49 protein-coding genes are annotated in these 57,671 nt (G+C 33.0%); 39 read left to right on the top strand and 10 right to left on the bottom strand.

The window, feature by feature from the left end; translation table 11 throughout:
• Positions 1-244: 244 nt before the first annotated feature.
• Positions 245-2,191, top strand: coding sequence for a nucleoside-diphosphate sugar epimerase/dehydratase (locus tag RMO83_RS00760; RefSeq protein ID WP_310557762.1), 1,947 nt, complete (start codon positions 245-247; stop codon positions 2,189-2,191).
• 59 nt (positions 2,192-2,250) lie between these two features.
• On the opposite strand, the gene RMO83_RS00755 is transcribed toward RMO83_RS00760, so the two are convergent.
• On the bottom strand, positions 2,251-2,988 hold the full coding sequence (locus RMO83_RS00755) for a CpsB/CapC family capsule biosynthesis tyrosine phosphatase (protein ID WP_310557761.1): 738 nt from the start codon (positions 2,986-2,988) through the stop codon (positions 2,251-2,253).
• Positions 2,989-3,530: 542 nt separating this feature from the next.
• Here RMO83_RS00755 and RMO83_RS00750 point away from each other — a divergent pair.
• The 10 genes from RMO83_RS00750 to RMO83_RS00705 all read left to right on the top strand — a co-directional run bounded on the left by RMO83_RS00750 (position 3,531) and on the right by RMO83_RS00705 (position 14,255).
• Positions 3,531-4,400 (top strand): ABC transporter permease, encoded by an 870-nt coding sequence (locus tag RMO83_RS00750; protein WP_310557760.1) that lies wholly within the window; start codon positions 3,531-3,533, stop codon positions 4,398-4,400.
• A gap of 57 nt (positions 4,401-4,457) precedes the next feature.
• Complete coding sequence (locus RMO83_RS00745) at positions 4,458-5,753, top strand: ABC transporter ATP-binding protein (RefSeq protein WP_310557759.1); 1,296 nt, start codon at positions 4,458-4,460, stop codon at positions 5,751-5,753.
• 354 nt (positions 5,754-6,107) lie between these two features.
• A complete protein-coding gene (asnB, locus tag RMO83_RS00740; protein WP_310557758.1) occupies positions 6,108-7,856 on the top strand; it encodes an asparagine synthase (glutamine-hydrolyzing) in 1,749 nt (582 codons plus the stop codon).
• 3 nt (positions 7,857-7,859) lie between these two features.
• Complete coding sequence (locus tag RMO83_RS00735; protein WP_310557757.1) at positions 7,860-8,795, top strand: glycosyltransferase; 936 nt, start codon at positions 7,860-7,862, stop codon at positions 8,793-8,795.
• A gap of 11 nt (positions 8,796-8,806) precedes the next feature.
• On the top strand, positions 8,807-9,436 hold the full coding sequence (locus tag RMO83_RS00730) for an acyltransferase (RefSeq protein WP_310557756.1): 630 nt from the start codon (positions 8,807-8,809) through the stop codon (positions 9,434-9,436).
• Entirely contained in the window at positions 9,426-10,304 is an 879-nt protein-coding gene (locus RMO83_RS00725; protein ID WP_310557755.1) for a class I SAM-dependent methyltransferase, read from the top strand. Before RMO83_RS00730 ends, RMO83_RS00725 begins: the two co-directional genes overlap by 11 nt.
• Positions 10,301-11,194 carry an SDR family oxidoreductase gene (locus tag RMO83_RS00720; RefSeq protein ID WP_310557754.1) on the top strand — a complete coding sequence of 298 codons (894 nt, stop codon included), beginning with the start codon at positions 10,301-10,303 and terminating at the stop codon, positions 11,192-11,194. The genes RMO83_RS00725 and RMO83_RS00720 overlap by 4 nt, the downstream gene beginning before the upstream one ends.
• Positions 11,173-12,315, top strand: coding sequence for a glycosyltransferase (locus tag RMO83_RS00715; RefSeq protein WP_310557753.1), 1,143 nt, complete (start codon positions 11,173-11,175; stop codon positions 12,313-12,315). The genes RMO83_RS00720 and RMO83_RS00715 overlap by 22 nt, the downstream gene beginning before the upstream one ends.
• Positions 12,316-12,454: 139 nt before the next feature.
• Positions 12,455-13,471, top strand: a complete 1,017-nt coding sequence (locus tag RMO83_RS00710; protein WP_310557752.1) for a glycosyltransferase family 2 protein — start codon at positions 12,455-12,457, stop codon at positions 13,469-13,471.
• Positions 13,472-13,487: 16 nt separating this feature from the next.
• Complete coding sequence (locus tag RMO83_RS00705) at positions 13,488-14,255, top strand: glycosyltransferase family 2 protein (protein WP_310557751.1); 768 nt, start codon at positions 13,488-13,490, stop codon at positions 14,253-14,255.
• Between the two features lie 31 nt (positions 14,256-14,286).
• Here RMO83_RS00705 and RMO83_RS00700 read toward each other — a convergent pair whose 3' ends face one another.
• Positions 14,287-15,273 (bottom strand): glycosyltransferase family 61 protein, encoded by a 987-nt coding sequence (locus RMO83_RS00700; protein ID WP_310557750.1) that lies wholly within the window; start codon positions 15,271-15,273, stop codon positions 14,287-14,289.
• Positions 15,274-15,803: 530 nt separating this feature from the next.
• Between RMO83_RS00700 and RMO83_RS00695 the strand changes: the two genes are divergently transcribed.
• The 28 genes from RMO83_RS00695 (at position 15,804) to RMO83_RS00560 (ending at position 48,721) form a co-directional block, all read left to right on the top strand.
• The gene (locus RMO83_RS00695) at positions 15,804-16,094 is read left to right on the top strand and encodes a hypothetical protein (protein WP_310557749.1); all 291 of its coding nucleotides are present in this window, start codon (positions 15,804-15,806) and stop codon (positions 16,092-16,094) included.
• Between the two features lie 41 nt (positions 16,095-16,135).
• Positions 16,136-17,257 carry a non-hydrolyzing UDP-N-acetylglucosamine 2-epimerase gene (gene wecB, locus RMO83_RS00690; protein ID WP_310557748.1) on the top strand — a complete coding sequence of 374 codons (1,122 nt, stop codon included), beginning with the start codon at positions 16,136-16,138 and terminating at the stop codon, positions 17,255-17,257.
• Between the two features lie 264 nt (positions 17,258-17,521).
• Positions 17,522-18,763: a UDP-glycosyltransferase gene (locus tag RMO83_RS00685; RefSeq protein WP_310557747.1), complete on the top strand. Its 1,242-nt coding sequence runs from the start codon at positions 17,522-17,524 to the stop codon at positions 18,761-18,763.
• Positions 18,764-18,954: 191 nt separating this feature from the next.
• Positions 18,955-19,695 carry an FkbM family methyltransferase gene (locus tag RMO83_RS00680; protein ID WP_310557746.1) on the top strand — a complete coding sequence of 247 codons (741 nt, stop codon included), beginning with the start codon at positions 18,955-18,957 and terminating at the stop codon, positions 19,693-19,695.
• 15 nt (positions 19,696-19,710) lie between these two features.
• A complete protein-coding gene (locus RMO83_RS00675; RefSeq protein ID WP_310557745.1) occupies positions 19,711-20,742 on the top strand; it encodes a glycosyltransferase in 1,032 nt (343 codons plus the stop codon).
• A gap of 50 nt (positions 20,743-20,792) precedes the next feature.
• Positions 20,793-21,713, top strand: coding sequence for a glycosyltransferase family A protein (locus RMO83_RS00670; RefSeq protein WP_310557744.1), 921 nt, complete (start codon positions 20,793-20,795; stop codon positions 21,711-21,713).
• A gap of 98 nt (positions 21,714-21,811) precedes the next feature.
• Positions 21,812-22,846: an N-acetylneuraminate synthase family protein gene (locus tag RMO83_RS00665; RefSeq protein ID WP_310557743.1), complete on the top strand. Its 1,035-nt coding sequence runs from the start codon at positions 21,812-21,814 to the stop codon at positions 22,844-22,846.
• A 132-nt stretch (positions 22,847-22,978) separates the two neighbouring features.
• The gene (gene neuC / locus RMO83_RS00660; protein WP_310557742.1) at positions 22,979-24,136 is read left to right on the top strand and encodes a UDP-N-acetylglucosamine 2-epimerase; all 1,158 of its coding nucleotides are present in this window, start codon (positions 22,979-22,981) and stop codon (positions 24,134-24,136) included.
• Positions 24,137-24,323: 187 nt separating this feature from the next.
• A complete protein-coding gene (locus RMO83_RS00655; protein WP_310557741.1) occupies positions 24,324-25,229 on the top strand; it encodes an FkbM family methyltransferase in 906 nt (301 codons plus the stop codon).
• A complete protein-coding gene (locus RMO83_RS00650; protein ID WP_310557740.1) occupies positions 25,229-26,035 on the top strand; it encodes a glycosyltransferase family A protein in 807 nt (268 codons plus the stop codon). Before RMO83_RS00655 ends, RMO83_RS00650 begins: the two co-directional genes overlap by 1 nt.
• 4 nt (positions 26,036-26,039) lie before the next feature.
• Positions 26,040-26,738, top strand: a complete 699-nt coding sequence (locus RMO83_RS00645; protein WP_310557739.1) for an acylneuraminate cytidylyltransferase family protein — start codon at positions 26,040-26,042, stop codon at positions 26,736-26,738.
• Positions 26,739-28,487, top strand: coding sequence for an asparagine synthase (glutamine-hydrolyzing) (asnB, locus tag RMO83_RS00640; RefSeq protein WP_310557738.1), 1,749 nt, complete (start codon positions 26,739-26,741; stop codon positions 28,485-28,487).
• A gap of 51 nt (positions 28,488-28,538) precedes the next feature.
• Entirely contained in the window at positions 28,539-29,441 is a 903-nt protein-coding gene (locus RMO83_RS00635) for an alpha-1,2-fucosyltransferase (RefSeq protein ID WP_310557737.1), read from the top strand.
• Between the two features lie 207 nt (positions 29,442-29,648).
• Positions 29,649-30,779, top strand: a complete 1,131-nt coding sequence (locus RMO83_RS00630) for an acyltransferase (protein WP_310557736.1) — start codon at positions 29,649-29,651, stop codon at positions 30,777-30,779.
• Positions 30,780-30,970: 191 nt separating this feature from the next.
• Positions 30,971-32,407 carry an MBOAT family O-acyltransferase gene (locus RMO83_RS00625; RefSeq protein WP_310557735.1) on the top strand — a complete coding sequence of 479 codons (1,437 nt, stop codon included), beginning with the start codon at positions 30,971-30,973 and terminating at the stop codon, positions 32,405-32,407.
• 24 nt (positions 32,408-32,431) lie between these two features.
• Positions 32,432-33,292 (top strand): hypothetical protein, encoded by an 861-nt coding sequence (locus tag RMO83_RS00620; protein ID WP_310557734.1) that lies wholly within the window; start codon positions 32,432-32,434, stop codon positions 33,290-33,292.
• Between the two features lie 45 nt (positions 33,293-33,337).
• A complete protein-coding gene (locus tag RMO83_RS00615; protein WP_310557733.1) occupies positions 33,338-34,735 on the top strand; it encodes a hypothetical protein in 1,398 nt (465 codons plus the stop codon).
• A gap of 78 nt (positions 34,736-34,813) precedes the next feature.
• The gene (locus tag RMO83_RS00610; protein WP_310557732.1) at positions 34,814-35,752 is read left to right on the top strand and encodes a glycosyltransferase family 2 protein; all 939 of its coding nucleotides are present in this window, start codon (positions 34,814-34,816) and stop codon (positions 35,750-35,752) included.
• Positions 35,742-36,425 carry a GNAT family N-acetyltransferase gene (locus RMO83_RS00605; RefSeq protein ID WP_310557731.1) on the top strand — a complete coding sequence of 228 codons (684 nt, stop codon included), beginning with the start codon at positions 35,742-35,744 and terminating at the stop codon, positions 36,423-36,425. The genes RMO83_RS00610 and RMO83_RS00605 overlap by 11 nt, the downstream gene beginning before the upstream one ends.
• Positions 36,413-37,588, top strand: coding sequence for an acyltransferase (locus RMO83_RS00600; protein ID WP_310557730.1), 1,176 nt, complete (start codon positions 36,413-36,415; stop codon positions 37,586-37,588). The genes RMO83_RS00605 and RMO83_RS00600 overlap by 13 nt, the downstream gene beginning before the upstream one ends.
• A 1-nt stretch (position 37,589) precedes the next feature.
• The gene (gene rffA / locus RMO83_RS00595) at positions 37,590-38,717 is read left to right on the top strand and encodes a dTDP-4-amino-4,6-dideoxygalactose transaminase (RefSeq protein WP_310557729.1); all 1,128 of its coding nucleotides are present in this window, start codon (positions 37,590-37,592) and stop codon (positions 38,715-38,717) included.
• Positions 38,707-39,924: a hypothetical protein gene (locus tag RMO83_RS00590; RefSeq protein WP_310557728.1), complete on the top strand. Its 1,218-nt coding sequence runs from the start codon at positions 38,707-38,709 to the stop codon at positions 39,922-39,924. The genes rffA and RMO83_RS00590 overlap by 11 nt, the downstream gene beginning before the upstream one ends.
• A 101-nt stretch (positions 39,925-40,025) precedes the next feature.
• On the top strand, positions 40,026-41,975 hold the full coding sequence (locus tag RMO83_RS00585; protein ID WP_310557727.1) for a hypothetical protein: 1,950 nt from the start codon (positions 40,026-40,028) through the stop codon (positions 41,973-41,975).
• Positions 41,976-41,981: 6 nt separating this feature from the next.
• Positions 41,982-43,061, top strand: coding sequence for a glycosyltransferase family 4 protein (locus tag RMO83_RS00580; RefSeq protein ID WP_310557726.1), 1,080 nt, complete (start codon positions 41,982-41,984; stop codon positions 43,059-43,061).
• A gap of 62 nt (positions 43,062-43,123) precedes the next feature.
• Positions 43,124-44,299 (top strand): glycosyltransferase family 4 protein, encoded by a 1,176-nt coding sequence (locus RMO83_RS00575; protein WP_310557725.1) that lies wholly within the window; start codon positions 43,124-43,126, stop codon positions 44,297-44,299.
• Positions 44,300-44,340: 41 nt separating this feature from the next.
• Positions 44,341-45,888 carry a glycosyltransferase family A protein gene (locus tag RMO83_RS00570; protein ID WP_310557724.1) on the top strand — a complete coding sequence of 516 codons (1,548 nt, stop codon included), beginning with the start codon at positions 44,341-44,343 and terminating at the stop codon, positions 45,886-45,888.
• Positions 45,878-46,870, top strand: a complete 993-nt coding sequence (locus tag RMO83_RS00565) for a glycosyltransferase (protein WP_310557723.1) — start codon at positions 45,878-45,880, stop codon at positions 46,868-46,870. The genes RMO83_RS00570 and RMO83_RS00565 overlap by 11 nt, the downstream gene beginning before the upstream one ends.
• Before the next feature lie 201 nt (positions 46,871-47,071).
• A complete protein-coding gene (locus tag RMO83_RS00560; protein ID WP_310557722.1) occupies positions 47,072-48,721 on the top strand; it encodes a hypothetical protein in 1,650 nt (549 codons plus the stop codon).
• Between the two features lie 291 nt (positions 48,722-49,012).
• Here RMO83_RS00560 and RMO83_RS00555 read toward each other — a convergent pair whose 3' ends face one another.
• The 8 genes from RMO83_RS00555 to RMO83_RS00520 all read right to left on the bottom strand — a co-directional run.
• The gene (locus tag RMO83_RS00555) at positions 49,013-49,894 is read right to left on the bottom strand and encodes an SDR family oxidoreductase (RefSeq protein ID WP_310557721.1); all 882 of its coding nucleotides are present in this window, start codon (positions 49,892-49,894) and stop codon (positions 49,013-49,015) included.
• 159 nt (positions 49,895-50,053) lie between these two features.
• Positions 50,054-51,181 (bottom strand): methionine aminotransferase, encoded by a 1,128-nt coding sequence (locus tag RMO83_RS00550; RefSeq protein ID WP_310557720.1) that lies wholly within the window; start codon positions 51,179-51,181, stop codon positions 50,054-50,056.
• Between the two features lie 29 nt (positions 51,182-51,210).
• A complete protein-coding gene (scpA, locus tag RMO83_RS00545; protein WP_310557719.1) occupies positions 51,211-53,352 on the bottom strand; it encodes a methylmalonyl-CoA mutase in 2,142 nt (713 codons plus the stop codon).
• A 156-nt stretch (positions 53,353-53,508) separates the two neighbouring features.
• Positions 53,509-53,994 carry a hypothetical protein gene (locus RMO83_RS00540; RefSeq protein WP_310557718.1) on the bottom strand — a complete coding sequence of 162 codons (486 nt, stop codon included), beginning with the start codon at positions 53,992-53,994 and terminating at the stop codon, positions 53,509-53,511.
• Between the two features lie 17 nt (positions 53,995-54,011).
• On the bottom strand, positions 54,012-55,376 hold the full coding sequence (locus RMO83_RS00535; RefSeq protein ID WP_310557717.1) for a methylmalonyl-CoA mutase subunit beta: 1,365 nt from the start codon (positions 55,374-55,376) through the stop codon (positions 54,012-54,014).
• 120 nt (positions 55,377-55,496) lie between these two features.
• A complete protein-coding gene (locus RMO83_RS00530) occupies positions 55,497-55,829 on the bottom strand; it encodes a septum formation initiator family protein (protein WP_310557716.1) in 333 nt (110 codons plus the stop codon).
• 198 nt (positions 55,830-56,027) lie between these two features.
• Complete coding sequence (udk, locus tag RMO83_RS00525; RefSeq protein ID WP_310557715.1) at positions 56,028-56,636, bottom strand: uridine kinase; 609 nt, start codon at positions 56,634-56,636, stop codon at positions 56,028-56,030.
• 99 nt (positions 56,637-56,735) lie between these two features.
• Positions 56,736-57,671 (bottom strand): ATP-grasp domain-containing protein (locus tag RMO83_RS00520; RefSeq protein ID WP_310557714.1); only part of this gene is annotated, 936 nt, incomplete at its 5' end.

Genomic DNA, 57,671 nt, shown 5'->3' with positions numbered 1-57,671 from the left:
TAAAAATTCATATAATTATTATTATAATGATTTTTAAAATAAAGAAATAGTTAAAAACTATGTAAAATAAAGGAATTTTAGCACTATCTGTAAAATAAAACGTGGTTTTTTGTTATTCCTACTTTTATTGTGTAGTTTATTTATAAAATGAAAATGATTATTATTTATTTAATTTTTTTTAAGATTTATTTGTACTTTTGTTAACTATTGCGATTTCTATGAATAATAAATACTTTATTTAAAGATGGGAAAAGATATTACAAAACGGTATTTTTCAAAGGATAACTTAAGATTCAATATTTATAATTTAAGGTATTTACCACGTTGGATTATATTATTAATAGATTTCACCGTTTTATTGTTGTCGTTCTATTTCACTTATTTAATTTTTGATGGAACAGGATTACATTACATTATTTATCCACAATTTTTTGGTTTTGTAAGTTTTTTATTTGGCATCAATTTGTTTTTCTTTTGGTTGTTTAGAACTTACGCAGGAATCATTAGACATTCCTCCTATATCGATGCGGTTAAACTTTTGTTTTCGCAGACTGCAGTATTGGTTTTTTTCCTTTTTTTCAATTTTTTGTTTGAGTTGTACTTTGGTAAAAAAGCATTTCTAAATACCGCTTTTTTTATCAATATTGTTTTGTCCTTTTGTGGATTGTTTTTATATAGAGTGGTTGTGAAGCAGACTTTTGAACTCTATTTTATTGAAAAAAATGACGCAAAATTGATCAAAACTATTATTTATGGTACAGATGCTAACGCTATATCGATTGCCAATGCTTTAAAATTTGAAACCCCTTCTCGTTTTAAAATCATTGGATTTGTCGATAAAAACAACCAAAACGGCTCGAAACGTATGTTGGATTTGCCTATTTTAGTTTTACAAAAGAAACTTCCATCTTTAATGCGGTCTATTGGTGCTGAGGGTATTATAATTGCAGATAAAAGTTTATCAAAAGAAGAAAAAATAGCTATTATTGATCAGTGTATAGAATTTAATTTTAAGGTGTACACCATACCTACTATTTCGGATTGGGCGGATCAAAAAGAAATTTCTCAAAAAGTAAAAAACATTCAAATAGAAGATTTATTAGAAAGAAGCCCAATTGTATTAGATAATGAATCGATTTCTAGGCAATTGAAAGGTAAGACCATTTTAATTACAGGTGCCGCAGGGTCTATCGGAAGTGAGATTGTAAGGCAAGTTTTGAGTTTTAATCCTAGGAAAGTAATTATATTAGATCAGGCCGAAACCCCATTGCATCATATAGGACTTGAAGTAGAAAACAGTAATACATCGGTCATTATCCATTCGATTATCGCTGATATAAGAGATAGATCTGCCATTGAAAGGGTCTTTAAATTATATAAGCCCGAAATGGTTTATCACGCTGCTGCCTACAAGCATGTACCCTTAATGGAAAGAAATCCATCTCAAGCCATACTTACTAATGTAAATGGAACAAAGAATCTTGCCGATTTAGCGTGTGAATACGGTGTGAAAAATTTTGTTATGATTTCTACAGATAAAGCCGTTAACCCCAGTAATGTTATGGGCGCAAGTAAACGAATTGCTGAAAAGTACGTGCAATCTCTTCATTTAAAAAGTAAAGAAAGTAGTGATTTATGCGCTACAAAGTTTATCACCACTAGATTTGGAAATGTTTTAGGTTCGAATGGTTCGGTTGTGCCACTGTTTACTAAACAAATTTCAGTAGGTGGTCCCATTACCATTACACATCCTGATATTATTCGCTATTTTATGACTATTCCAGAGGCTTGCCAACTGGTATTAGAAGCTGGTTCAATGGGAAATGGAGGTGAAATATATATTTTTGATATGGGTAAACCTGTTAAAATTATTGATTTAGCAAGAAAGATGATAAAGTTAGCAGGATATATTCCAGATAGAGATATAAAAATAAAAATTGTAGGTTTACGACCAGGAGAAAAATTATATGAAGAGCTACTCAACGATACTTCAAAGACCTTGCCGACCTATCACGAAAAAATTATGATAGCTCAGGAAATCCAAGAAGAATTTTTAGATTTACATTCAAACATTGATGAACTTATAGGTATTGCCACTTTCTTTGATAATGATGACATTGTTGCCAAAATGAAAAAGATAGTTCCAGAGTTTATTAGTATGAATTCAACTTTTGAGGTATTGGATAAGTAATTTTTGCTGGAATTTTGAACATCGAAGTTTCTAATCAATATTAATTACAAAGACAACTACTATATTTTAAAAAATTGATTGTTGTTTAGTACTTCTTTTAATGCTGCTGCATCTTTTATTCTAATTTTTTGATGGAAGGCTGCAATATGATTTTTGTGATGAACATCAGATCCTGCAAAACTGTACATTCCATTTTGGAGTAATTTTTCTGCGGCTTTTGCAATTCCCGCACCATAATATCCAACAACAGACAGCAAATTCAATTGTAACAGACAACCCGCGTTGATTAATTTTTTATACTGTTCTAAGTCAGTATGAAAAAAAACGTATCGTTCTGGGTGTGCCAAAACGGGAATGTAACCGGCTACTTGCAAATCAAACAAAATGGAATACAATTGAATCGGAGGATTAATATAAGACATTTCTACTAAAACATAATTGTCTTTAAGTGTTAGTAAATTCCCGTTTTGAAAAAGAGACACAAAATAATCATCCATCATATATTCAGCTGCGGCTTTAAAAGGAATGGAAACATTGTTTTTTTTCAATTCCTCACATGTCACTTCTTCGTTCGCCTTAATATTTTGGTTGTTGTTTTCCCAAATATGACGAATGATGTGCGGTGTGGTTATAAATTGTGAAGTTCCAAAACCTTGAAGCTCTTTTGTCAAGTTCAAACTATCGTTAAAAGTTTTTGCACCGTCATCAATACCTGGTAAAAGATGCGAGTGAATGTCAATGTAATTACCAGGAATTAAATCCTTAAGAAGCGGTTTTGATTTTAAAAAAGATAACATATCGCAAAGATACACATTTTGTTATTTAGTATTTAATGTTTGGTTACAGTTTTTAGTAAAAGTTTACATTATATTTAGCTATATTTACTTGTGATGGGATTAAATTAATCTGGACTGGTGCAGTTATTTTTATTGAGAATTCTAAACTCATTCTCAATAAAATACTAAACTACACTACTTTTAATTTTCCTTTAACAGCTTCAGATAACAGGGCTATTTGATAGATTCGGGCGTGTATTTCTGAAGTCGTTCATAAAAAAAAGAGTCACGACGGCAGTGCATAAAAAGCTAAGATGAAATAAATAGATTGTTCAGCAGTTGGTCTTGATAGCTAACAATAGTGCTAAATAAAACATTACTTCGAAAGTTAAGGATTATAAAAAAGGCATTTCGACACAATTAGTGTTAAAAACTGGAAATGAAAATCTAAAAAAATAATTACATCCAGCAGGTTTAAATTATTATATTTGCTCTCGAACAGCAAATATTTTTATTTGCAGTTATATACGCCAACAACGCCCCTAATTGATTTCTAAATAATAATGAATACTGCAAATAATATTGAAAATGACTGGTTGTTTGAGATTACACCCAAGAATAAGTTCTTCTCGCTCAATCTCAAAGAAGTATGGCAATACCGAGATTTACTGATGCTTTTTGTGAAAAGAGATGTCGTAACGGTTTACAAACAAACTATTTTAGGCCCTTTGTGGTATTTGATTCAGCCGCTGTTTACCTCCATCACCTTTACTATTATATTCAACACAGTAGCTGGAATAGAAACGGGTACTATACCTCCTTTTTTGTTCAATTTGGCCGGAATAACGGTTTGGAATTATTTTACAGCTTGTCTCAATGACACCTCAGATACTTTCAAAAAAAACGCGGCTATTTTTGGCAAAGTTTATTTTCCTCGTGTCATTATGCCAATTTCGATCGTTATTTCTAATTTGCTTAAATTTGGCATTCAGTTTCTTATATTTATTGGGTTTTACATCTATTATTACATACAAGGTGCTGCTATAAATTTGAATTTTTCTCTATTATTTTTTCCTCTACTCATTGCGCTGATGGGTGTTTTAGGCCTGGGATTAGGGATGTTTATCTCTTCTTTGGTTACAAAATATAGAGATTTTAGTTATTTGATTGGTTTTGGGGTACAATTGTTAATGTATCTTTCAGCAGTGATGTATCCGATGGCTTTGATTCAAAAAAAAATGCCCGATTACGCCTGGATAATACACTATAATCCTTTGGCTTATATCGTTGAAACCACACGCTATATGCTTCTGGGAATAGGTTCTATTTCCTTTTTGGGGCTGTTATATACTATTGGTTTTACACTCGTGGTATTCCTTTTAGGACTATTGATTTTTAACAAGACCGAAAAAAGTTTTATTGATACGGTTTAGTTTTAGCGATCAGTTTTCAGTTTCTAGTAATCCGTTACACCAGAGTAAAATATAAAAATGAGTAAAGACATAATTTTAAAAGCTGAAAACATCTCAAAGCAATACCGCCTCGGTCAGGTAGGTACAGGAACACTGAGTCATGATTTGAATCGCTGGTGGCACCAAGTGCGAGGCAAAGAAAACCCCTATCTTAAAATTGGCGATACGAATGACCGCAGTACTAAAGGGGAAAGCGATTATGTTTGGGCTTTGCAAGACATTAATTTTGAAGTGCAACGTGGCGAAGTCCTGGGCATTATAGGCAAAAACGGAGCTGGAAAATCTACCTTATTAAAAATATTATCTAAAGTTACTGCACCCACCACTGGGAGTATCAAGTGCGGAGGCCGTATTGCTTCTTTGCTCGAAGTAGGAACCGGATTTAATGGCGAAATGACCGGACGCGAAAATATTTTTTTGAATGGTGCTATTTTGGGTATGACCAAAAAAGAAATCACCTCGAAGCTGGACGAAATCATAGATTTTTCAGGTTGTGAGCGCTACATTGACACTCCTGTAAAACGTTACAGTAGCGGTATGACAGTGCGATTGGCTTTTGCTGTTGCTGCTTTTTTAGAACCGGAAATTCTGGTTATAGATGAGGTTCTTGCTGTAGGCGATGCCGAGTTTCAGAAAAAAGCTATTGGTAAGATGCAAGATATTTCTAAACAAGGTGGAAGAACGGTGTTGTTTGTGAGTCATAATATGGCGGCAATACAGAGTCTATGTACACGCGCTATTGTATTAAAAAATGGGACTGTGGTTTTTGATGGAAAAACAGATGAAGGAATCAATTATTATTTAAGCCTGAATAGTTCTACTGATACCAATATTTCAATTAGAGATATAAAAGAAAGAAAAGGAAGAGGAGAAATAAAAATTGTTGATATCAAGATTTTTGATAAGAATGAAAATGAAGTCGATACTATTAGAACCGGCGAAAAAGCAATAATTAAAGTCTATTTTGAAAGTAGTGTGTCAAACATTCATAAAAAAAGCCGACTTAGCTTAGGTATTCATAATCAAGGTAAAATTTTTGTATTATTATCTACTGAGTTGGGAGCCAACGAATATATGGAGTTGCCTCAAAAGGGCTTCATAGAATTTAATATCCCTAAATTACCATTGACAAAATCCAATTATACCATTGAGACTTATTTAGAATGTGATGGTGAGTTACAAGATTGGATGGAGAATGCCTTAGTTTTTACTGTAGAAGATGGTGTTTATTATGAAGGCGGTTTAAATTATCCTGGCGGATGGGCTGGAAAAACAGTTTTATTAGACTTTAGTTGTTCGTTCACTACTAATTAAAAATTATCCCAATTAGGTTTTAAAATACTATCTAGATTATTGAGACGAAATGTGCTAAAATTATACAACTTGTATACTATGAAAAAAATAATTTGTCAAATGTGTTTCTTAGCGGTTTTTATCAGTTGGTTGACCAAGTATTGATACCTTCACATTATTGCAAATCTAGTAATATGTCATTTCATATTTAAAATACTGCATAAATCTTTCTATTTGTTTAATACTTTTGCTAGTAATACATCTTTTTTAAGAAGGCTTTTGAAAAATGTCCGGCAAGTTAAAGTCTGGTTTTTGGTTTGAGAGGTTCGCACTGCTAAGTGAAAACTTTTATTACTTTGTTTTAAAATATATTATATGTGCGGAATTAGCGCTTTTTATTCATTTACTAAAATTAACAATGAAATCATTGCTAAACTTTCGAGTTGCAATAATGATATGTTTTATCGAGGACCGAATGAACAAGATATTTGGAATGACGATAAAGTTGCTTTGGCTCATGTACGCCTATCAATAATTGGTATAGATAATGGACATCAGCCTATTTTTAATGAAGATAAAAGTAAAGTTCTAATTTGTAATGGAGAAATTTACAATTATAAATTATTAAAAAAAGATTTACAATTAAAAGGTCACGTTTTCTCAACGCTATCTGATTGCGAAGTAATTTTACATATGTATGAAGAGTATGGAGAAAATTTAAATGATAAACTTGATGGCATGTTTGCTTATTGTTTGTATGATATAAAGAACGAAAAACTTATCACCGGAAGAGATGTAGCAGGAAAAAAACCTTTGTATTATTCCATTTTATCAGAGGGTATTATTTTCTCGTCTGAATTAAAAGTAATAAAATCTCATTTTTCTACTAACGCTTTGAACTTTGAGAATTTAAGGCAAGTACAAAAATATTCCTATTCCATTTCAACGACAGATACATATATACAATCCATAAAAAAATTACCCAATGCTTCTTTTGCAACGATTACTCCGAAGGGACATTTAAATATTAAAAAGTATTCCGAAAGAAATTACAAGGCAACATTTGGCGGAAATTACCAAGAGGCATGTGATGAAGTAAAAAGACTTTTGTTTAATGCTGTCGAGAAAAGATTAATGAGCGAAGTTCCTATTGGAGTTTTATTGAGTGCCGGCGTTGATTCATCTGCTATTGCAGCAATAACAAGGCAATTTAGAGAAGATGTAAGTGTCATTTCTGCAGGTTACAAAGGTAATTTTAGCGTTGATGAGCGTAAAGAAGCCAAACGTTTTAGCGATGAAATGGGGCTTATTTGGCATGAAATAGAGTTAGATTCTAATGATTTCAGTAATTCGTTCAATGATATTCTCAATCATATTGACGAGCCTAATGGTGACATAGCCATGTTTGCACAATGGGCGATTTACAAAAAAGCCAAAGCGATGGGCTTTACAGTTTTGCTAAGCGGAAATGGAGGAGATGAGCTATTTTATGGCTATAGAGCACACAATGAGTATGCTGAAAGTTTGAGTTGGATAGAAAATAATTATTTAGAAGATTTTGCCCGAGGAAAAAAAGAAAAATTAAAATCAATAGTAAAGCAAATCCTTTGGCTTAATTTTAATTCAAAAAATAAGTTTTTATTAAATTCTAAAAGAACTGGTCATTTACCAGTTTTTGAAGAACTTACTAAATTAGCTTTTCAACAACAAATCCCTTTTGAAAGAATTGACTGGCATAGAATTGATACAGAGTATTATATAGATAAAATTTACAATTTCATGCATTATGCTTGGCTAACTAACAATTGCTATTTTCTAGGGGATAAATTGGCAATGGCTCAATCTATAGAAATGCGTTCCCCTTTTGCAGACAAAGAATTAATTAATTTTATAGATACTTTACCATTAGATATCAAGTTTCCTAATCAACAACCCAAAAAACTTCTAAAAGACAGTTTAAAAACGGTATTGCCAGACTATGTTTTACATCGTCATAAAACAGGATTTACTCCGCCGAATTCATTTACAAAACATATTATTGATAATTATAAACCTCTTTTTTTTGATGAAAAACCCGTGACCTTTTCACAATTAGTTACTGATATTTTTGCAGCAAAGTTATAGATAATGAATTTAGCCCCTATCATATTATTTGTTTATAATCGGCCTTTGCACACGCAACAAACTTTAATGGCGCTTGAAAACAATGAGTTTGCTCAAGATTCAGTTTTATACATTTATGCTGATGGTATAAAAGACGATGCTAATGTTGAGGAAAATAAAAGAATTCACGAAGTTAGAAATCTAATAAAAAAGGAATGGAAGTTTAATAAAATTAATATTATTGAAAGGGATAAAAATTGGGGTTTAGCTCAAAATGTTATAGATGGGATTACAACTATGTTTACTGAATATGACAAAATCATTGTTTTAGAGGATGATATTGTAACATCTCCACATTTTATTAGTTACATGAACACCGCTCTTGCTCGCTATGAAAATGAGTTTGTAGTAAAACAAGTAAGTGCTTTTGCATTTGATTTGGACGTTAAAAAAAGTAATAGTGCCTATTTTATGCCACTTACAACCACTTGGGGTTGGGCAACCTGGAAACGAGTTTGGGATGAAACTAATTTTAACCCTCAAGATTATGTAGTATTAAAAACCAATGCAAAATTACGACATCAATTCAATCTTGAAGGAAACTATGATTATAGTTCTATGTTGATTACGCAAATGGAGAGTCAAAATATAAGTTCTTGGGGAATTAGGTTTTGCTGGAGTATTTTTAAAAATAAAGGTTTAGTTTTACATCCAGATTACTCTTTGGTGCATAATATAGGTTTTGACAATTCTGGAGTTCATTGCGGTAATTCTAATCTGGCAAATACAAAAAATTGGAATCCTAATTATAGTATTATAACTTATCCTATTGATATTAAGATTGATCAAAATAAATTCAAGCAACTAAAAATTTACCTAGGAAATAGAATAGGAGTTATTGGAATTGGATTAAAAATTATAAATAAATGCAAAAAATTTATTATAAGTTTACTTAGATAAAAAGTTGTTTTATGAAATTACTTAAAAAAATTTACAATCATATTTTTGCAATTATTAATAATAGTGAAAGCGCTGTGAAAAGTGATTTAGATTATATTTTGTATCCGGTAAATACCAATATTTCAAATTTAAAGATATCTGTAAGAAACCCAAAAGAAGAGAAAAAATTTCTTGAAATAGGAGAAAATTGTCAAATTAGCGGAAATTTTATTTTTGAAATGCAAGAGGGTAAAATATCTATTGGAAATCGTACCTTTATTGGTGGCGGAATGTTTATTTGTATTGATAAAATTGAAATAGGGAATGATGTTATGTTTTCTTGGGGTTGTACCGTTGCTGATAATAATTCACATTCACATATATGGTCAGAACGTCAAAATGATGTTTTGGAATGGAAAAAGGGACTTGATGAAAATAAAACGGGAGCTTACAAGGATTGGAGTAATGTTAAAAGAAAAAAAATTACCATTAAAGATAAAGCTTGGATTGGTTTTAACAGCATTATTTTAAAAGGAGTAACTATAGGCGAAGGTGCAATTGTAGGCGCTGGAAGTGTTGTAACTAAAGATGTTCCTGATTGGACAATTGTAGCGGGAAATCCTGCGAAGATAATTAGAGAAATCCCTGAGAATGAAAGATAAAATGACTTGGGAAGAAACCATAAAATTCATTCGCACTCTACCAGAATTTAAAGGTTTAGTAGAGAAAGCCTATTTTGAGGAAGATTTGCCTTTGAATGTCGAGCGATTTAAAAAAAGTGAAGAATTTACAGAAACACTTCAGCTTTTAAAGCAATATCAACCTGATGCAAAATTCCTGTTGGATATTGGAAGTGGAAATGGGATAAGTGCAATAGCACTAGCACTTGAAGGATATAATGTGGTAACTATTGAGCCTGATTCGAGTGATACTGTTGGCGCTGGTGCTATTAGAAAATTAAAAGAGCATTACAATTTATCAAATTTAGAGATTCATGAAGCTTTTGCAGAAGAACTGCAATTGCCAAATAATAATTTCGACATCGTTTATGCAAGGCAATGCTTGCATCACGCCTATGATTTAAATAAGTTTGTTGCAGAAGCTAGTCGAGTAACAAAAAAAAGAGGTCTATTTATTACCATTCGAGACCATGTTATTTTTAATGAAAAAGATAAAGAATGGTTTTTAGCAACTCATCCTTTGCAAAAGTTTTATGGTGGGGAAAATGCGTTTACTCCTACTGAGTACAAAAATGCTATGGTAAATGCTAGATTACAAATCATAAAGGAGCTAAAATATTATGATAGTGTAATTAATTATTTCCCTGCACCTAAACAAGGTATCGAGAATCAACTTAAAAATAGAAAAGAAAAAGTGATTGAAAAATTGCGAAAAAAAATCGGAATATTTTCAACTATAACTTTAGTGCAAAAAATAGTTTTTAAAGTTGTAGGGGTGAGTAAAGAAAGTGTTTACGATGAAAGTAAAATTCCTGGTAGGATGTATTCATATTTATGTTTTAAAAAATGAAAATTTTAATTATAGGTTCTCAAGGATTTATTGGTAGTCATTGTGTAGCTTTTTTTGAATCTAAAGGGTTTGATGTTTTTCAAGCCGATGTTGATGCATCGACTTGTAAAAACTATTATAAGATGGATCGGCAAAATTCTGATTATTCGATGCCGTTTCAGGAAAATCAATATGATGTTTGTGTTAATGCTTCCGGTTCGGCACACGTGGGTTTCTCATTCGAAAAACCTTCTAAAGACTTTGAATTGAACGTGGTCAATGTCCAAAAAATATTGGTTGCCATCAGGGATTATAACAGCAATTGTAAATTTATTAATTTTTCAAGCGCAGCGGTATATGGCAATCCCCAATTTTTGCCTATAACAGAAAACAGTGTTTGTAAGCCCTTATCTCCTTATGGTTTTCATAAATTGCAAAGCGAGTTATTGCTTACAGAGTATAGTAAATTTTTTGGTTTGAAAACGTGTAGTCTTCGTGTTTTTTCGGCTTACGGACCAGGATTAAAAAAGCAATTGTTTTGGGATTTGTATCAAAAAGCACTCGTTGGAAACGAGATTTTGCTCTTTGGTTCGGGAAGCGAAACCCGCGATTTTATTTATATTGACGATTTAGTACAAATCATAGATTTGGTTATCCATAATTCTCCCTTTCAAGGTACTATTTATAATGTTGCCAACCAAGAGGAAATTACAATTGCCGAAGCTGCACAAGTTTTTGTCAATGAATTTTCGCCTGAGAAGAAAGTGGTTTTTAATGGTGAGGTCAAACAGGGTGACCCCAATAATTGGCTTGCTACTATTGATGCCGTATCGCAAATGGGTTATTTAAAAACAATTTCTTTAGGCGAAGGAATAAAAAAATATGTAAAATGGCTAAGAGAGTTAAAATAGGATTGTTATTTTATTATGATGAAAACTGGATAGCCGGGAGTTATTATATTATTAATTTAATACACTCTTTGAATTTGCTCGAAGACAAACAAAAACCGGAGCTCATTATTTTATCTGAAAAAAGTGATGATTTCGAAAAAATCCAAGAAATTAATTATCCTTACATACACTACAAATTATTGAATGTAGAATTAAATCTTGTATATAGGGCAATTAATAAAATCACCAGAAAATTCATTTTTAAAAGAAATATTATTAGAAATGTTGATACCAATGTAGATCTGCTTTTTCCATCTAACGGTAGTCTTGCTTTAAGTTGGATTAAAAAACACTTGTTTTGGATTCCGGATTTTCAAGAGCTGCGTTTGCCTCAGTTTTTCCCCAATGAAGATTTAGTGACGAGGAAAAAAAACAGGAAAATTTTTTCCCTCAGCAATGGAAATGTAATTTTTAGCAGTCAAGACGCGCAGGATGATTACAACTTTTTTTTCCCTGACAATGTAACAAAAAATCAAGTGTTGCACTTTAATGTTTTTCATCCCGATTTCAGTGAGTTGGATGAAAAGGTATTACTGAAATATGGGCTAAATAAGACTAACTATTTTTTTTCGCCCAATCAATTCTGGAAGCATAAGAATCATATTGTCATCCTAGAAGCTTTAGTGCATTTAAAAAAACCGAATAAATTGAATTTTACTGTTGCTTTTTCAGGCAAAGAATACGATTATCGAAATCCTAATTATTTTGAGGAATTGCAACAGTATGTTAAACAAAATGACATTCAAGACCATGTTAAATTTCTAGGATTTATTGATAGAAAAGAGCAATTGTATATCATGAAAAACGCTTTAGCCGTCATTCAACCCTCTTTTTTTGAAGGTTGGAGTACCGTAATAGAAGATGCCAAAAGATTGAATCAAAATTGTATTGTATCTGATTTGAAAGTAAATCAAGAGCAGTTGGGAGATAAAGGATTTTATTTTGATCCTAATGATGCAGGCGAATTAGCTGCTCTTCTTTTAAAATTTAATACTGAAAAAATCATAAATCCAAATTTTGACTACGAGGAACAATCGAAGCTATTTGGAATAAAATTTATGGAAATTATTAATAGTTTGTAAGTTTTAGGTTAACATCAGCGTAAAATTTAAAAATAGTGAAACAAAAAGGTTTAACAATAATATTATTTATTTAAAAATTTAAAGTTTACATCCTACTCTAAATTTTTAATTTCTATTATTTAACTACATTGTAAAAAAAATGAGAATAGGCGACAACCCCAATAAATTTTCGGGTGAGCAAGTAAAACACTATGCTCATCAAGTAATTATTCCTGTTTATATTCTTGACGAAGAGGGCTATTTTAAAGACTCTTTTACCATATTTCAATTGTGTTTGCAATCACTATTGGTTACAACACATTCCAATACGTATATCACCATAGTAAATAATGGTAGTGGCAAAAAAGTAGTAGATTATTTGAATGGTTTAGCAGCTGAAAATAAAATTCAAGAAGTAATTCACACGACCAATATTGGGAAAATAAATGCAGTACTAAAAGGAATTGTAGGTGTGAGAGCTGATATAGTTACGATTTCTGATCAAGATATTTTGTTCAAAGAAAATTGGCAAAGTGCTACTTTTGACGTTTTCAATAGTTTTGAAAATGTGGGAGTCGTTGGTTTGATTCCAATGTTTACGAGTTACAAAAGTTACTCGGCTCCTATTATTTTTGATTTTTTGTTTTCTAAAAGATTAGGTTTTACGGCTGTAAAAAACCGGGATGATATGGTAAGATTTTATGATAGCATCTGGATTGGTCGACCCTATGATCCAAAAGCTTTAGAAACTTATTTGACATTAAAAGCTGAAAATGGAACTTATGCAGTAGTGGGTTCAGGACATGTTGTGGCATCCTATCGGAAATCGGTATTTGATAGTTTGAATAGAAGTTTTACCAATGATTTATTGAGTGGTGTTAGCGACAGGGATTATCTCGATTTGCCGCCATTGAAGTTGGGTTATTACCGACTGACCACTCACGATAATTATGCTTATCATATGGGCAATGGTTTTGAGAATTGGATGCAGCAGTTTTACGAATCTATCGCCGGAAAGGCAAAACCTGCTGCAGTACAGCTGCTAAAATCTATTCAGAGAAAACAAACCTTTTTCCTGAAATTGAACTATTATTTCAAGAAAGCTACTGTTCATAAAATTATATTTAGAGCTATATTTTTAAAGATTTTCGTACAGCAAAAAGCATTTTTAAAGTGAATTTATAAATAAAATAATGCCAAAAATCTCCATCATAACTATTAATTACAACGATGCCATTGGTTTAGAAAAAACTATTGTATCGGTACTCAATCAATCCTGTTTGGATTTTGAATATATTATTATTGATGGGAATTCTACGGATAATAGTAAAGCTGTAATTCGCGAATATCAAGATAGCATAAAGTATTGGGTTTCTGAACCCGACAATGGTATTTACAACGCAATGAACAAAGGAATAAATGCTGCCAAAGGCGATTATTTATTGTTTATGAACAGCGGTGATGTGTTAGTAAATGATCCTGCAATTGTAAGTACCTGTGCTGAAAAATTAGTAGAGGATATTGTCGCTTTTGATTGTTTTCTAGAAAAAGACAATAAAATAACAGGGAGAAGAACACATATAGAAAACCCAACCCTGTTTTTTGCTTATTTGAAAGGGTTTAAACACCAAAGCACTTTTATAAAACGAAGCTTATTTCACAAAGTGGGTCTTTATGATGAAAGTTACACGATTGCGGGTGATTATGAGTTTTGGATTCGGAGCTTTCTACTTCCTACAACAACAGCTAAAAGTTACACCGTTCCAATTGCTATTTTTCAACTGAATGGAATTTCTCAAAAAGGGAATTGGGGCGTAGAGCATCGACGTATCGAAAATGAGTTGTTGCCTCATTTAATAGCCGATTTTCAGATTTTAGGACAACTGCTACCTTATCAGAATTCAAGAATTTTAACGAGGGTTATTCAACTTCAGAGGCTGTTTAAAAAAATAATTTCCTAAATTGTACTATGATTAATAAGCTAAACTCATTTCATATCATTTTTTCTATATTTTTCCTTAACTCATTTATATCTACGATAATATCTGCCGAGTAAGTCTCATTTCTATTGCCTTGGTTTAATTGATAAAAATAATTCAAATTTAATTCTGAAGCTAAAGAGAAGTAACAATTATTATGATTGTCATTTAGGTTTCTTAATTCCAAAACTTTGCTATTTTCTTTCATAAACAACATATTTGTCAATCCTGCGCCGTGCAATCCTATTAAATGTTTTGTTTGTGACATTATTTCAATCTGTTTTTTAAATGTGTAATCTTCAAAGCAGTGAATTTCATAACCATACAATTTTAACAAATTAATTACCTCCTCTTCATTAATAATTTTTCTTCTAGGGGCTTTTAATCTGCTAATAAATACTTTCCTGTCACTTTTGTTTGTGTTGTTATATAAAAACTTATTGCGTAATTCATTTATTAAAATAGGATTATAATTACCTGTATCAGCGGTATGACTTGTTACTAAAAGTTTTTTCACTTTTAAAGGGGTTTGTGCATTATAGTAAATGATTTGCTCGCCTAAGAAGCTTAGTGATTCTGAAATATAACTAAATTGCTTATAAGATTCTGGAAGTAGCACTTGGTATTGTTCTCCATCTCTTTTTGAGGCTAATAATCTTGGAAGTGCATCAGTTAACCAATGAAAATATCCTAAACTCATATTGTCAATTATCCAGACACCTTTTTCAATTGTAGTAAACCCTCTTCTAAATAGAAATACTTTTTTTAGAATTTTTTTATTACTCAAGATGGGATGCACAAGCGCATAACTCAGATATTGTTTTAGATTAGTCCCAAATTTAATTATTATACCATTGAGGATAAAACCATTCAAAATTAGTATATAATGTGAATTTCTAATCTTTTTTTCAAACTCGTGTTCAAATAACAAAATATCTTTATTTTCAATATTTATAGGCTGTTTGCGTTTTGAAATATGCTCTTGAAAAACTATTCTCATTTTTTTGTTTTTTTTATGATTCTTTTAAACAGAGGGTTTGAACAAATTTAAATTACACAAAGTCTAAATGTGAACTAAACTTTTGCCCTCTTTTTTAAAGACTTAACAAAGATAATTAAAACACTGATGCATTGAAAAATCTAACAGTATTTTTGGCTTTCTTAAAATTTGTTATGAATATAAGGGCCAAAATAGGGATGCATCTAGGCAAAATTTAAAAGGATTCAAAAATTCAACAGCAATTTAAAAAGATAATTTCCTAAATTGCATTTTTTTATAAAAAATCCGAATGGCTAGAGCTAAAAAAAATCATCCTTTGCTTCAGCACACGTCCCGAAGCTATAAAAATGGCACCACTTTAATACGAGCGCTACACACTTTTAGTACTCTTTATACATCTAAATTGATGCAAATTATTTAAATGTCCTTTTTTGGACCTCTTTGTTGTAGTTCAATAATTTTTGTAATTTGGTATAAAAAAATAAATACCTTTGCTTTACAGGATTCTTATAAATTTAAAATTATAAAAAATGAGTGCTACCGAAATCAAATTGTATGATTTTTTTAGAAAAGACTTGAAACTAGATGATGCTAGAGCTAAAATTTTTACAGAAATTTTATATGAAAGTATAGAAAAGAATGCTGATAATAATAATTCGCACTTCAAAAGCGTGCTGCAATCCGATTTGCAAAAAATGGAGCTGCAATTGCGAACCGAAATCAAGGACACTAAAACCGATATGATAAAATGGTTTTTTGCTTTTTTCGTGACATTAGTTTTAATGATTCTAGGTCTTTATGCAACAATTTTATTGAAGTAATTTTCTGCCAATAGAATTGTAACTAAATCTTAAATCTTTTTATGCAATTTAAAAAAATCCTACTTTGCTTTGGCACTCGTCCCGAGGCTATAAAAATGGCACCTCTTTATCACGAACTAAAAAAAAGTGATTTTGAAATAAAAGTTTGTGTTACGGCGCAACATCGTGAAATGCTGGATCAAGTCTTAGATTTTTTTGAGATTGTACCCGATTATGACCTCGATTTAATGCAAGCCAACCAAACCTTGAATGGCTTAAGTGCCAGAATTCTGGCTAAAATAGATACTGTTTTAAATATAGAAAAACCAAATTTGGTTTTGGTGCACGGAGATACAACGACATCTTCTATGGTGGCGCTAGCCGCCTTTCATTTAGGTATAATGGTAGGTCATGTCGAGGCCGGATTGCGCACTTATGATAAGCAAGCCCCATTCCCAGAAGAAATCAATCGGCAAATCACAACCCGAATTGCCGATATTCATTTTACACCAACTGTGCAATCTACTCAAAATTTGCTTCGTGAAGGAATTGCATCCAAAACCATCATTGAAACTGGAAATACAGTTATAGATGCTTTATTTTGGGCTTGTAAAAAAATTGCAGAACCACACTTTTCCCATCTGGAAATTGAAAATTTAAAAAGTTTCATTCCAAAAGATAAAAAAATAGTTTTGGTTACCGGACATCGCAGAGAGAATTTTGGAGCAGGATTTCAACATCTTTGTAAAGCTTTGCTTTCTATTTCTGATCGAGAAGACGTGTCTATTGTATATCCGGTGCATCTAAATCCGAATGTAAAGGATGTCGTAAACGAGTTGTTGTCTCATAAAAAAAATATTTATCTCATTGCTCCTGTTTCGTATCCTGCTTTTGTTTGGTTGATGCAACAATCCTATTTGATAGTGACGGATTCTGGAGGGATTCAGGAAGAAGCACCTTCTTTGGGGAAACCAGTTGTCGTTACGCGCACGGTTTCAGAAAGACCCGAAGGTGTTGGGGCAGGATTTTCGACTTTAGTAGGAACTGATGCTACTAAAATTATAAATACAATACAGGATATTTTGGATAACTTTGCGGGGTTCACCAATCCGATGAATCCTTATGGCGATGGGAAGGCATCAAAACGGATTGTGGATTATTTGAATGTTAATTTTACAAAATAATGTTATGCTAAGTAGTAATCTCTTGACAATCTCAAGAGTTGCTGACTTCAGGTTAATAAAGGATAGACTGACAATTCGAAAGGCAATTTGTAGGTAATGTTTCGACGATATGTTCAGTCTGGGTCAAGTTTAGACTGACCGTGATCGACTTAGAAGCTTGTTTTTGTAACTTGTTACCCTGAGTCACCGGCAAAACTGCGTAAAACAAGACAATAATTAATGAAAAGGGAACTACAATAGTCCCAATTACGATATAGAAAGGAAATGAAAATACTAGTAGTAGTTGATTCTATAGATATAGAAGACAGCAGCGGATCAAAAGCAAATGTCGCATTAATTAATAATTTAGTCGAGGCTGGATTCGATGTTTTAGTATATCACTACACTCAAAAAAAAATTCAGCTGCACAATGTTAAATGTTTTTCAATTCCTGAAAGAAAAGTAAATATAATGTATATTTTGAGTCGCTCACAACGACTTTTTACTCGACATTTTAAAGTAAATCTAGCGCTATTTTTTGAAAAGTTTTTCGGATTTTCCTTCACGTTCTTTAACGACACAAATAGTATTATAAGTGCTGTAAAGCAAAGCGATTTTAATCCTGATTTAGTTGTAACCCTGAGTAAGGGCACAAGTTTTAGACCTCATTATGCAGTATTAAAATTGCCAAAACTGCACAGCAAGTGGTTAGCTTATGTTCATGATCCATATCCTATTCATTATTATCCAAGACCTTACAATTGGATAGAAGGTAGTTACAAACAAAAAGAACGATTCTTTTTAGCAGTGTCCCAAAAAGCAAAATACAGTGCTTTTCCTAGTTTGTTACTAAAAGACTGGGTAGGAAGTTATTTTCCTAATTTTATTAAAACTGGATTGATAATTCCGCATCAAATTGCTGAATATGAAATTAAGAATAATGTGTTTCCAGCCTATTTTAATGTCTCAAAATTTAATGTCTTGCACGCAGGAAATTTGCTAGCTCAGCGATCTCCAAAAGGATTGGTAGAAGGATTTAACTTGTTCTTACAAAACAATCCAAAAGCCCGGAACGAAGCCCAACTATTATTGCTCGGAAATGCTACCGATCATATCCAAATGATGCAGGAATACAAGAAAAACCACCCAGAGATTTATATCAGTGATGGTCCTATCGCTTTTGATGCCGTTTTTTTAATTCAAAAAAATGCATCTGTTAATGTCATCTTAGAAGCAAAATCAGAAATTAGTCCGTTTCTGCCTGCAAAGTTTCCGCATTGCGTTGAAGCCAATAAGGCTATTCTTTCTTTAGCTCCTTATTACAGTGAAACTCGAAGATTGTTGGGTGATGATTACCCGTATTGGTCAGAACAAGATGATGTGAATAAAATAGCACGTCTTATAGAACAAATGTATTTATTATGGAAACAAAATCCAGACAATTTACTTTTGAATCGTCGCGATTTGGAAGAGTATTTGTCTACTGACTATTTGAAAAAAGTAATTGTAGCATTGAAAAGCAATTGATTTATTTCATTAATTAAGAGTCTGTTATAAATTAATTTCAATTTCAAAAAATGGTAAGTATAAATAAATTTACAAATTTTAATCGTTTAGATGTTGAGAACATTTGCATAGTGTTTCTTTATTTTTTTAAACGAATTTTAAAAATTAGGCCCAATCTAAGAGAGCGAACAGTATATGCTTACTATAATAATTTGATAAATTTAAACGGAAGCCTTGTTGAAGAAACAAAAGACACATACATTACAGATTTTAAAGGCACTTTTAACAAAATGGTAAAACTCCGGAAAAATCCCTCTAGCGATTTTGAAGTTTTTAATCAAGTGTTTTCTTTTAAAGAATACCTTCCTGTTGTTAATGCTTACATAAAAAATTTTAACCCTAAAGCCGATGCAACAGTAAACATCATTGATGCAGGAAGTAATATTGGCTTAACTTCTTTATTTTTTTCAGAATATTTTCAAAATGCTACGATCATAAGTATCGAACCAGAAAAAGAAAATTTTAAAATCTTAGAATTTAACTTAAATAGTGCTAAAAATAGTAAAACCATCAAAATTAACGGAGCGCTTTGGAGTTCTAATTGTAAAATTAAAATTGTAAATGATTTTCGAGATCGGTCTAGTTCTTCTTTTAGGGTAGAAGAAAGTGACCTGACAGATGCCATTACAGCATATTCGATACCTCAATTGATTGCGAATTATAATTTTGAAATCTTGGATATTTTAAAAATTGACATTGAAGGTTCTGAAAAGCAATTATTTACACATCCGACATCCAATTTAGAATTTTTGAATAGAACAAAATGTATTGCAATAGAAATTCACGATGAGTTTGATTGTAGAGAAGAAATTTGTAAGATTCTGTTAGACTATGGTTTTGTTTTATTTGATGAAGGAGAATTAACCATTGGCATTAATCAAAAATTAAAATAATTGCACCTTTTTTCTATGAATCACAAACCCAAAATAACCGTTTTATTACCTGTGTACAATTGCGAATTGTATATACAAACTGCGGTTGAAAGTATTTTAAATCAAACTTTTACTGATTTTGAGTTTCTGATTATAGATGATGCTTCGACTGATACCACTGTTGCTATTCTCAAAAAATTTAATGATTCTCGAATTCAATTAATAGAAAAACCTATAAATTCTGGTTATACTAATAGTTTGAACTATGGATTACAACTTGCCAAAGGAGACTATATTGCTCGAATGGACGGAGACGACATAAGTTATCCCGAGCGATTTGCTAAACAAATAGCATATTTAGAAACTCATCCGGAAGTGGTGGTTTGTGGCACCAACCAAAAAATTATTGGTAATGATAAACTAATTACGCTTCCCGTAAGCAATGAGGCTATAAAAATTGGATTACTTTGGGGCAACCGTATTCCACATTCGTCAGCAATGATTAGAAAAAAAATATTGGAAGACTATAACATACAATACGATACCAGCACAGAACCAGCGGAGGATTACCATCTGTGGATTAAATTGCTAGCTTTCGGAAAACTGTACAACCTGCCCGAAGTGCTATTAGAATATAGAGTCTATAGCGATCAAGTGTCTCGAAAACGAGCTGAAGAACAGAAAAAAAGTGATATTGCTGCCAAATTTGGAATGTTTCAGTATCTACATATAGCTTGGAATCCAATTGAAAGGGAGTTTTTAGAGCGGCAATTTGGTAAAACAGAAGTTGTGTCATTTAAGGACATCAGGATTTTTAAGGAAGTGCAAAAGAAATTAGCTAGTGCTAATGCTTCGCTTGGTTTTTTTGATTCAATTTTGTTTAATCAATATCTCACCGATTTAGAAGCCGATGTATTGCGAAAATGTTTCTTAAAACAAAAGCGGTATTCCCCCGCAATGTATATCGAATATTCACTAGCCAAATATAAATGGAAAGCCACGTTAACTTTCAAACAAGAACTAAAATTGATTTTGAAATCCTTAATTTTCTGGAAAACACAGCGATAAAGTCGCAAGCAAACCTTGAAACCATTACTAAAATCCAAAACCACTAAATAATGGATAATGCTACATTTTCTATTCTAATTACCACCAAAAACCGTAAGGATGAATTGGCTTTTACCTTAGAAAAAATCCAATATTTATTGCACAGGAATGATGTTTTTTGCCTGATTTGTGATGATGGTTCTACTGATGGAACAGGAGCGTATTTACGAACCCATTATCCGACAATCCAGTTAATTCAAAACCCCAAAAGTCAGGGACTCATTTACAGCAGAAATCGATTGATGGATTTAGTTACAACCGAATATGCCATTTCTCTTGATGATGATGCGCATTTTGTTACCACGAACCCATTAGAAATTATCAAAAATTATTTTGAGAAAAATTCCCATTGTGGATTACTTGCTTTGCGCATTTTTTGGGGATTAGAAGAACCAAAAACAATTGCTACCCGAGAAAAAGTACATCGGGTGCAGGGATTTGTGGGTTGCGCCCATGCCTTTCGTATGCAAGCTTGGCGTGAAATTCCATGTTATCCAGATTGGTTTATTTTTTATGGGGAAGAAGAATTTGCATCCTTTCAGTTGTTCAAAAAGAATTGGAAAGTATTTTACTTGCCCGATGTGCTAGTGCATCATCGTGTAGATATCAAAGCAAGAAAAAAAAATAAGGATTATATAGAAAGACAACGTCGATCCTTGCGTTCCGGTTGGTATTTGATGTTTTTGTTCTATCCTATTGTTAAAATTCCAAGAGAATTAACGTATTCACTTTGGATACAATTCACGACAAAGGTTTTTAAGGGGGATTTCAAAGCATTTCAGACTATTCTATTGGCATTACTAGATTTAGTTTGGAATATTCCCAAAATTTTAAAAAATAGCAACCGATTGACAACGAAAGAATTCGAAGTTTACACCAAACTTTCGGCAGCTCAATTGTATTGGCAACCTGAGATATTAAATAATAACTAGCAAATTACAACCTCAATTTAGTATGAAATAGCGCCCTATGTAAACCTTTATTGCTTGTCTGAGTTTTTAAATATTCAATTTTAGATAAAATAAAAAAAATGAAAAACACAAAAAAATCATCTCTCTATATCATTGCCGAAATCGGTCAAGCTCACGACGGCAGTCTAGGAATTTTGTATTCGTATATTGACGCTCTTGCTTCAACTGGCGTCGATGCCGTGAAATTCCAAATGCATATTGCCGAAGCGGAAAGTAGTGAGCACGAACCTTTTCGGGTACAATTTTCATTAGAAGATAATACAAGATTCGATTATTGGAAAAGAATGGGTTTTTCTTTAGCTCAATGGAAAGATATCAAACAACATTGTGACGCAGTTGGCTTAGATTTTATTTGTTCGCCCTTTAGTAATTTAGCTGTGGATTGGCTGGAAGAAATCGGGGTGGAACAATACAAAATAGGTTCTGGTGAAGTGAATAATTTTTTACTTTTGGAAAAAATTGCCCAAACTGGCAAACCTATTATTGTGTCATCGGGAATGAGTTCTTATGATGAATTGGATCAAACCATTGCTTTTCTCAATGAGCGAAAAGTTAACTTCTCAATTTTACAATGCACGACCGCTTATCCTACAGAACCTGAACAATACGGATTGAATGTTATTCCAGAATTAATAAAAAGATACAATGTTCCTGTTGGATTTTCAGACCATTCTGCAAAAACTGCAAGCTGTATTGCCGCCACCGCATTAGGTGCCACAATATTGGAATTTCATGTAGTTTTTGACAGACAGCTATTTGGTCCAGATTCAAAGTCTTCTTTAACTATTAAAGAAACTAAGGATTTGGTGTTAGCAGTTAGAAATATTTCTGTTGCTTTAGCTCACCCAATTGATAAAAATAACAATGACGATTTTGCAGGTTTGAAGCAAATTTTCGAAAAATCATTGGCCGTTAATAAAGATTTACCCAAAAACCATATTTTGACTTTCGACGATTTAGAAGCCAAAAAACCTAAAGGTTACGGCATTGATGCTTCACGTTTTCAAGAAGTAATTGGAAAATTTTTGAATAAAGATTTGAAACAATGGGATTTTTTGAACGAGGGGGATTTGACTTCTAAAGTCTTAGACTGACAATCAGGATATGATTGAATCTATGTGACGATGTCAAGCTGAGCTTGTCGAAGCGTTTTAATTCAATTAAAAATATATTTCTCCCCTTTCCACTTTTTTACCTACTTTTAACCCGAGAATAATATAGTCAAAATGCCAAAAAGAAAAATAGCCGTTGTGATCACGGCTCGACCTTCATACAGTCGGGTTAAAACAGTTTTATCTGCTATTCAAAAGCATCCTGGTCTGGAACTGCAATTGGTTGTAGCTGCGTCGGCTTTATTGGACAGATACGGATCTGCCGTTAATTATATTGAAAAAGATGGTTTTACAATAGCAGCCAAAGTATTTAATGTATTGGAAGGAGAGAATTTGACAGCTGCCGCAAAAACAACTGGAATAGGAATTTTGGAATTATCGACCGTTTTTGATAATTTAAAACCAGATATTGTCGTGACTGTTGCCGATCGATTCGAAACAATGGCTACCGCTATAGCTGCTTCTTATATGAATATTCCCTTAGCGCACATTCAAGGTGGCGAAGTGACAGGTAATATTGACGAGAAAGTACGGCATGCGATTACCAAGTTGTCGGATTATCATTTTGTAGCCTCAGAAAGTGCCAAAGAGAGAGTAATCAAATTGGGCGAAGATCCAGCTATGGTTTTTAATACGGGATGCCCTTCTATCGATTTGGCATCTTTACTATTAGATAGCAAAACACTTTCCTTTGATCCTTATGAAAAATATGGTGGCGTTGGAGCAAAACCTGAATTATCCAAAGGCTATTTAGTAGTGATGCAACATCCTGTAACTACTGAATATCAGGATTCCAGAAAGCATATAGAAGCCACACTTGAAGCCATTCATAAACTGAAAATGCCCACACTGTGGTTCTGGCCCAATGTCGATGCTGGTGCTGACGGAACTTCAACTGGAATTCGCGCTTTTAGAGAACAGCATCTTTTACCAAATGTTCATTTTTTTAAAAATATGGAAGGAATGGATTTTCTACAACTTTTGCAGCATTGTGATTGTTTAATAGGAAACTCAAGTGTAGGAATTCGAGAATGCGCTTTTTTAGGAGTGCCCGTGATTAATATTGGTACGCGTCAAAATAGGCGTGACCGTGGAGGAAACACACATGATGTCGATTACTCGCAAGAACAAATAGAAGAGGCAATTGCTGCTTCAATCAAAAGTGGAAAAACCGTTTCATCGGTAATTTATGGAAACGGAAAAGCAGGAGTTCAAATAGCAAATTTATTAGCTGAAGTGCCTTTGCAATTTCATAAAACGATTATGTATTAAGTCTTTGATAAGCTCTGCGTAAGCATTTGCGTTGCAGTTTTCGGTATTATTTACACTTGTTGTCTGTATAGCACGAATACAATTTTATAAACACTTTATTGCAAAGTAAAGTATGATCAAAATTTTTAAATAATGGTCAAGAACGTATTGTAATCAAGCAATATAATTTAAAAAATTAAACATAATAATGGCAAAAACCAACAAAATTTCGAATCTTAGAAGATTAAATAATAAAAACAAATTCATTGTTGTGCTTTATTTAATTAAAAGGATTTTGAGAATCGAACCCACAAAAAACGAGGAAAACGTCTATGTTTATTATAATATTTTAATCAATTCTAATGGGAATTATTTGTCGGAAACTAAAAGTGAATTTGTTTCAGAAATAAATGACAATTTTTATAAATGTATAAAAACAAGAAAAAAACCAAAATCAAGTGATTTAGATGCTTTTAATATGATTTATTCTAAAAAAGAATATTTACCCATCGTAAAAGTCTATTTTGAAAATTTCAAAATTGTAAACGAAACTTCTTTAAACATAATTGATGCGGGCAGTAATATTGGATTAACTTCGTTGTTTTTTATTGATTATTTTAAAAAAGCTACGATTGTTTGTATAGAACCGGAATTAGAAAACTTCAAAATTTTAGAGTATAATTTAAAAAATTGTAACGATAATAAGGTCTTTAAAATTAATGGAGCTGTTTGGAGTACAGATTGTAATATTAAAATTATCAATGATTTTAAAGATAAATTGGATTGGTCATTTCGGGTTGAGGAAACAGAAGAGGATAATAGTATAAAAGCATTTTCAATCAATACCATCATTAATACTATTGGATTCGATTCGATTGATATCTTGAAAATAGATGTTGAAGGTTCAGAAAAGCAAATTTTTGATAAAAATAGTTCGAATTTAGATTTTTTAAAAATAACAAAATGTATAGCCATTGAGATACATGATTTTTTTGATTGTAGAAAACAGATCTACGATGTTTTAGATTTTTATGGATTTACTTATTTCAACGAAGGAGAATTGACAATTGCTTATAATACAAATTTAGCGTTAAATAAAGAAAATAATACGTAATGATATCAATACTAATAAGAAACAAAAATGAGTCAAAAGCACTCAAAATAGCACTTAAAAGTATCAGTGCACAGCATTTTACTGTGCCTTATGAAATTGTAGTCATTGATGATCATTCGACTGATAATTCTATTGAAGTTGCCAATGAATATGGTTGTAAGGTAGTTTCTTTAGACAAGCCTTTTACTTATGGATATGCGATAAACTTTGGAGTACAATACTGCCAATACGATATTATTGTTTTGTTAAGTGCACACAATATCCTTATTTCGAATGATTTTTCAAAAAAATTAGTTGACTATTTTCAAAACCCCCAAGTTGCTGCTGTTAGGTGCACACCTATTGCAAATAGCAAGCAAGTAGCGAGTTCTTTGGATGGTTATATAACAATAAGTAAGGATAATTATTCTCATTCAAAAGATTGGCAAAATTTGATTATTGCGAATTGTTCTGCAATAAGAAAAAGCGTTGCAATTGAAATTCCATTTAATGAAGAAATACGATCGAATGAAGAAAAATTATGGTGTTTAGATGCCCTGCAAAAGGAATATGCCATTATTACAAATGTTCCTTGTTATTTTTTGTATAATAAAACAAACAATTCAAAAGCAAATGTTAGAGACATAATATCTAAATACCAGATTGATGGGATTCGTGTTAAGTCGATACCGTCTTTTTTGCTTATTTTGTTGAAATCAATTCCTTGGGCAATAAATATAGCATTTGTGACTTGGCGTAATACGATGAAAGTACATCTAAACTCAACGTTAATGCCATTCAAATACAAAAAAGGTAATTACAAATAAATTAATGAAGATACTAGCTATCATCCCAGCTCGCGGAGGTTCGAAAGGAGTTCCTGGTAAAAACATCAAATTTTTGAATGGAAAGCCATTATTGGGATATACTGCAGAAATTGCTTTGCAATCTAAATATTTGACCGAAGTAATTGTATCCACTGAGGATGAACAAATTAGTACAGTCGCAAAAAGTTTGGGAATACAAGTGCCTTTTATTAGACCTATGGAATTGGCTCAAGACAATACGCCCACAATTGATGTCATTATTCACGTCTTGAACTGGTACGAAAGTAGGAATGTTTTCTTTGATGCCGTGTGTCTTTTGCAAGTCACAAGCCCTTTTAGGACTGTTGCTTTTTTGAATGACGCTATCGAAAAATTCACTTCAAGTGCTTGCGATTCTTTGGTGTCGGTACAAAAAGTTCCTCATGAATACAATCCTCATTGGGCATTTGAAGTTGATGAAGTCGGAAATCTAAAAATTGCCACTGGCGAAACGGAAATCATTACAAGAAGACAAGAATTGCCTTTGGCTTATCATCGCGATGGAAGTGTTTACATAACTAAAACTGAAGTGCTTTTAAAGGAGCGTTCTTTATATGGAAAAAGCATCACTTATATCGAGTCAGATTCTGATTTTTATGTAAATATTGATACTATGGAAGATTGGAAAAAAGCGGAGGAAATGGTTCAAAATAAGTTGAAATAAATGTGCGGAATTGCAGGAATAGTAGGGAATTATCCAGCGTTTCAATTGGATGCGATGCTCGACAGTCAGCATCATCGAGGACCCGATGCCACGGGGAAATATTTTGATGACGGATGTGTCGCTTTGGGGCACAATCGTTTGGCAATTATTGATTTGACCGAGCAATCCAATCAGCCTTTTATAGACAATTCGGGACGGTATGTGATTGTTTTTAATGGTGAAATCTATAATTATATTGAGCTCAAAACGGATTTACAAAACCTATATGATTTTAAAACGCAATCGGACACCGAAGTATTATTAGCAGCATATATCGTTTATGGTTCAAATTGTTTGCAAAAGTGCAACGGTATGTTTGCTTTTGCAATATGGGATAATCGGGAAAAAAAATTATTTGCAGCCCGTGATCGTTTTGGAGTAAAACCTTTTTATTATACTATTCAAGAGTATTCCTTCTATTTTTCCTCCGAGATAAAAGCCTTGCATGCTGCTGGAATTTCAAAATTACCAAACGAAAAAGTTTGGTCTTCCTATTTTGCTTATGGCTCTTACGGTCTGCCGGATGAGACTTTTTGGGAAGGTATTGTACAATTGCCTGGCGGTTATTTTTTGGAATATCAAAATAAAACTTTGATAACAAAAAAATGGTATTGTTTCGAAGACGAAGTCGCCAAACAACCTCAAAATCTAACTTTTGAACAAGCTAAGGAACACTATATTTTGTTGTTAAAGGATAGCATCAAATTACGTTTTCGAGCCGATGTTCCGGTAGGTTTTAATATCAGCGGTGGACTAGATAGTTCAGTGTTGTTGGCTATGGTTAATTTTGAAACGAAAAGCAAGGACGAAAATGACAGTAAAAATCTGCAATCTATTAATGCGTATACTTTTTACTGTAACCATCCTGATTATGACGAATTGCATTGGGTAGAAAAAATGATTGCTAAAACCAATAATCCTTTAACTAAAGTACTTTTGCAAGCCAATGAGGTACCCCATTTAGCACAAAAAATGGCGTGGCAACAAGACGAGCCTTATGGTGGAATTCCAACATTGGCTTACTCTAAAATCTTTCAGCAGGCCAGAAAAGATAAAGTTTTGGTGTTGCTTGATGGTCAGGGAATGGACGAGCAATGGGCAGGATACGATTATTATACCCAATTAAATGAAGCTACCATTCAAGGTGTTTCTGATTCACCCTATAAAAAAGCAATGCTATCGGAATCTTTTTTGTCTAAAGTAAAAAAACCCGTTTATCCAACTCCTTTTGAAGATACGGTTTTAAATAAGCAATATCGGGACTTGTTTTACACCAAAATTCCTCGTGCTTTGCGGTTTAATGATAGAATTTCGATGTCGTATTCAACAGAATTGCGAGAGCCATTTTTAGATTATCGTCTGGTAGAATTTGCTTTTTCGCTACCTTTGGATTTTAAAATTAGAAACGGGCAAACCAAGTACATGTTGCGTGAAATCGCCTCTGAATACTTGTCGAATGATTTGGTATTTGCACCCAAAAGACCTTTGCAAACACCACAACGTGAATGGTTAGCCGAGGATTTAAAGGATTGGTTGTCTGAATGTTTTACAAAAGTTGAACATTCAATTTTTTCACATTGGTTCGATAGAGAAGAATTAAAAAGGGAATTACAATTGTACTTCAATGGGAACAGGCAATCGAGTTTTCATATTTGGCAACTAATTAGTTGGTATGAAATACTTGGAAAAGCGCCAGAAAATCAATCGTGAAATCGATTTTTGAAAAAAAATAATCATATCGAGTTTAGAGAAAGTTAAAAAATGATTACATATTCAAAATTAGGAAGGAAAGGAAATCTTGGCAATCAACTTTTTCAAATAGCTTCAACAGTAGGTTTAGCTGAAAAGTATGGTCATGATTACTCTTTTCCTAAATGGAATTATTCTGATTTTCTCAAAAATGATTTGCCTATTTTAAAGAATGATATTAGTTATCAGGTAATTAAGGAAAAACAATTTGCTTATTATGAATGGAATATAGGGAAACAAAATTATGATCTGGATGGTTGGTTACAATCTGAAAAATATTTTAATAAAGAAAGTGTTAAAAAAATTTTTGAATGGGGAAGCTTTAATGAGGAACTTTTGTTAAAGTATCAGTTTCTTTTCAATAAAAAGACACTATTAGTATCCATTCGAAGAGGGGATTTTATTAATCATCCTTATTACTATCAATTATCGCATCTTTTTTATTTTAAAGGGATTGTGCATAACTTCCCTGATTGGAAGGAACGAAACATTATTTTTACAAGCGATGATTTTTCCTACTGTCGATATCATTTTTCATTTCTTAAAAACAGTATTTTTTTAGATAATTTGACCGTAATTGAACAATTAGTGTTGGGGTCAAAATGTGATGATTTTGTAATTAGTAATTCTACTTTTTCGTGGTGGATTGCTTGGTTGGGTGAAAAAAGTAATTCGAAAATTGTAAGGCCAATTAAAAATTTCAGAGGTATGTTTGCCGATGAGAATGATGATTCTGACTATTTTCCAGAAAGGTGGATTAGTTTTAATGACAAGGAAATTGTCATTGATAAGAAATACTGGTTTTTTATGATGAAAGGCTATATTTCCGAACTTTTAATTGATCTTAAATTCAAGTATAAAAAGAGTAAAAAGGATTTTAAAAATACGATAAAGATTTTTTTGTTTAATAAATGAAACAGCTAGAAATAGTGGTTACCGCTGGAGTTTGTTTTTAAATTTTTTCCAATCCATTGGGGTTGAAAATATTCAGATTGGTTCGATATACAACTAGTTCATAAAGAAACTCAACATTATTTTAATGTTGATATTGCATGAAGTTTTCATAGTTGGCAGATTGTAGGATTACGTGAATTGGAAAAAATCAACAATTAGTTTATAGCTGTGTTTTACAAATTTAAAAGTGATAGGGGAGAGTTATTGATTGTTAAAAATAATAGATTACGCGAGCTTGATTTTTTAAGAGGCGTTGCTATTATTTTAGTTTTACTTCGCCATCAATCATTATTTTATTTTTTGAAAACAATGGGGTGGATTGGGGTGGATTTGTTTTTTGTTCTTAGTGGTTTTTTAGTTTCAAGTTTACTGTTTAAAGAGTTTCAAAAATTTGGGGTTATTAATCCTAAATTGTTTTTAATTCGAAGGGGTTTTAAAATTTATCCTATTTATTACCTTACCTATATTTTGTATTTTTTTTCAATGATTACAGAGCCACATTTAAAACTAAACAAAGTTTTCTTTGATTTAGTTTTCGTTCAAAATTATGCTTTGGGTTGGGGATATGCTTATCCAGGCAGTTGGTCCTTGGCGGTAGAAGAGCATTTCTATTTTGGTTTGGTATTTCTTTTATGGTTGTTATTTAACAAGAAAGTGCTTAACATTAGCGATTGCAAGGAAGCTGGATTTTCGGCTTTTGAAAAGCTATTGTTGTCCATATTAGTTGCTGTATTTGTGTTAAGAATTATTTCAAATATAGAATTTCCGCACCACATGTTTAAAAATTTTACAATGTCACATTTAAGAATAGATTCACTTTTGGCTGGTGTATTAATTTCGTATTGGTATCATTTTAAAAAAGAAAAATTGGTTCTTTTTTATTCAAAATATCAAAAGTATTTACTGGTTTTATCATTTTCATTTTTATTATTTACTCCGTTTATAGAACCCATTACCTCGTTTTTTGTAAAGACAGTTGGCTTTACGATGTTATATATCGCATTTGGTATTTTGCTACTTCATTTTTTGTTAGATTCCCAAATAAATACTAAGATTAATCGATTTTTTTCTACTACCATAGTTTCTTTTGTTTCAAAAATTGGATTTTGCTCTTATTCTATTTATATTATCCATTCTTTTGTACATTATTTAGTTCGGTTTTTAAATATTGAAAACCGTTATTTGTCTTTTTTGCTAGTTTTTGGTATTTCTATTGGAGCAGGATTTATAATGACGTATAAAGTGGAGAAGTATTTTTTAAATTATAGAGATACTTATTTTCCTAGCAGATCAATATAATTTTTTTAATTAGTTAAAAGAATGTAATTTTACAAAACAAAGTGATCAATGCTTATCAAAGATAATAGAATACGAGAACTTGTTTTTCATAGAGCATAGTTATCCTTGTAAATTTAATGCAGATTCTCTGTTCGTTGTAGTATAAAAAAATAGTCATAGTGAAATGGTCAGTTTTAATAATTAAAAAATAAATGCTTTTTAACTCACTATCTTTTTTGCTTTTTCTTCCTATTGTTTTTGCTATTTACTGGTTGGTAAATAAAAAAAGTCTGCACCTGCAAAATTTGTTGTTGTTGTTAGCGAGTTATTTCTTTTATGCCTGTTGGGACTGGCGGTTTCTTTTTCTGCTACTTTTTTCGACAGGGTTGGATTATTTTGCAGGAATAAAAATGGCTGAGGCTAAAAGCCAAGGCAATAGAACAAGCTGGTTTTGGTTGAGTGTTGTAATCAATCTTGGTTTTCTAGGTGTTTTTAAATACTATAATTTCTTCGCCGATTCTTTTGCTGAAGCACTTGCAGGACTGGGATTTCAAGCCAATTTTTGGACCTTGAATGTGATATTACCTGTTGGTATTTCCTTTTATACCTTTCACGGATTGTCTTATGTTATAGATATTTATAAAGAAAGAATACAACCTGAAAGGAATGTAGTTACCTATTCTCTTTTTGTAGCCTATTTCCCCTTGTTAGTCGCTGGGCCTATTGAAAGAGCTACACATTTATTGCCTCAAATAAAGAAGCGACGTTTTTTTGATTATAGTAAAGCTGTAGATGGGGTGCATCAAATCATCTGGGGATTATTCAAGAAAATAGTTATCGCCGATAATTGTGCCTTGTATGCCAATGATATTATTGATCATTACGAGTCGATGAATTCTTTGTCCCTTTTTTTGGGTGCTATTTACTTTTCTTTCCAGATTTATGGAGATTTTAGTGGTTATTCAGATATCGCTGTGGGAACTTCAAAATTATTTGGCATAGATTTGCTTCGTAATTTTAATTATCCCTATTTTTCAAGAGATATCGCTGAATTTTGGCGTCGGTGGCATATTTCTTTATCCTCATGGTTTCGGGATTATTTGTACATTCCTTTAGGAGGTAGTAAAGGTGGAATGTTGATGAAAATTCGGAACACTTTTATTATTTTCTTAGTCAGTGGGTTTTGGCACGGAGCCAATTGGACCTTTATCGTTTGGGGAGCATTACACGCTGTATTTTTCTTACCACTTTTATTAACTCAAAGGAATAGGAATAATATAGAAAGTGTTGCCAAAGGCAAGTCTTTGGCAACACTCCACGAATTCATAGCGATAGCAAGCACTTTTTGTTTAACGTCTTTTGCTTGGATATTTTTTAGAGCAAAAACAGTCACGGATGCTTTTGGATATTTAAAAAATATGTTTAGTTTTAATTTTGAAGGAGGATTTCAATTTTTAGATTTTGAACGCTATTCCAGTGAATTACTTTTGTTATTGGGCTTGTTTGTTGTCTTCGAATGGAACGCAAGGGAACAAGAACATCCCATAAAAGGCCAATTTGTAAGCCTCAAAACGTTAGTAGTAATTATAACCATCCTGATTTTGGGTGTTTTTTCGAGTCCAGCAGATTTTATTTATTTTCAGTTTTAGATGAAAAAATTCGTTATATATATTATGGGATCGATATTTACAATTTTAATTGTAATGATTGTGCTTGATGTAACATACACAAAAATATATGAATCCTCCTTTCCTAGGTCCAAGTTTCAATATTTGAGAAGTTTGGGTAACAAAAAAGTGGATTATATTTTTATAGGTTCTTCGAGAGTCGAATACGGAATTGTTCCCAATATTATTGAAAAGAAAACAGGTAAATCGGCTGTTAATTTAGGATTTCAAGCGGCCAAATTAGGCGATATTTACACACTTTTGCAATTAGTAAAAGAATATAATATTCAGTATGAAACTATTTTTATTCAAGTAGATTATATTTACAACATAAAGGACGGACATTCGAATATATTTGAATATCAAATGATGCCATTCATAAGAGATAATGGTATTACCAAAAGTTATTCCGATAAATATGGTGTGCATTCCATTGCCAATTATTATCTCCCGTTCTTCCGATATTGTAGCAACGATTTTAAGTTAGGGTTTAGAGAAATTTTCTCTAATATTGTACAAAAAGAAACAAATGTTATACTACAAAAAGGTTATATATCAAGACTGGGAAATGCAACAGAATTGACTGGAGCATTGCCTAAAGTCCTTTTAGATAAAAATGAAACTTTAGATAGTATTCAGTTTTTTATAAAGCAAAATAAGATGAAGGTTGTGTTTTATTGTGCTCCGTTCTGTAAGAATAACCAGAACAAGGATTTCACTGCAAAATTGAAGTTTAAAATACCTGGGTTGCAAGATTTCTCACAAGTTCTTACAGATGATCAATTATTTATTGATTGTAACCATTTAAATGATAACGGAGCCAAGAGGTTTACTGAAATTTTCGCAGAAGAAGTGTTGATGAAGTAATAATACAGTTTTAATGATTTTATATAATAATCACTATTTTAATAAATGAAAAAACTAGGAATAGTAATAACAGATGGAGTAGGTTTTCGAAATTTTATTATGAGTGATTTCATTCCAGAAGCCACAAAACAATTTGATTCCGTTATCTTATATTCGGGTTTGCCAATCCATGCTTATGATGCTATTTCGCAATCCAATATAACTATAAAAGAATTAGATGTTTACATAGAATCTAAACCCGTTTGGTTTTTTAGGAAATGGAAAGAAGTAGCCCATTTGAGAAAGTACAAGTCTTTTTATGGAATGAAGGACAATCTGAAAATAGGCTATCCCAAAAACAATTCAGCACGAGCACTATTAGTAAAATTGATTTATTTTGTTACTCGTTTTGTTCATTCGGACAATAGTATTTTATGGATAGAGAAGTTACAGTTTTTATTCTTTTCTAAAAATAAAATTACGCAATCGTATTTAAGACTTCTTGAAGAAGACAAACCTTCACATTTGTTTTTTACCCATCAAAGACCGCCTTTTTTAGCACCGTTTTTATATGCTGCACAACAATTGAAGATACCTACAAGTACTTTTATTTTTAGTTGGGACAATTTAGCGTCCAAAGGAAGGATGTTGGGCACTTTTGATTATTTTTTGGTTTGGAGTCGTTTGATGCAGTCCGAATTACTGCACTTTTACCCGAATGTTTCAATCGAAAAGGTAAAAGTGGTGGGAACTCCTCAATTTGAACCTTATGTAATGCCAAAATACGAAACTACTTCCGCAGAATTTTATACAAAATTCAGTTTGGATGCTAATTTGAAAACGATTTGTTATAGTTGCGCCGATGTTTCCATAGGATCAAATGACCCAATAGTCATTACTGCAATTGCAAAAGGCTTAAGGAATAATGATATTAAAACCAAAGCGCAATTGATTGTAAGAACTTCGCCTGCTGAAGATGATTCCAGGTTCAAGTCGATTCGAGAGGAGTTTCCAGAAATCTTTTGGAATGTTCCCAAATGGATTTTGACCCGAGAAAATCACGCCGAAAGCTGGTCGCAACGCATTCCCAGCGAAGAGGATATCAAAGATTTACGTTCTTTATTGGAATATGTCGATTTAAATGTGAATATGTGTTCAACAATGAGTTTGGATTTTATGTTGTTTGATAAACCCGTAATCAACACTGTTTTTGGAAATCCAGAGAATGGATTGTATGACGACCAGCGCTTCTTGAATTTTGATCATTATAAAAAAGTAGTCGATAGTCAATCGGTAACTATTGCAAAAAATGAATGGGAATTAATCGACCAAATCAATATTGCGTTGGCCAATCCCATAGAACGCATAATACAAAGAAAATCGATGATTGATTTACAAGTGAGTGAATCTCTAGAAGGCACAAGCAAACGAATTGCATTAACTTTAAAAAACATTTTAGAATAGTTTTTAAAATAGGAATACTTGTTTTTAAATCGATTTTAACTACTTTTAGCGTCACATTATAAAGTTTAAAATTAATTTATGTTAAAACAACCCGTGCCATTACTATCAATAGTTTCTCCCGTGTACAAGGCGGAGAAAATCATTCCGTTATTGGTAGAAAGAATCGAGAAAGCGGTTTATAAAATCACTTCAGATTTTGAAATTATATTGGTTGAAGATGGTGGACCAGACAATTCTTGGAGCGTCATCGAAGGTATTGCAAAAAAAAATCCAAATATAAAGGGTATAAAACTAAGTCGAAATTTTGGACAACATCCCGCTATTATGGCAGGTTTGTCTAAGGCCAGAGGAGAATGGGTTGTGGTTATGGATTGTGATTTGCAGGATCAACCTGAAGAAATTGAAAAATTGTATACCAAAGTTTTAGAGGGTTTTGATATTGTTTTAGCCAAACGAAAAAATAGGCAAGACCATTTTTTTAAGAAAATGACTTCTTTGTTTTTTTCTAAGGTTTATGGCTATTTTACAGATACCGAATATGACAATGAGGTGGCTAATTTTGGAATTTATCATAAAAAAGTAATTCAATCTATCTTAGAAATTCCAGATGCAATCAAATTTTTTCCTTTGTTTGTTAAGTTTGTCGGTTACAATTCCGCTTCGATTCTTGTAGAACATGCCGAAAGAGTTGAAGGAAGCACTAGTTACAGTTTTGCTAAACTATTGAGTTTGGCTTTCAATACCATAATTTCTTTCTCTAATAAACCTTTAAAATTGTTTGTAAAGTTTGGTTTGACCATTTCCATCATTTCCTTTATTCTTGGAATTTACAATGTTTATTTGGCATTGACCAATCAAATTGATGTTTTAGGATATAGTTCCATAATTGTATCTATTTGGTTTTTGTCTGGAGTAGTAATTACTACAATAGGTGTTACCGGAATTTATGTAGGCAAAATATTTGACCAGACTAAGAATAGGCCTTCTTATATTATTGACAAAAAAAATGAAAGTTAAGTATGTAGAGTGGGATTCCTCTTTTTTTAATAAAAAAATTGGGTTGTTAGAGTTATTCAATGACAGAAAATCTTTTGAAATTGAAAATGATTTTGATTTAATTTATGTGGTAAGTGATAGAGATATTGATGTCGAGATCACAAATTACAAGCAAAATTATTCGGAGAACAAAATAGTTTTTTCAAAAAATATAGTTCCAAATAGTGATTCAGTAGACGCAAATGTTTTTATTGAATTGGAGAGTTCAACTAGAGAAGAAATTTATGAATTAGCATTTGAAAGCGGAAAATTCAGTCGTTTTAAGCTTGATTCTAATTTTAATCAAATTGAGTTTGAAAAATTATATAAAAAATGGGTCGATAATTCCTTTACGAAAGAATTTGCAGATGCAGTTTTAGTTTACAAAGAGCAAAAAAAAGTCCTTGGATTTGTTACCTATAAAGTTTGGGGTAGCTATGCCACTATTGGATTAATAGCAGTTTGCTCAAAGCATCAAGGTAAAGGAATTGGTAGGAAACTTATAGAATATGTTGAAATGGAGTTGTTTAAAAAAGGTGTAATTGAATTAAGAATCCCTACCCAACTTCAGAATCACATAGCTTGTGAATTTTACAAGAGATTAGGATATCAAATTATTGAAAACCGAAATATTAAACATTTTTGGAAAAAATAAATTTAGGAAGTTTTGAAATGGAAGTAAAAAAAAGTTTCTTTTTTAACGGATTAAATGAATTACGAGCTATTGCAGCCTTGGCGGTAATTTACCATCACATAGAACTCCATAATGATTTTAATCCCATTAAAAGTCATTTTGCATTTCTCGATTATTTCACAGGTAATGTCGGAAAAAATGGTGTTTTTTTATTTTTTGTTCTTAGTGGTTTTTTGATAACTTATTTATTGTTGCAAGAAAAAGAGAAATGCAAGACCATCTTTTTGAAAAAATTCTTTTTGAGAAGAATGTATAGAATTTGGCCTTTATATTATCTCATTTTTGCGATATCAGTTCTGCTAATTCCGTATTTGGCTGTCAATTTCGATATTTTTAAGGAGGATCTTTCGTCGTATTACAGAATTACCGATACACATAATTATGGAATAAAAGGGATCTTGTTTTATTTGTTTTTTATGCCAAATATTGCTCTGTACTCGGGATATTTCATAACTGGTTGTACCCAAGCTTGGTCCGTGGGTATTGAGGAGCAGTTTTATATTCTTTGGCCCGTTTTAATTTTATATTTCAATAAAAATAGGATTCTACAAGTTTTTTTCACGGTATTGTTTTTGTTTCCTATTTTAATTTTTTTAGCTAAAAATAATTACATCTTTTACCCTTTATCTGTGATTATCAAATCTATCTCCTTTCATTTTATGGCGATAGGTTCAATAGGCGGTTATCTTTTCTTTACTAAAAAGAAGCTAATCGAAAAATATACGTATTCCAAATGGGGCTATTTTTTAATAATAGCTATGATTGCTGCCTTTCTTTTTAATCCATTTTTTTTTAGTGTGATTCAAGAAATTGTTATCAGTTTCCTTTTTCTTCTATTGATTTTGTTTACCATTAATGATAAAAATCAATGGATTTTTAGAAATAGGCTTTTCTTTTATTTAGGTAAAATATCCTATGGTATTTATATGTACCATACCTTTGTAATGTTTCTTGTTTTTCCTTTTGTTAATAAATATTTTTCAAATTTTCAAGGAGGTATATATTACAATATTTTGCTCTACCCATTAATTTTTGGTATTACGATAGTATTAAGTTCTTTGTCTTACCACTATTTTGAATTAAAATTTATTAAAATAAAGGACACTAAATTTAAGACACTTTAAGATGATCCCCTTCAACAAACCCTATCTTACCGGCAAAGAATTAGTCTATATCGAAGACGCTGTCAAAAAAGGCAAGATTTCAGGAAATGGTTATTATACCAACTTGTGCCAAGATTTTTTCAAAAACAAATATGGTTTTAATAAATGTTTGCTAACTACTTCTTGTACCGATGCGCTAGAAATGGCCGCTATTTTAATCAACATAAAAGAGGGTGATGAGGTCATTATGCCTTCCTATACTTTTGTTTCTACCGCAAATGCTTTTGTACTTCGAGGTGCCAAAATCATCTTTGCCGACAGTAGAACAGATCATCCTGGAATCGATGAAAATAGTATTGAAGGGTTGATTACTTCAAAAACTAAAGCTATAGTTCCCGTACATTATGCTGGTGTTGCCTGTGATATGGACAAAATTATGGATTTGGCTAAGACTTACAATCTCTTTGTTATTGAAGATGCCGCTCAAGCCATTGATAGTTTTTATACTGGAAAAGATGGTATTTCAAAACCACTGGGTTCAATAGGGCATTTGGGGGCTTTTTCTTTTCACGAAACAAAAAATATTATTTCGGGAGAAGGAGGCATGTTGTCCATTAATGATGCTCAATTTGCCGATAGAGCCGAAATTATTTGGGAAAAAGGAACGAATCGATCTGCTTTTTTCAGAGGCGAAGTCGATAAATACGGTTGGGTGGATGTGGGTTCGAGTTTCCTACCCTCTGAAATTATTGCGGCTTTTCTGTGGGCACAATTAGAGAATTTAGATGATATTCAACACGTTCGAAAATTGCATTGGGAACAGTACAATATGGCGCTTCAAGATTGGGCAACAGAAAATGAAATTCAATTGCCTGTGATTCCTTCTTATGCTACTAATAATGGCCATATGTTTTATTTGGTTTGCAAGAATTTGCAACAAAGAACCGCTATTATTGAGAAATTAAAAAGCAAAGACATTTTGTCTGTTTTTCATTACATCAGCTTACACAGTGGTCCATTTTACATCCAAATTTATAACGGAGATTCACTCCTTCAATCCGATCGATATTCGGATTGTTTATTGCGATTGCCTATGTATTATGAGTTAGATTGTACTAATATTATAAATAATCTTAAAAATGAATATTGAAATAATTACAGAAAAAGCAAAAAATTTATTCAAATTCAGTGCTGTTTTTTACTTATTTATTGCTGCATACTATTTTTTTAGATTACCCACAGGTGGAGATGAGTTCTTGTTTCTGGCTGATTTACAATTGATCAAAAACGTTGGATGGTATGACGCCATTGTGCAAAACGTTTCAATTTCCTATATGCTATTGGCTTATCCATTATCGTTTATTATGGAGGATTTTGCAGCATTAAAGTTAATAAATGTCATTTTGCTATTCTTATTATTTCTCTATTTTTATTACGTCGGGAAAGTAAAATTGAAATCAACGTATTATTACCTTTTCTTCTTTATTAGTACCGTAGGCTATTTTTATTTTGGCACCAATGATTGTTTGTTTTTTGTAACTTTAATTGTTTTTTTTAATGAAGTTAATAATGCTGCGATTAATAAAGAATTCCACTTTAATTTGGCTTTAACCGCATTAATTATAGCTTTTTTTACACGAGAACTTCTTTTGGTTTATATGCCAGTAGTCATTCTTGGAGGCTACATTTTGTACCAATCGGGTAGTCGATTTTCTAAAAGAACAGTTGCCCCATTGGGAATATTCGTTTTTCTTCTGTTGTTAAATATTCCTTCCATTCAACAAAATGGAAGTCTATCTTTTGACCAAAAATTGCCTCCTCAAGGTTGCGGTGTTTCTTGGTCACAACGGCAGTATCTTGCACAACTAATGGTCAATGAGGGTACATTAGCTAATGGTCAACATCCCAGTTGGGAAACCACAAAACAATATTTGGATAAAAATGGGAAAGGATCGCTGCCAGACGGAATCTTGAATGGGATGACCTACAATTATCAACTAACAATAAAAGAGTTTTTTAAAGATTTTGCCTCATCGATTGTTTACAGTTTTAGGTCATTAAGCTTTATGCTTTTGTTTACTTTATTGTATAGGTTTAAAGGAATTCCAACCGATAAAAAACTGAAATTAAACTACTTTGTGCCGTTAGCCACTTTGACTATGATTATGATTTTTTCTGTTATAATCATTTCTTATGTTGAATTGAGATGGCTGTCCGCAGTTTTTGTAATGACCATTGTATATTACTCTGAATTAGAAAGTCAGAATAAAATTTCAAAATATTTAATTTTTACGAATTATATGGTGCTGTGCCTTTTGTCTTTCTATGGGGTTTTTAGAATTTTAAACAAAATTTAAAACGCATTGTTTTGTTTAGAATCATCACAATCTCTAAAAATACACCTGCGGCATTGAAATTATTTAATCGATTAAAAACACAACAAGTAAATGATAATTAAATGATTTCAGATATTGTAATCCTGTATTTCCTTGGTCTAGGCACTTTGATGCTTTCCTATTTTTTCGGATTGGGACTTTTTCGTTTTCGTAAGGCTAACCTTTTTTTGAGCTTATTGTTTGGCTATTTGTTACTTATTGCTAGCTATGCAATTGTCAAGGGCAACGGAAATAGTGCAGGAATTTTTGTCTTACTGTGGATTATAGGCTATTTTTATGTTGTTGATACTTCAAAGGAAATTCGTGCTACTCAAAGAAAAGAATATTTCGAGCCCATTTGTGTTATAGTTGTTTTATGGACAGTAATTTTTGGTTTAAAGGCAAGTTATTTTTGGAATTTTGATTATAATGCACCCAATTTATTGTTTATCGACAATGAATTTTATATGAAAATTGCCGAAGGCTATCATTTGAGTGGCAATGAAAATGCAATGGGATTAAAAAACGTTTTGTTTCCGTTTTTGAATTTCGCTCAACCGTATCGAACAAATGATTTTTGGTTGGTTTCATTGGGATTAGATTTGACTAAAATAGATACTATTTACATTTGGGAACTTTTTTATAGCACCATCATCATTTTTATGTGTTCCGTGAGTCTATTTATTTTGTTGAGGCAAAAATTTAAATTACTGGGCTCTTTAGTTTTATCGGTTTTACTATTATTTGCATTTTCTGGAACATGGTTTCGAAGTGTATCAGATTTTATCTATCCCAATCATTCCGGCGGTTATGATCCCATTGGAATTTTAGCCTACACGAAACTAGCGATCATCTTTTCAATCTATTTTCAATTTTTTTTCAAATTTGAAAAAGGAAAGAAATTGGAAGCTATCTATTTGCTAGTCCTTATTCCTCTCTTGGTTCAGTCTGCTATTGCTTTATTTTTAATAGTATTTGCAATAATTTTATTTTGTTTATTTCAGGAAAGAAAAGAAATAAAAAAAACCATAAAAGTTTATTTACCTCTGCTGGGGGGTTTTATCTTGTTGACACTAGCTTTTTTATTTTTTTATTATTTCAATCAACAGAAAGAGCAACTCTATATTGGGAATTCTAATTTGATGGTTTCTAATAATGCTGGCTTGGTTGATTTTATTATGCAATTTTTTAAAAAATCAATCTTGCTTTTCATTGCCTACTACTGGCTTAGTTTCATACTAGCCACCATATTATTAATTACAACAAAAACATTAGATAAGGAGTTGCGGATAGCATTGTTTATTTTTCTGGTGCTTTGCTATTTAAGTTCCGTTTTGGTTTATGTTAATTTTAATAAGATTGGTGATGCCTATCAATTTGCAACCAACGTTTTTGGTCCATTTGTATTGGCTTTAATTATTTATTTATTCTTCCAAACCCCTACAGAAACTCTTTTTGGCAAAATCAAACTTTTGATTTTGGTCGTTATTTCGATATTAGGAGCCAAGGAATTAATTGGCGGGAATAATTTCTTTCATTCTGTCACAAGAATAAAGTATTATGATAAGGTATTTATTACAGAAGTTAAAAGTAGTTTATCAAAATTGGACTATCCTTTTGGTTTGATTTATTATGGAAGCGATTTGCAAAAACACGATAAAGAGGATTATCCTATGCATGATGCAGCTTTTCTTAAATTATTTGGAAGAAATTATACCGTTTTCAATATTGAAGCCGATTCTTTAGAGTTGGAAATCAAAGATGAATTCAATCAAAAAAGGAACGTTTTCATTCAGGGGAATGCATTAAATATTTGGCGCTATAATTCACAACGATTGGCGAAAACAAATAAAAAATCGGATAGGGAAGATTTTTATAATGCGTATCCTTTCAGTTTTTGCATTTCAAAAATCAGTAAGGATAGTTTGCCTGATTTTATAAAATCAGATGTAATAAATACAATAAAAGATGCTAATTCTAAGATTTATTTCTATACTTTAGACCACCATACAAATAAAATAATTTCTAAATAAATAGTTTTGGGTCAGAAAATAGCTGTGGTCTGCAATTACGCACTTAATCCTAACCGCATCGGCGGTATGGATCGGTTTTATGTAGAATATGATGCGAAAGCAAAGCAGTTGGGATATGAAATAGATTGGTATTTTCTAAATTATGAATCCTTTGATTTCTATTCTGGGCTAACTATTTTTAGTGCCAATAACGAAAATGTAGAACGCTTTTTCTTAGAAAAAGTGCACCAAGAAAATCTGAAATACACTATTTTAGTCACTCATTTTTTGGCTTTGTGTACCTCTTTTTATAAAAAAGCAAAGCTTACAGGTATTCATAAAACAATCGCCGTTGATCATAATCCAAGACCTTTGGAGGGTTTTCCGCTTTCTAAAATCATAAAAAACAAAATAAAAGGGGTTTTGTATTCCAAGTATATTAACCAATTCATAGGTGTTTCTGACTATACCAGAAAGCATATTCTAAAGGATTATGGTTTTTTTCTGGGTAAGAAAACGACTGTGATTTATAATGGTATTGACACTTCGGTTTTTAAAAAGCGAACTCAAGAAAATACAAACCAATTTGTGGTTTCTTCGCACTTGCGGCATTCCAAAGGAATTCAGGATTTGATACTAGCGGTTGCCGTTTTAGACGAAAATATAAAAAACCAAATTCAAATTGATGTTTACGGAGAAGGACCCTATGAAACTGAATTGAAAGAAATGACCAAGGCAAATAATATTGAGGGAATTATTCATTTCAAAGGAGGCTCGTCTGAGCTTAATGAATTATTGTCGTACTATAGATATTTGTTACAACCCACCTACATGGAGTGTTTCAGTCTTTCTATTTTAGAAAGTTTGGCTGCCAATGTTCCAGTCATTACAACTCCCGTTGGAGGTAATCTAGAGATCATTCAGAATGGCACAAACGGCTATATTTTTAAAGCTAAAGACTATTTGGCATTGGCAGAAATCTTAAAAAATATTGTAGTGGGAAATTTAAAAATTAAAAACGATGTCAGCTTTCAAATCGAAAAGGATTTTAATTTGGAGAAAATGGTAAACGAGCATATAGATTTGTTGCTAGAAGTTAGGATTTAGGTGAGGGGTGTTAGAACTTGGAAGAGGTAGTCGGAAATGAATGGCTGATACTACGAATCAAAATGAAAATAGAAACTAAAATTATGAAAATCGCCTTTCTAACTCCTGAATATCCACATCCCAAAACAGGAAGTTCAGGTGGTATCGGTACGAGCATCAAGAACCTAGCGATTGGGCTTTTAGCACAAGGTTGTTCAGTTCGAGTGCTAGTTTATGGTCAAAATAAAGAAAGTGTTTTTGACGATAACGGCATTACAATTCAACAAATTCAGAATGTAAAACTCAAAGGATTATCTTGGTTTTTGACGCGAAAAAAAATAGAACGTATCATCAATCAATTGTATGCTAGCAAGGAAATTGATTTAGTCGAAGCTCCTGATTGGACTGGAATTACCTCTTTTATTCAGCCTAAAAAATGTCCTATAGTAATACGACTGAACGGGTCGGACACTTATTTTTGTCATTTGGACAACCGTCCCGTGAAATGGAGAAATAAATTTCACGAACGAAGGGCACTTCAAATGGCAGATGGGTTATTATCAGTAAGTCAATTCACAGCCGATTTGACGAATCAAGTTTTTGGGTTACAAAAGGAATTTACAATTATCCCCAATTCTATTGATATGGATTTGTTTGATGGCGATAGCAATGTCAATAGCAATGATAAGAACACCATTCTTTATTTTGGAAGTTTAATCCGAAAAAAAGGATTATTGGAATTGCCATTCATTTTTAATGAAGTGATTCAAAAAAATCCGGAAGTTCAACTCCTTTTGATAGGAAAAGACGTTCCTGATGTACTAAGTGGAAATCCATCGACTTGGGAAATGATGCAAGAATTGTTTACGGCCGCTGCCCTGCAAAACGTGAGTTATTTAGGAAGCGTTCCTTATCAAGAGATAAAAGCACATATAAAAGCGGCTGGAGTTTGTGTTTTTCCTACATTTGCCGAAGCATTGCCTGTTTCGTGGATTGAGGCAATGGCGTTGCAAAAGCCCATTGTAGCTTCCAATATTGGTTGGGCAAAAGAAGTTATTGAAGAGGGAGTTGAGGGTTTTTTGGTTCATCCCAAAGCCCATAAAAAGTATGCAGTGCGAATTTTGGAACTACTAGAAAGCCCGAAATTGCAGTCCACATTTGGAATCGCCGCTAGAAAAAAAGTAACTCTTGCCTTTAGTACGGAAAAAGTGGCAAGACAAAGTATGCTGTTTTACCAAAGATTAGTTAAAAATCAGTAAAAACAATCCTTTTAGCTAGATGCTATGAAAATAATATAAGTATGATAATTATATATCATAATGGCACAAGCATCGTTGAACTAACTAATTCTGAAACTATTCAAGTAGTTGAAGTTAATGGTAAATCGATTGCTTCTGTTCTGGTTGAAGTTGCGAGTAGGAACCCAAAAGAAATAATTGTTTGGTGCCATCAAAGTTTAAGAACTGAACTTAACCTTTCAGAGATTGAGAAATTATTGCATCACAAGAAAATATTACTTTCCTATAATTCGTCCAATATTTCTTTTTTAGATTTGGCTATTGGTTATATTGATGCCTCACTTTTTGTGCAAATTAATAGAACTGTCACTTTTCCAACTTGGCAAATGAGTAGCAATCTGGGTTGTGTTCATGCCGAAGTTTTAGTGGCATTAAATAATAAGTTTCCATTGGATACAAACTTTGATTATTTCTTGTGTTCGCTTAGTAAATTACTGATGCCTAATGGGCTATTGTGTTATTCCGAACCTCGATTACTAAAGAGTGGAGAAAAAGGCATATTAACTAAATCAAGCTTATATATTCTTTTCCGTTTTGTAAAACAGCACTATAGAACGCGTTGGGTTTTCTTGTTGCTGTTGAATTTGTTTTTATATGAACGAAAATTTCCATTCTTGCCTTTTCTTTTATCACTTTTTTATAAAAATAGAAGCAAGCTAACTACCAATTTGGATGGTATAAAAGTACAATCGTCCAAAAAAGTAATTGATAAATTCACTATTGATGTCATTATTCCAACAATTGGACGAAAGAATTATCTATATGATGTATTGAAGGATTTTTCTAAACAAACCCTTTTGCCTAAAAAAATTATTATAGTAGAACAAAATCCAGAGGTGGGAAGCAAGACGGAATTAGATTTTTTGACCAATGAAAAATGGCCCTTTGAAATTCAGCATATTTTTACGCATCAAGCTGGTGCTTGCAATGCTCGTAATTTGGCTTTGAATCAAACCCAAAGTGAATGGGTTTTTTTGGCAGATGATGACAATCGTTTTGAAGTAAATTTGCTAACCGATATTTTTTGTAAGATTGAACAATATGGCAATCCGTTAGTAACAACATCTTATCCCCAAAAAAATGAAATCAAGAAATATAAAAAAGTAATTCAATGGCCTACTTTTGGAGCAGGAAATAGTTTTGTTCGAAGGGATATGTTGGCTAATGTCAAATTTAATATGGCATTTGAATTTGGTTATGGAGAAGATGGTGATTTCGGAATGAAGTTGCGAAATTTGGGTTATGATGTTTTGTATTTGCCCGAACCCGAAATTTTGCATTTGAAAGCCCCTATTGGCGGTTTTAGAACTAAGCCAGTATTGAGATGGCATAGCGATACCATTCAGCCTAAACCATCCCCAACTGTAATTTTGTATAACATAGTGCACAATTCCAGAGCACAAATCAATAGTTTTAAGACGACCTTGTTTTTTAAGTATTATAGGGTTCAAGAAATTAAAAACCCTATTAAATATTACATTCGTTTTCAAAAACAATGGGAACGAAGTGTGTTTTGGGCTAACGAATTAAGGAAACAAAATGAAGTTTAGTTTAGTGATCTGTACTTATATGCGTCCTCAATCGGTATTGCAATTGTTGCAATCGGTTCAGGAGCAAACTTTGTACCCTGATGAAATCCTGATTATTGATGGTTCAATAAATCGTGAAACGGAACTTGTTCTAAAAGAAAATCAATTTCAGCATTTGCATTATTTTGCTGTTCCAATAGAACATCGTGGTTTGACTAAACAGCGAAATTACGGAATAGAACGAGTAGGAATAACTATGGAAGTCGTCTGCTTTCTTGACGATGATACCGTTTTAGAAAAAAAATATTTTGAAGAAATAATTAAAACCTTCAATGAAAATCAGGATGTTTCTGGTGTTGGAGGTGTTGCTATAAATGAAAATAGTTGGATTGAAGTAGAACCCCAAAAAATATATGATTCGAGACGGTTTTGTTTGTGGGAAGGATTTGTTTACAAAGAAGGACAGCGCAATGTAGTGCGCAATTATTTGGGATTGCAATCTAATTTAGGACCTGGAAGAATGCCCGATTATTCACATGGTAAAACTTGTGGTTTTCCTTTGAATGGCAAAACCTATGAAGTAGATTTACTAATTGGAATGTCGTTTGCATTTCGAAAAAAAGTAGTCGATTTCATTCGATTTTCGTCTTATTTTGAGGGTTATGGTTTGTATGAAGATGCTGATTTTAGCATCAGAGCTTTGCAATTTGGTAAAAATGTTATTAATACCAATGCTCAATTGAGCCATTTTCATCATCCTTCAGGAAGACCAAATCAATATAGGTACGGCAAAATGGTAGTTCGCAACGGCTGGTATGTATGGAGAGTAAAAAATCCGAAACCCTCCTTAAAATCGAGAATAAAATGGCATTCCATCACTTTATTATTGACTTTAATCCGATTTATAAATACATTTACCACAAGTAAAAAAAAGGAATCCTTGACTGAAGCCTTGGGTCGAACTGTGGGTTGGTGGAGTTTGATAATTAGTAAACCGAAATAGAAATTAATATTTTCTTTCAAAAGATATAGTTACAACGGATGTTTAAACAAATTTATAATAGCATTTTATACGCATATTCTTTACAGCAATCTGATTTGTAATATAGCACTATTAATATAATTCAATACTTTTAGAAAATGTAAGAGCAAGTCATATTATTTTATTTTATAAACTCCCTACGCAAGAAGCAATTAATACCATATGAAAAACATCAAATATATTTTTGGATTCTATTTTCTACTGTTTTTGTATTTTTATTTTTTTACTTTAAATTTTAATTATGTTGAGGGCGATGACGCCTCCACTATTTTGTACCATTTATGTGGTCGCAATTCACAAATTCAACAACCCTACGCTACCTATAATTCTGGATTAGACTTTTTAATTGAAATATCCAGTCTCCATAGCGAAGCATCTATGCGTACTTTTGCGGTTTTGCTATCGTTTGTTTCCGGTTTTATTATACTTTTATTACTCGCAGTTTTTCTCGATATTTTCTTTGATGACGTTGAAAAGGTAGATGCTAAAAATAAATTTTATTTCTATTTTTTATTACCTTTTATTGTTCCTGATCTAATTTTTCATAGTCTAATTATTAATTCAGCTTACATCAGTTTTGTTTTCCTGCTGAGTTCATTAATTATATTCATTAAATTTTTAAAAACAAATCGAAATCTGTTTTTATATCTTTCAACTTTGTTATTTGGTCTTTCTATTCCGTTTAGATGGACTATGCTTATAGCACTTCCTCTTTATATGGGTTTTGCACTTTATTACAACCCGATTGAGTATTATTCCAAAAAAGTATGGCTATTATTTTTAAAAATTTGTGTAGCAAATGTAGTAGGAGTAATGCTGGCATTTGGTTTTATTTATATTACCGGATATAATCTTGAGGATATTTATAACACGATTATTTTTTCGGTTGGATACATCGAAAGTAATGAAAAATCAACTCTTGCTTTACTTGCAACTGCTTCTGCATTTTTGACACCATCATTGATTTTTCTTGTTTTGTTTGGATTTATTACTATTTATAAAAAAAGTAAAAGTCGCCCAAAATATTGTTTATCTATGCTGGGATTGATAGTATTGTCAATTTTGCCCTGCTTTGTCGTTGGCTTTTTTCCATCTTATAAGTTTTTAATTACATTGTTTCCAATGCTATTAATACTAATGTGTATCGGATTTGATTCTATACTAAATAAAAAACTGCCTCTTATTGGTTTTTTATTATTAGTTATTTTTCCTTGGTTTGTTGGAATACAATTGGATGTAAAAGGGACTTTTTGTGGACCGGGATTTGAATTAAACACGAAGAAAGAAGAATCGAGCTTACTACCCAATCCTAATCAAAGTATAAAAATAGATAGAGTTAATCTCAAATTAGATTCTGGTTTTTACCTTCCAATGCTTGAAGGTCCTAGGCCATTATATGGTTATTTTTATGTGTTATTTGGCAACGGTTGGAAAAATCAGATCACTTTGTTTACTAAAGAGCGGCAAAAAACACTTGAAATTTTAATTAATGATAAAAATGTAGTTTATATTCAATCTAGAAAAACTGCCTATTTTCAATGTGACTTGTATCAGAAGGGTTTCAGCACTCAAACAGGTTTCACTGAAGGTAAAAACATTCAGTATAGAAATTTCAAAAATAAAAATTCATCTATAACTGTAAATGTTGTTCCTGATAATTGCTCTAAAAATGAATGGATTGAGCACTATTTTAAAACCGATAAAAATGTTATTATCTATAGTAGTTCTCAATCGAATGAAATTCTTAAACTTCAGAAAAATAAAGAAAACAAAATTGAGCTTATAGGACCTTTCACAGTTATTAAAAAGTAAAATATAAATTGAATAAAAAATAGGTTTCAATTATTACTAGACTATTTTGTCCTTGTAATGTGTATTATAATCAATTACAAAAATCTTTTTTTGCGCCAAAATAATAAATGCTTATAAGGAGGGTAGTAGTTACTTTCATTTTTGTGCTTTTGACCAAAATTTAGCCGCTTCTATTTTTTAATCGTAAAGTTCAAAACTCAAAAATACAACACTTTTTTCTAGAGTATACTTTTTTAAAAGAAACTTTACCCTGTCCTATTTTAAATAAATAGACAGTTAGCTTACATATAATTACCCCCTTTTCTTCGCCTTAATCATCATTTCTAATTGATCCCACAATTCCTCTGGAATCGCTTCGAGAATGTTAAATTCGCCTGCGCCTTTCAACCATTCGCCACCATCTATAACAATAACTTCGCCGTTGATGTAGCCTGAAAAATCAGACACCAAATAAGCTGCCAAATTGGCTAACTCCTGATGATTTCCTACTCTTCCCAAAGGTACTTTTTTAGCCATATCAAACTTTTCGGCTAAGTCGCCAGGCAATAATCTATCCCAAGCGCCTTGGGTAGGAAAAGGTCCAGGAGCAATCGCATTCGAACGGATACCATATTTAGCCCATTCCACAGCAAGACTTCGGGTCATAGCTAAAACGCCTGCTTTGGCAGCGGCACTAGGCACAACATAGGCTGAACCGGTAAAGGCATAAGTGGTTACAATATTTAATATCGTCGATGACGTTTGCTTGGCTTCAATCCAATGTTTTCCGAAAGCTAGGGTGCAGTTTTTGGAGCCTTTGAGTACAATGTCAATCACGGTATCGAAAGCATTGGCCGATAATCTTTCGGTTGGGGAGATAAAATTTCCAGCGGCATTGTTGAGCAATACATCCACTTTGCCATACACTTTTAAGACTTCTTGTAGCATATTTTCGACTTGGTCGTAGTGCCTTACATCGCATTGAACTGCCAGACAAGTTCCGCCTGTTTCAGCTTCGAGTGCTGCGGCTGTAGCTTGTAGTTTCTCTAAATCTCGCGAACTGATGGCTACTTTTGCCCCTAATTCCATAAAATAGCGGGTCATGGCTTTGCCTAATCCGCTTCCGCCACCCGTTATCACAATGACTTTGCCTTTTAAGGCATCATCGCGAAGCATTTTTGCTGAAAAATCCATAGTTGTATTTCTTTAGTGATGTAAATATAAGGAAAAATGGGTAAATTGGTTAGTCGGTTAACGAATCATTAAAAACAGGCTAGTTGGCTAAAACATATCGCCATGCTTCACCGCGTTTCAATAGCTATCGGAACGCTTGCTCTTACAGCGGGTAGAATTTTAAACCCTACACAACCTTTTCGCTGCTTCTTCTAAAGTAGCATTGTCTTTGGCGAAGCAAAATCGGATGAGTTTTTGGTCTTTTCCATCTCCATAAAAAGAGGAAAGTGGAATGGCTGCCACACCATGTTCTTCAATCAATCGCTTGCAAAAATCAACGTCAGGTTCCTCTGAAATTGCAGCGTAGGAAACTAACTGAAAATAAGTTCCATTGCAGGGTAATAATTCAAATCGGCTGTTTTGGAGTAGTTTTCTAAAATAGTCTCGTTTTTCTTGGTAGAAACTACCTAGTTTAGACACGTCAACCACCTTTAAATAGTCACTTATTGCGGCTTGAGCTAGACTGTTGACACTAAAAACCAAGTATTGATGTACTTTTTTGATTTCCTTTGTCAAGTATTCCGGTGCCACGAGATAGCCCATTCTCCAACCTGTTATATGAAAAGATTTTCCAAAAGAGGAAACAATAATACTTCTGTGTGTTAATTTTTTTCTTGAATGTACGGAAATATGTATTTGTTCAAATGAAATGAATTCATAGACTTCATCGGATAGCAATAGAATATTTGGGTATTTTTCGACTAGGTTTTCTAGAGATTGAAAATCATTTTCTTTCCAAATTCTCCCTGTTGGATTGTGTGGACTATTGATGATTAACATTCGGGTTTTGGTTGTAATTGCGTTTTCAATTCGCTGCCAGTTGGGCGAATAATCGTCGTTTAATTCTACCCGAATGGCTTTGGCATTGCACAATAAGGTCGGTGCTTCGTAATTATCGAAACTGGGGTCCAGAATAAGGACTTCATCGTCTGTTTTAATTAACGCTACAATTGTAGTAAAAAGCGCTTGAGTCGCTCCAGCAGTTACCAATATTTCGGTTTCGGGCAACACTTTTCGCTGATAGGAGTCAAGAATCAGGGTAGCGATTTTGGTTAAAAGGGGCTGATAGCCTGATATTGGCAGGTATTGATGCACGTCTTTTTTAACCACTTCGGCTACGATGTCCACTAATTTTTCATCCAAATCAAAATTCGGAAATCCTTGTGCCAAGTTTATGGCATTGTATTCGGTTGCCATTTTAGACATGGTAGCAAAAATACTCGCGGTTACATTGGGGAGTTTAGACATATTTTGTTTTTATCTTTAAACCAGACAGGTCAGGCTAGTAATATCTCCAAAACACTTAGCGCTGCTTCGCTAATCTTAGTTCCTGGACCAAACACTGCTAACGCTCCAGCATCAAACAGAAACTGGTAATCTTGGGCAGGAATTACTCCTCCTACAACAACCATTATATCTTCACGACCGTATTTTTTGAGTTCGGCTATCACTTGAGGCACGAGAGTTTTGTGTCCGGCTGCTAGTGAAGAAACGCCAAGAATGTGCACGTCATTTTCTACGGCTTGTTTGGCGGCTTCGGCCGGGGTTTGAAAGAGTGGACCTATATCGACATCAAAACCCAAATCGGCATAACCTGTGGCGACTACTTTGGCACCTCTGTCGTGTCCGTCTTGTCCCATTTTAGCAATCATTATTCTTGGTCGACGACCTTCTTTTAGGGCAAATTCGTCAGCTAGTTGTTTGGCTTTTTCAAAGCTTTTATCGTCTTTTATTTCTTTGCTATACACACCACTAAAGGATTTAATTTGTGCTTTGTATCTTCCGAAAACGGTTTCTAGGGCATCGCTAATTTCACCCAAAGTGGCGCGGTTTCGCGCTGCTTCGATGGCTATTTCTAGTAGATTTCCTTCGCCGGTTTGAGCACAAAAGGTTAGTTTTTTGAGTGAAAGTTGTACTTTTTCGGCATCACGAGATGCTTTAATTTTTTCTAATTGCTCGATTTGCTGTTTACGTACCATTTGGTTGTCGACATCAAGAATCTGCAATGGATCTTCTTTTTCTAATCGGTATTGGTTGACTCCTACAATAATGTCTTGACCGCTGTCGATTCTTGCTTGTTTTCTCGCGGCGGCTTCTTCGATGCGCAGTTTTGGAATTCCAGATTCAATAGCTTTGGTCATTCCTCCCAATTCTTCCACTTCTTCGATAAGTTTCCAAGCATTTTGAGCTATTTCATTGGTCAAACTCTCAACATAAAAACTTCCTGCCCAAGGATCAACTGTTTTGGTGATTTTGGTTTCCTCTTGTAAATAAATTTGGGTATTTCGGGCAATTCGTGCTGAAAAATCGGTTGGCAAAGCAATGGCTTCGTCGAGTGCATTGGTATGCAAAGATTGAGTTCCGCCAAAAGCTGCTGCTGCTGCTTCGATAGTGGTTCGGGCAACATTGTTGAATGGATCTTGCATCGTCAAACTCCAACCTGATGTTTGGCAATGGGTTCTCAACGCTAATGATTTATCGTCTTTTGGATTGAATTGTTTGACAAGTTTTGCCCAAATCATTCGTCCAGCCCGCATTTTTGCAATTTCCATAAAATGGTTCATTCCAATAGCCCAGAAAAACGAAAGGCGAGGAGCGAAGTCGTCTATTTTCATACCTGTTGCCAGTCCTATTCGAATGTATTCTAAACCGTCTGCAAGTGTGTAAGCCAACTCAATATCGGCAGTCGCTCCCGCTTCTTGCATGTGATAACCAGAAATAGAAATCGAGTTGAATTTGGGCATTTTCTTGCTTGTGAATTCAAAGATATCAGCAATGATTTTCATGGAAGGAGTTGGTGGATATATGTAGGTATTTCGCACCATAAATTCTTTCAGAATGTCGTTTTGTATTGTTCCTGAAAGTTGTTCTGGGTTGACAGCTTGTTCTTCGGCGGCGACAATATAGAATGCCATGATAGGTAAAACAGCTCCGTTCATAGTCATTGAAACCGACATTTCTCCTAATGGAATCTGGTCAAATAATACTTTCATATCTTCAACTGAATCAATGGCTACGCCTGCTTTTCCTACATCGCCTACCACACGTTCGTGATCAGAATCATAACCACGATGAGTGGGTAAATCGAAAGCTATCGAAAGTCCTTTTTGTCCAGCAGCAAGGTTTCGGCGGTAAAAAGCATTGCTTTCTTCGGCGTTAGAAAATCCTGCATATTGCCGAATAGTCCAAGGACGGCGAACATACATTGTAGTATAAGGTCCACGTAAATTGGGTGCAAAGCCTGCTCCAAAATCGAGATGTTCGAGGTTCTCAATGTCTTTTTCTGAGTAGGTCGGTTTAATGGAAATCCCTTCAGCTGTCAAGAAATTTTTTTCTTCTAGCTTCCCTTTTCCAGCTACTAGCTTTCCACTTCCATCTTCCGACTGTTCTATTTTAATATGTTGGACATTTTTTCTCATTAGAATTTGACTTAGAAAGCTAAAGTGTTTAGGGTTTAAATTTTTTCTATTCTTCTAAACTTTAAGTTGTATTGTATATTTAGATGTTACAAATTATTTTAAAATTCAGCCATCTATTTTTTCACTTCAAGTTCCCAACTCCCAACTTCCATCTTCTCATTTTTGCTTCACCTGTTCGCCTTTCAGGCTCGAGTCAACAATTTTATAGGACCATTTTAGGTGTGTATAGCTCGAATTTCGACTTCCAATTAATCCAGAACTAAGAGTTGTTCCACCGCCTATTGCAAAGAGTAAAAATGCAGCATCACTTCCTCCGGAGGCTGCAATTATTGATGCTCCGATAAGAGCCGCTCCTGAAATTAATACCACCGTTTTGAAAGTTGCTACTGATTTGGGTTGGTTTTTGATGCTTTGCAGGCTATCTATTGCAATCTTGTGATTGTTGACCGTAAAGCTCAAACTATCTGTAAATGTAAGATTCCCAACCCATTTTTTATGGTCCAAAGTTCTAATTTTCACACGTTGATTTTCTTCAAATACTGTTATTTGGCCGTTCTTAAGATTGGTTATTTGCAAGGTTCTGTGTTGGGCAAAAGCCGAGAATGAAAAGAACAATACTAGTAAATAGATTTTATTTGTCATAATGGTTTGTTTTTGAATTAATTTTCTTGTTTTAGGCGGTCTTGTTCTACTTTTTCAGACAATCGTTTTTCAATTATGGGTGAAATTAAGGTTTTTCGAGGTTTTATTTTTACAAAAGGAAACAATTCTAAATTGTCCTTCATGAGGTCTTTTTTGTTGGGATATTTGTTTGTTCCAACTAAGATTTCTTTGCCCGAATCGAATAATTCCTGCTCCTTGTCGGCACTTTCTTGGATTTTCCTTTTGATGATTCCATCGTTGAGTTGCTTCAAGAAGCCGCCGTTGGCTTCAATGTCTTTGAATAATACCAAAGCTTTTTCTGCTAATTGATTTGTCAGACTTTCTATGTAGTAACTTCCGTCCGCAGGATTGTTGACTTTGTCGAAATAACTTTCATGTTTGAGAATAAGGAGTTGATTTCTGGCTATTCTATCGCCAAATACATTGTCTTTATGATACAAAGAATCGTAAGCTAGATTGGCAATAGAGTCTGCTCCGCCCAGAATTGCACTCATACATTCAGTCGTAGTGCGTAACATGTTTACATTGTAATCATATAGTGTTTTGTTGCGTTTTGTAGGTGAAACTAATAAGTGACAATCGAATTTGTGGTTGTATTCTTTTGCAATTAGATTGAAAAGGACTCTTAAAGCTCTAAGTTTTGCAATTTCAAAAAAGTAATTTGTACCAACCGAAACTTCGAATACTATCGGTTGGCTGATGGTTGTAATGCGGTTGAAATATTCATTGGCGTGAGCCAAACTATACCCAATTTGTTGTAACATATTGGCGCCAGCATTTTGATATAGGCCGCTATTTATACTGATTATGGAAACATTTGTTGCGTCTGCCGAAATCAAATTTAGCGTGTCGAAATTCGTTTTTTCTTTGGTCGAAAACCAATTTCCCTCCTTGGCTAATTGACCAATAGCATCGAAGTTGCAGTATATTTTTGCTTTTTTTCCTTTGGATAAAGACTCTATCTTTTTTACAAAATCTTTAGAAAGGAAAGAAAGATTGAAATAAATAGTAATTTTTTCAATGTCAATGTTTTGCAATAGTTTTGCTGGTTCTATTTTATCGTCATCGATGGTAAAACGGATGCTTTCTGCACCTCGCTTGATACTATCTATAGCTCTATAATTTGATTTTTCGAGGTCGTGTACATAGATGTTTTGGCAAATGGTAAAGTCGGTTGCTTTTGTATTTATATTGGATGTATTTACAAATTCGTCTTTATGATAAAATGGTTTTACTTTGATGTTTTCAGGCGAATTCCAGATTAGGGTTTCGTTGTAGTCGGCTCCGTTGAGTTCAAACTGGATTTTTTGTTTCCATTGTTTGGAGGAAACGGGATTGAAATCATCGAATAAATTTTTCATTTGCTGCGTTCGGTATTTATGGCGTTTCCTTAGAAAATTTACTTTTGTAATCTTCTCGATACAATCCTGATAAAAATCGGGACTAATCGAAGTGACGTGTACTATAACTTACCTTCGAATCTATTTTTTTACATCTTTTTCGATGGTGTCGCCTTCAAATTCAATGATATATAAGTCTTCGCTGTCTTTTTTCATATAGTATTTTTCGCGGGCGTATTTTTCTGTTTCGTCAGGATTGTTCAATTTTTTGATTTTTTCCTGATCTTTCCTGATCTCTTCTTGGTAATATTCTTTATTGTCTTTAAGTTCCTTTATTTGATTGTCTAAAACGCGATGACCAAAATAGGAATAGTTGTCCAAGAATACCATCCAAATGACAAATGACAATAGTACCCAAATGTATTTGTTGCTTAAAAATTTAAACCAGGGTTTGTCTTTGTATGGGTTTGTCATAACAACACACGATTGTTTTAAAATTATTTCGAATGAAATCCTAATGCCCTAGCCCTGATGGAAGGGAAAATTCTTCCGATTTTTCTTCGGGAGATTACTTCACTATGCTTTTATTTCCATCGGAGTTCAGTGAACTTTGTTTTGGAATGACAGCAGGAAAAAGCTCCAAATAATTTATTTTATAAAATTACAAAAAAATTATAAGATTCGTTGATTTATTACAGCTCGAACTACATCAATGGCGACGGTGTTGTATTTATCGTTGGGGATGATGATGTCGGCAAATGCTTTTGTGTTTTCTATAAATTGTTGGTGCATTGGTTTTAGCGTGGTTTGGTAGCGGTTTAAAACTTCCTCCATATCGCGTCCTCGCTCAGCAATATCTCGTTTTAATCGTCGAATTAGCCGTTCGTCAGAATCGGCGTGAACGAATATTTTAATGTCGAATAACTCTCGAAGTTCTGGATTGGAAAGAATTAAAATGCCCTCGACAACCATTACTTTTCGGGGATGTGTCACGATGGTATCTGCGGTTCTGTTGTGTATGGCAAAAGAATATACAGGCTGATTGATGGTTTTGCCTTCTTTAAGTTCCTTGAGATGTTGTACTAATAAGTCGAAATCGATAGCTCTTGGATGGTCAAAGTTGGTTTTTGAACGCTCTTCGTAGCTTTCGTCTGAGGATTTTTTGTAATAAGAATCTTGAGCAATTATACCAACTTCTGTATGCGGCAATTCATTCATTATTTGATGAACTACGGTTGTTTTTCCTGAGCCTGTTCCGCCTGCAATTCCTATTATCAGCATAAAAATGTCGTATTACGTTTTTGTTGGAACAAAAATAAGTATTTATTGATTTATATTGGTACATTATTCTTGAAACCTATATAACTTATTCAATATACTTTACTTACTCAAATACATTTTTCTTCTGGAATACAACTCATAGAATTGGTCGTCTTTCAAATCGTCAATAAACAAGATGCTTTCTCCAGTTGACTTCATTTCTGGTCCCAAAGCTTTATTCACATTATGGAACTTGCTGAAAGAGAAAACAGGTTGCTTGATGGCATATCCTTTCAACTGTGGATTGAATGTGAAATCCGTCACTTTATTTTCACCTAGCATCACTTTAGTAGCATAATTTACGTAGGGTTCGCCATACGCTTTTGCGATAAACGGCACTGTTCGTGACGCTCTTGGATTCGCTTCGATGATATAAACAATATCGTCTTTTATCGCAAACTGTATGTTTATTAAACCAACGGTTCGCAAAGCCAAGGCAATTTTCTTAGTATGATCTTTAATTTGCGTCATCACAAATTCACCTAAATTAAACGGTGGCAAAGTGGCGTTACTATCACCTGAGTGCACTCCGCAAGGCTCGATGTGTTCCATTATCCCAATGATGTACACGTTTTCACCATCGCAAATCGCATCGGCTTCGGCTTCAATCGCTCCATCCAAATAATGATCCAAAAGCAATTTATTACCTGGAATGGTTTTCAATAAATTGATGACGTGTTCTTCCAGTTCCTGTTTGTTGATTACGATTTTCATTCCTTGACCGCCCAAAACATAGGAAGGACGAATCAATAAAGGAAAATCCAAAGTATCCGCCAAAGCTGAAGCTTCATCAGCTGTCTCTGCAATTCCAAACTGTGGAAAAGGAATTTTTAGTTCAGTTAAAAGTTCCGAAAATCTTCCTCTATCTTCGGCTAAATCCAAAGCATCGAAGCTGGTTCCAATAATTTTTATGCCGTATTTGGCCAATTTTTCAGCAATTTTTAAAGCCGTTTGTCCTCCTAATTGCACGATAACACCTTCTGGTTTTTCGTGTTG

The sequence above is a fragment of the Flavobacterium sp. genome (assembly GCF_031423415.1).
GTDB lineage: Bacteria > Bacteroidota > Bacteroidia > Flavobacteriales > Flavobacteriaceae > Flavobacterium.
Note: the sequence above shows the minus strand (reverse complement) of the source record. Positions and strands in the feature narration are given on the sequence as shown.

Coding starts and splice junctions, on each gene's coding strand:
- RMO83_RS00530 (WP_310557716.1), bottom strand. CDS start 55,829: ATGACAAACCCATACAAAGACAAACCCTGGTTTAAATTTTTAAGCAAC.
- RMO83_RS00635 (WP_310557737.1), top strand. CDS start 28,539: ATGATTACATATTCAAAATTAGGAAGGAAAGGAAATCTTGGCAATCAA.
- scpA (WP_310557719.1), bottom strand. CDS start 53,352: ATGAGAAAAAATGTCCAACATATTAAAATAGAACAGTCGGAAGATGGA.
- RMO83_RS00710 (WP_310557752.1), top strand. CDS start 12,455: ATGAGAATAGGCGACAACCCCAATAAATTTTCGGGTGAGCAAGTAAAA.
- RMO83_RS00620 (WP_310557734.1), top strand. CDS start 32,432: ATGGGATCGATATTTACAATTTTAATTGTAATGATTGTGCTTGATGTA.
- RMO83_RS00720 (WP_310557754.1), top strand. CDS start 10,301: ATGAAAATTTTAATTATAGGTTCTCAAGGATTTATTGGTAGTCATTGT.
- RMO83_RS00615 (WP_310557733.1), top strand. CDS start 33,338: ATGAAAAAACTAGGAATAGTAATAACAGATGGAGTAGGTTTTCGAAAT.
- RMO83_RS00585 (WP_310557727.1), top strand. CDS start 40,026: ATGATTTCAGATATTGTAATCCTGTATTTCCTTGGTCTAGGCACTTTG.
- RMO83_RS00550 (WP_310557720.1), bottom strand. CDS start 51,181: ATGTCTAAACTCCCCAATGTAACCGCGAGTATTTTTGCTACCATGTCT.
- RMO83_RS00715 (WP_310557753.1), top strand. CDS start 11,173: ATGGCTAAGAGAGTTAAAATAGGATTGTTATTTTATTATGATGAAAAC.
- RMO83_RS00760 (WP_310557762.1), top strand. CDS start 245: ATGGGAAAAGATATTACAAAACGGTATTTTTCAAAGGATAACTTAAGA.
- RMO83_RS00645 (WP_310557739.1), top strand. CDS start 26,040: ATGAAGATACTAGCTATCATCCCAGCTCGCGGAGGTTCGAAAGGAGTT.
- RMO83_RS00565 (WP_310557723.1), top strand. CDS start 45,878: ATGAAGTTTAGTTTAGTGATCTGTACTTATATGCGTCCTCAATCGGTA.
- RMO83_RS00730 (WP_310557756.1), top strand. CDS start 8,807: ATGAAATTACTTAAAAAAATTTACAATCATATTTTTGCAATTATTAAT.
- RMO83_RS00540 (WP_310557718.1), bottom strand. CDS start 53,994: ATGACAAATAAAATCTATTTACTAGTATTGTTCTTTTCATTCTCGGCT.
- RMO83_RS00685 (WP_310557747.1), top strand. CDS start 17,522: ATGAAAATACTAGTAGTAGTTGATTCTATAGATATAGAAGACAGCAGC.
- RMO83_RS00745 (WP_310557759.1), top strand. CDS start 4,458: ATGAGTAAAGACATAATTTTAAAAGCTGAAAACATCTCAAAGCAATAC.
- RMO83_RS00560 (WP_310557722.1), top strand. CDS start 47,072: ATGAAAAACATCAAATATATTTTTGGATTCTATTTTCTACTGTTTTTG.
- RMO83_RS00695 (WP_310557749.1), top strand. CDS start 15,804: ATGAGTGCTACCGAAATCAAATTGTATGATTTTTTTAGAAAAGACTTG.
- wecB (WP_310557748.1), top strand. CDS start 16,136: ATGCAATTTAAAAAAATCCTACTTTGCTTTGGCACTCGTCCCGAGGCT.
- RMO83_RS00755 (WP_310557761.1), bottom strand. CDS start 2,988: ATGTTATCTTTTTTAAAATCAAAACCGCTTCTTAAGGATTTAATTCCT.
- RMO83_RS00605 (WP_310557731.1), top strand. CDS start 35,742: ATGAAAGTTAAGTATGTAGAGTGGGATTCCTCTTTTTTTAATAAAAAA.
- RMO83_RS00555 (WP_310557721.1), bottom strand. CDS start 49,894: ATGGATTTTTCAGCAAAAATGCTTCGCGATGATGCCTTAAAAGGCAAA.
- RMO83_RS00575 (WP_310557725.1), top strand. CDS start 43,124: ATGAAAATAGAAACTAAAATTATGAAAATCGCCTTTCTAACTCCTGAA.
- RMO83_RS00625 (WP_310557735.1), top strand. CDS start 30,971: ATGCTTTTTAACTCACTATCTTTTTTGCTTTTTCTTCCTATTGTTTTT.
- RMO83_RS00655 (WP_310557741.1), top strand. CDS start 24,324: ATGGCAAAAACCAACAAAATTTCGAATCTTAGAAGATTAAATAATAAA.
- RMO83_RS00675 (WP_310557745.1), top strand. CDS start 19,711: ATGAATCACAAACCCAAAATAACCGTTTTATTACCTGTGTACAATTGC.
- rffA (WP_310557729.1), top strand. CDS start 37,590: ATGATCCCCTTCAACAAACCCTATCTTACCGGCAAAGAATTAGTCTAT.
- RMO83_RS00610 (WP_310557732.1), top strand. CDS start 34,814: ATGTTAAAACAACCCGTGCCATTACTATCAATAGTTTCTCCCGTGTAC.
- RMO83_RS00670 (WP_310557744.1), top strand. CDS start 20,793: ATGGATAATGCTACATTTTCTATTCTAATTACCACCAAAAACCGTAAG.
- RMO83_RS00750 (WP_310557760.1), top strand. CDS start 3,531: ATGAATACTGCAAATAATATTGAAAATGACTGGTTGTTTGAGATTACA.
- RMO83_RS00570 (WP_310557724.1), top strand. CDS start 44,341: ATGATAATTATATATCATAATGGCACAAGCATCGTTGAACTAACTAAT.
- RMO83_RS00705 (WP_310557751.1), top strand. CDS start 13,488: ATGCCAAAAATCTCCATCATAACTATTAATTACAACGATGCCATTGGT.
- asnB (WP_310557758.1), top strand. CDS start 6,108: ATGTGCGGAATTAGCGCTTTTTATTCATTTACTAAAATTAACAATGAA.
- RMO83_RS00535 (WP_310557717.1), bottom strand. CDS start 55,376: ATGAAAAATTTATTCGATGATTTCAATCCCGTTTCCTCCAAACAATGG.
- RMO83_RS00735 (WP_310557757.1), top strand. CDS start 7,860: ATGAATTTAGCCCCTATCATATTATTTGTTTATAATCGGCCTTTGCAC.
- RMO83_RS00650 (WP_310557740.1), top strand. CDS start 25,229: ATGATATCAATACTAATAAGAAACAAAAATGAGTCAAAAGCACTCAAA.
- RMO83_RS00725 (WP_310557755.1), top strand. CDS start 9,426: ATGAAAGATAAAATGACTTGGGAAGAAACCATAAAATTCATTCGCACT.
- udk (WP_310557715.1), bottom strand. CDS start 56,636: ATGCTGATAATAGGAATTGCAGGCGGAACAGGCTCAGGAAAAACAACC.
- RMO83_RS00590 (WP_310557728.1), top strand. CDS start 38,707: ATGAATATTGAAATAATTACAGAAAAAGCAAAAAATTTATTCAAATTC.
- asnB (WP_310557738.1), top strand. CDS start 26,739: ATGTGCGGAATTGCAGGAATAGTAGGGAATTATCCAGCGTTTCAATTG.
- neuC (WP_310557742.1), top strand. CDS start 22,979: ATGCCAAAAAGAAAAATAGCCGTTGTGATCACGGCTCGACCTTCATAC.
- RMO83_RS00700 (WP_310557750.1), bottom strand. CDS start 15,273: ATGAGAATAGTTTTTCAAGAGCATATTTCAAAACGCAAACAGCCTATA.
- RMO83_RS00665 (WP_310557743.1), top strand. CDS start 21,812: ATGAAAAACACAAAAAAATCATCTCTCTATATCATTGCCGAAATCGGT.